The following is a 57,671-nucleotide window of genomic DNA, read 5'->3' as shown; positions in this document are numbered from 1 at the left end:
ACAATGCCATTAAAGCAAAATATCCAGATGCCCTTTTATTATTTAGAGTAGGGGATTTTTACGAAACCTTTGGATCGGACGCTATAAAAGCTGCCAAAATATTAGATATTACACTTACCAAACGTGGTGCAGGAAGCGAAAGCGAAATTGAATTAGCCGGTTTTCCGCATCATTCTATGAATACCTATTTACCAAAATTGGTAAAAGCAGGACAACGTGTGGCAATTTGTGATCAATTAGAAGACCCAAAGCAAACTAAAACTATTGTAAAACGTGGTGTTACAGAATTGGTAACGCCAGGTGTGGCATTAATTGATGATATTTTACATTCTAAAACCAATAATTTCTTAGCGGCAGTTTGTTTTGGAAGGCATCTTGTTGGTGTGGCATTTTTAGATGTGTCTACAGGTGAGTTTTTAGTATCTCAAGGAAGTGCGGAATATGTAGATAAATTACTTCAAAATTTTAGCCCGAGTGAAGTGCTAATTTCTAAACCAAAACGTAAAGAGTTTACCGCAACTTTTGGTGACGATTTTCATACTTTTTATTTAGAAGATTGGGTGTTTCAGGATGATTATGCGAATGAAACTTTATTAAAACATTTCAATACAAAATCACTAAAAGGTTTTGGAGTTGATGATGTTGTTGAAGGGATTATCGCTTCGGGAGCCGTTTTACATTATTTAAGCGAAACGCAGCATCACAAATTACAACACATCACATCTATACAACGCGTTACTCAAAATGAACACGTGTGGATGGATCGTTTTACCATAAAAAATTTAGAATTATACCATTCTACAAATCACAACGCAGTGACTTTGGTAGATGTTATTGATAAAACTATTTCTCCAATGGGAGGTCGTCTTTTAAAAAGATGGTTGGCATTACCCTTGGTAGATCTTGCTAAAATTAATCAACGTCACGAAGTGGTAGAGTATTTTATTAACGATGCTATTGTATTAAATAAAATACAGAGTTATGTAAAGCAAATTGGAGATATTGAGCGTTTAATATCTAAAGTAGCGACCACTAAAATTAGTCCGCGTGAGGTAATTCATCTTAAAAATGCTTTAGAAGCTATTGCGCCAATTAAAATTATTGCTCAACAAACCAATAATGAAGCTTTGCAAAATATAGGAAAACGTTTAGAACTTTGCGAAGAGTTACGCCAACGTATTAAAGCGACTTTAAATGAAGATGCGCCAGTAAATATTTTAAAAGGAAATTCTATTGCATCAGATTTCTCTGAAGAATTAAGCGAATTACGTGCGTTGTCAACTTCCGGAAAGGATTATTTAAACGCCATGTTAGAACGTGAAAGTGAACGTACAGGAATTACGTCGTTAAAAATTGCTTCTAATAATGTATTTGGATATTATATAGAAGTTAGAAACACGCACAAAGATAAAGTGCCCGAAGAATGGATTAGAAAACAGACTTTAGTAAATGCCGAACGTTATATTACCGAAGAGCTAAAAGAATATGAATCTAAAATTTTAGGTGCCGAAGAACGTATTATGGCTATTGAGCAAAAAATATTTGCTGAATTGGTAAGTTGGATAGGTTTGTTTATTCATCCTGTTCAAAAAAATGCCGCTTTAATTGCGCAGTTAGATTGTTTATGTGGTTTTGCACAATTAGCAACCGAAAATAAATATACACGACCAGAAATTAACGATACGTTTGCTTTAGATATTAAAAACGGAAGACATCCCGTAATTGAAAAGCAATTGCCACACGGCGAAAGTTATATTGCTAATGATGTGTATTTGGATCGTTCCGAACAACAAATAATAATGATTACCGGACCAAATATGTCTGGTAAGTCGGCTATCTTACGTCAAACAGCTTTAATTGTGCTTTTAGCACAAATGGGAAGTTTTGTGCCAGCAGAATCTGCAAAAGTAGGACTTACCGATAAAATATTTACTAGAGTAGGGGCGAGTGATAATATCTCTATGGGAGAATCTACATTTATGGTAGAAATGAATGAAACCGCTTCTATATTAAATAATGTGTCTGAACGTAGTTTGGTATTATTAGATGAAATAGGACGCGGAACAAGTACCTATGATGGAATTTCAATAGCTTGGGCAATTAGCGAATATTTACATGAGCATCCAAGTAAGGCGAAAACATTGTTTGCTACGCATTATCATGAGTTAAATGAAATGACAGAAACGTTTACACGTATCAAGAATTTTAATGTCTCAGTAAAGGAGTTAAAAGATAATGTTTTATTTCTTCGTAAACTTATTAAAGGAGGAAGTGAGCATAGTTTTGGTATTCATGTAGCTAAATTAGCAGGAATGCCACAACAAGTTATTCATCGCGCCAACAAAATTTTAAAGCAATTAGAAAAATCACATTCAAGCGAAGAACTTACCGATAAGGTGAAATCTTTAGATAATGAGATGCAATTAAGCTTTTTTAATCTTGATGATCCATTGTTAGAACAAATCAAAGAAGAGATCGTAAATATAGATATTGACACTTTAACTCCAGTTGAAGCTTTAATGAAGCTAAATGAGATAAAACGTATGTTATTGAAAAAGAGTAAGTAAGAAATTAATTTAAAAAAAAGTGAAAGTTTTTTAAAAAAATGCTTGTGTATTCTAATAAAAGCCTTAAATTTGCACTCGCAATCAGTACAAACGTTCATTTAAATAATTGCTATACTGCGAAAGTAGCTCAGGGGTAGAGCATCACCTTGCCAAGGTGGGGGTCGCGGGTTCAAATCCCGTCTTTCGCTCTAGACCTTTTAAAAATATACACGCTGAAGTGGTGGAATTGGTAGACACGTTGGACTTAAAATCCAATGAACATTAGTTCGTGCGGGTTCAAGTCCCGCCTTCAGTACAAAAGCCTTACATTTATGTAAGGCTTTTTTTTGTTTTATACTTTTTAGTTTTTAAAACAAATACATAAATCTGCAACCTATCTGTTGCATCTAAAAAAACTAGTTCTTGTTTTTTAGAAACTTCTATTACGTATTCAATTTTTATTAATTTATACTGAAATATACTTTTCTGTATATATATGTATGTCTTATTATGATTAGGATTTAGTATTTTGATGAGGTTTTTAAGCATTATAAGCTTCTTTGTAATAATGTAGAAGTTATTTAAAGGAAGATGTGAGAGGATTGCTTAAAATTGGGCACAAAAAAAGCCTGAATTAACAGGCTTTCTTATAATAAAGGTTCTAATTAGTGACCTTTTACTTTGTTTAAAGCGTCAGTTGCAGCTCCTTTTGCGTCATCAGCAGCATCAGTTGCAGCGTCTTTTACATCAGTTGCAGCTTCAGTAGCAGCATCTTTTGCATCAGTTGCAGCACCGTTAACAGCTTCTTTAGCATCGTCAACCATGTTTCCTGCTTCTTCAGTTGCATCTTCAACAGCATCTCCAGTTGCCTCAGCAGCATCTTCAGCAGCTTCTTTTACATCAGTTGCAGCTTTCTCAGCAGCTTCTCCAGCTTCTTGAGCAGCATTTTCAACAGCTTCTCCAGCTTTTTCAGCTCCTTCTTTAGTCTCTCTACATGAAGTAAAAGACAATCCTAATGCTAGGACTACTAATAGTAATTTTTTCATCGTAATAGTTTTAGTGTTAATTTTAATACACGAAATTAGTAACTTAGTTTGAATTATCAATAAAAAAATTAACAATTGTTAACATTTTTTGTGCTATTACCCAAACTTTAGTCTATTTACGAGTATAATTAAGGATTTGGATCACTGCACCTTCATTTTTTTTGATAAAAGCTGAATTTAATTTTCCTGTTTTTTCTCGTTTTGTGTCATTTTCAATGAGTGTTGTTAGGATATTATCAAGTTCATTGGTGTTTGTGATAGAAAATAACCCGCCGTTTGTAATCATTTGTGCAGCTTCAGGAAATTTTTCGTGATGTTTTCCTATAATAATAGGAACTCCAAAAACAGCAGGTTCTAATACATTATGTAATCCTGTGTTTCCCATAGCTCCTCCAACATAAGCAATATCAGCATAACTGTATATTTTGCTTAATAATCCAATAGTGTCAATAATAAAGACTGAGTATTCAGAAAGGTTTTTTCCTTCTTTTTCAGAAAACAAAACGGTTTTTACTTTAAGGTTTGAAACCATATTAGCTATTTGGCCAGATTTAATATTATGTGGCGCAATAATATATTTTACGTTCTTGTGTGGTGTGTTGTTTATAAATTGAATAAGTTGAGCCTCGTCTTCTGGCCATGAACTTCCTACGACTATACAAAGTTGGTTATTTTTAAATTCAGAAATAAAATCTAACACATTATTTTGTTCTAATTGGTTGGCAACTCTATCAAAACGTGTGTCTCCTGCAACTGTTATATTATTAAATCCTATTGAATTTATTAGTGTTTTTGAACTTTCATTCTGAACAAATATATGGTCAAAAGCTTGTAAGGCTGTTTTCATTTGCTTTCCATACCATTTAAAGTACGATTGTTGTTTTCTGAAGGTTGCCGAAATTAAAATAGCTTTATGTTGGCGTTTTTTTATAATGTTTAGATAATTTGGCCAAATATCATACTTAACAAAAACGGTAAGTTCTGGATGTATAAGATTTAAAAATTGCGTAGCGTTTTGCTTCGTATCTAAAGGTAAATAGACAACAATATCTGCGATATCTGTGTGTTTTCGAATTTCATATCCGGAAGGCGAAAAGAAACTTAGCACTATTTTATGGTTGGGATAATCTTGTCTTAACGCTTTAAAAACAGGTAAACCTTGTTCGTATTCTCCAAGAGAGGAGCAGTGAAACCAAAGCGTTTTGTCGGTTTTTAAAATTCCTTTTTCAAGAATATTAAAGGTTTCAGCACGGCCTAAAACACCAAGTTTAATTTTATGATTAAATAACGCTATGATTTTGAGAACCAAATGTGCCGCGTAAATTCCTAAATTATATAATAAATTCACTGTATTTCTGTTTCTGCAAAAATACATTACTTTACAATAATTTCATTGGTAGACGGGATTGAATTTCGTAAATTCGCTACTTAGTTAAGTGTATGACACTGTTAATACTTATAGTAAAACGAATACCTATTTTCGAATGAAAAAAATTCAAATGGTTGACTTAAAAGGTCAATACAATAATATCAAAGCGATTGTTGATCAATCAATTTTAGAAGTTTTAGACTCTACATCATATATAAATGGACCTCAAGTTCATAAATTTCAGAAAAATCTAGAAGATTATTTAAATGTAAAACATGTTATTCCTTGTGCAAACGGGACAGATGCTTTGCAAATAGCAATGATGGGATTAGGTTTACAACCCGGAGACGAGGTTATTACTGCAGATTTTACTTTTGCTGCTACTGTTGAGGTGATTGCGCTATTGCAATTAACACCGGTTTTAGTAGATGTTGATCCTGATACATTTAATATAGATATTGAGGCTATTAAAAAAGCAATTACGCCAAAAACAAAAGCGATTGTTCCTGTGCATTTATTTGGACAATGTGCCAATATGGAAGCGATTATGGAAATTGCAAAAGCTCATAATTTATTTGTAATTGAAGATAATGCTCAAGCGATTGGAGCAACTTATACCTATAGTGATGGTACAAAAGCTAAAGCTGGTACGATAGGGGATGTAGCTTCAACATCATTTTTTCCTTCAAAAAATTTAGGTTGTTATGGTGATGGTGGTGCAATATTTACTAATAATGATGAGTTGGCTCACACAATTAGAGGTATTGTAAATCATGGAATGTACGAACGTTATCATCATGATGTTGTGGGAGTAAATTCTCGTTTAGATTCTGTGCAAGCAGCCGTTTTAAATGCTAAATTACCAAACTTAGATACTTATAATACAGCACGAAAAGAGGCTGCAATGGCTTATGATAAAGCTTTTGAACCATATAATGATATTATAACACCTCATAGAGATGGAGATCAAGAAAATCACGTGTTTCATCAATATACACTTAAGGTGTTAAACACAGATAGAGATGCACTGGTTAAGCATTTAAATGAAAATGGAATTCCTTGTGGTGTGTATTACCCAATACCATTGCACTTGCAAAAAGCATATAAAGATACTCGTTATAATGAAGCAGATTTTACAATAACTAATCAATTAGTGAAAGAAGTGATCTCATTACCAATGCATACAGAATTAGATGCTGAACAAATTGAGTTCATTACAAATACACTTATTAATTTTGTGAAAAATAACTAAAATGAAAATACTTGTTACAGGTGGACTTGGTTTTATAGGTTCTCATACTGTAGTTGAACTTCAAAATAAAGGTTATGAGGTAGTTGTGATTGATGATTTATCAAATTCGTCTATTAATGTTCTAGATGGAATTACAGCAATAACAGGAATCACACCAGTTTTTGAAAAACTAGATTTGAAAAACAAATTAAGTGTCGAATCTTTTTTTGAAAAGCATAGCGATATTGTTGGTGTAATTCATTTTGCAGCAAGTAAGGCTGTAGGGGAAAGTGTAAAAGAACCTTTAATGTATTATGAGAATAACTTAAATACATTAATTTACATGCTTAAATCTGTAACAAAATTAAAGACATCTAATTTTATTTTTAGTTCTTCTTGTACGGTTTACGGTCAAGCTGATCAAATGCCAATTTTAGAGCAAGCTCCAGTTAAAGCCGCTGAATCTCCTTACGGAAATACAAAGCAAATTGGAGAAGAAATTATTGCTGATACTTGTAAAGTTATGTCAGGGTTAAATGCAATATCATTACGTTATTTTAATCCAGTAGGTTCTCATGATAGTGTTCAAATTGGTGAATTACCACTTGGAGTGCCTCAAAATTTAATTCCTTTTATTACGCAAACTGCCGCAGGATTACGTGATGAGTTATCTGTTTTTGGTGATGATTATAATACGCCAGATGGAACTTGTATTAGAGATTATATTCATGTGGTAGATTTAGCAAAAGCTCACGTTATAGCTTTACAACGTTTAATTGAAAGAAATAATGACACTAATTATGAAGTTTTTAATATTGGAACAGGAACAGGTAGTTCGGTTTTAGATGTTATTAAATCTTTTGAAAAAGTATCAGGGCAAAAATTAAATTATAAAATTGCACCAAGACGAGAAGGAGATATTACTGAAGCTTTTGCAGATACTACTAAATCGAATAAAGTTTTAGGTTGGAAAGCAAATTTAACTTTAGATGATGCTATGCGTTCTGCTTGGAACTGGGAAAAGAAAATTAGAAATTTATAAGAGATAATTATCGTTTTTTAAAAGCGATATATTTATATACAGCGTGTTTTGAACGTGAAATCGTTATTTATTAATGAATTTTACTTTAAAACACGCTTTTTTTATTCAAAATAGAATACAAACGATAGAATCTGATATTTTTAAATTGTTGAATTGTTAGTTTAAAGTAAAAATTATTGACGATGCCTTAATTATAAGTTAATCTAATTGTGAATATTGTATTTAAGAACTTGATTAACAATGATTTAATACGAATAGCTTGTCATTGGTTATTAATACCCGTTACTTTGTAATGAATGATAAATGATATACAATGAAATTGATAAGTATTAAAAGAGAGACAAAAATCGAATCTCGTTTTACAAAAAAGATGGGTTTATTACGTACAAACGTAACTTATATTAAAAAGCAATTTTTAAGTGTTCCGTTTAAAACACTTCATAAATATAGAGAAACCTATTATGGAGAAATTAAAGATTGTGAAGATTGTAATTTAGCAAGATAAATAAAAAGCCTCTGAAATTTTAGAGGCTTTTTTATGTTATATTGTTTTTTTATTTAGTATAAAAGAGCCTACAAAGAGCATAATCATTCCGGTAGAAACCGAAACATCTGCAATATTGAATATTCCTGTTCTAAATACACCTCCAAAGTCTATGTGTAAAAAGTCGGTAACTTCACCGTAAACAATTCTGTCATATACATTAGCGATTCCGCCTCCGGCAATTGCTGTTAATGCAATAATGCTATACCTATCTAACTCCTTATTTTTAAGGATGAAATAAATTAAATATCCCAGCACTAAAATTGGTAATATTAATAATACTAAAAGGCGTATAATTGGACTTAAATCGCTTCCTATACCCAGAAAAGCACCGCTGTTTTCAACTTTAGTCATTATAAAAGTATCTCCAATTAATGGGATAATTTCATTATAATTGACATAAATTCTAATTAGTATTTTAGAAATTTGATCAATAGCAATATTACCTATAATTAATAATGCAATACCAAGCGTTCTAGAAATTTTCATAATCTACGCTTTAGTTTCAAAAGTAGCAGAAGCTGTTTCCGATGGTCTGTTAATTTTCTTTACTAAACCTTGTAATACTTTTCCTGGGCCAACTTCAGTAAATAAAGTAGCGCCATCAGCAACCATTTGTTGCACAGATTGTGTCCAACGTACTGGTGCCGTTAATTGTGATATTAAATTTGCTTTTATAGCTGTTTCATCAAGAACGGCATTTGCTGTCACATTTTGATAAATTGGACAGTTTGGTTTACTGAACAATGTGTTTTCAATTGCTGCAGCTAATTCTTCGCGAGCAGGTTCCATTAAAGGTGAGTGAAATGCACCTCCAACTGGTAATACTAAAGCGCGTCTAGCACCTTTTTCTTTTAAGACTTCACAAGCGGTGTTGATTGCTGCAACTTCTCCAGAAATTACTAATTGTCCTGGGCAGTTATAGTTTGCAGCTACAACAATACCTGGGGTGTTTGCACAAACGTCTTCAACAATATTATCTTCAAGACCTAAAACGGCAGCCATTGTGCTTGGTTGTAATTCGCAAGCTTTTTGCATAGCTAAAGCACGTTGTGATACTAAACGTAAGCCATCTTCAAAAGTTAAGGTTCCGTTCGCTACTAATGCTGAAAATTCTCCAAGTGAATGTCCTGCAACCATATCTGGTTTAAAACTATCTCCTAATGTTTTAGCTAAAATTACAGAGTGCAAAAAGATAGCTGGTTGTGTAACCTTGGTTTCTTTAAGGGCTTCAGCAGAACCTTCAAACATAATGTCTGTAATATTAAATCCTAAAATGTCATTAGCTTGTTCGAATAATTGTTGCGCTAAAGGTGAATTTTCGTATAAGTCTAAGCCCATTCCTGAGAATTGAGCACCTTGACCAGGGAATATATATGCGTTCATTGTATAGTATTGGCTTCAAAAAAGAAGAAGCACTATTTTTAATTAGTAATTGATTTTTGTATTGTAAAAATAAGGTTTTTTTAAAACTTATAGTCCAGCTGTTGCAGCTTCTGCACATCTTTCTCCATCCATTGCTGCCGAAACAATACCACCTGCGTAACCTCCACCTTCTCCACATGGGAATAAGTTGAGTATTTCGGGATGCTCTAAAGTTTCTTTTCTTGGAATATTTACTGGTGATGAGGTTCTAGATTCTACACCAATAACATTTGCTTCGTTAGTATAATAACCTCTCATTTTTTCTCCAAAAGCAGGAAAAGCTTTTCGTAACCTTCCTCCAATTAATTTTGGTAATAGTGAGTGTAATGGTGCTGAGTTTAATCCTGGTTGATAAGATGTAGAGTTTAAATCTTCTGAAATTTTTCCATCTACAAAATCAACTAGTCGTTGTGCTGGTGCAGTTTGTGTGCGACCTCCAGCAGTAAATGCTAAACGTTCTAAATCTTTTTGGTATTCTAAACCTTTTAATACGCCAAATTTTTCGTATTTGTATAAATCTTTTTCGGCATTGATTTCAACAACAATTCCAGAATTTGCAAATTCATTATTTCGTTTTGATGGCGACATTCCGTTTACTACAACTTCTCCGTTTGCAGTAGCAGCTGGTACAATAAAACCACCAGGACACATACAAAAAGAGTATACACCACGCTCGTTAACTTGTTGTACTAAGCTGTAAGATGCTGCTGGTAACAATTCATTACGTTCGCCTTTACAATGGTATTGTATACTATCTATTATATGTTGAGGATGTTCAATACGAACGCCCATAGCAAATGATTTAGATTGTAAAGCAATATTTTTATCGTTTAATAAATAGTAAATATCTCTTGCCGAATGGCCGGTAGCTAAAATAACTTTCTGTACCGGGATTTCGTCTCCATTTTTTAAATGAAGCGCTTGTATTTGATTATCTTTAATATCAAAATCGGTAACGCGAGTTTCAAAATGAATTTCTCCACCGTATTTTAAAATTGTTTCTCTAATGTTTGTAACCACCTTTGGAAGCTTATTGGTTCCAATATGGGGGTGTGCATCTACCAAAATTTGATCGGTAGCGCCATGATACACTAAGTTTTCAAAAATTCGTCTTACATCTCCACGTTTTAAACTTCTAGTGTATAATTTTCCATCACTATAAGTTCCTGCTCCACCTTCACCAAAACAGTAATTTGAATCTTCATCTACATGATGATCTTGATTAATGGCTTTTAAATCGCGTCTTCTGTCTTGTGCATTTTTACCACGCTCTAAAACTACGGGTTTAAAGCCCAATTCAATACAGCGCAATGCAGCGTACATTCCGGCAGGACCAAAACCAATAATATGAACAGGTTTTGCTTGAGATACATCTTTGTAATCAAATTTGTAGTCTGAATGTTCCGGAAGTGCTTCTTTTATAAAAACTGATATTTTATAATTCACCATTATACGTGCTTTACGTGCATCAATAGATTTTCTAAGGACTTTAATTCCTGTGATGTCTCTTTCGGGAATATCTAAAGATTCGACTGCTTTTTTTAATAAAAACTCATCAGCTTCTTTTTCCTCTTGCAGTGTAAGGCGTAATTGAATGTCTTTAATCATAATTTTTCGTAAGTAAGAAATGAAAAGTCATAATCATGATTTTCATCTTTATTGTGATCTATACGTTGTGTTTGTTTCCATAGTAAAGGATCTATTTCAGGGAAATGCGTATCACCTTCAAAGCGGTGATGTACACGAGTAAGTTCTACTTTATCAACAATGTTTATAGCTTCTTTATAAATTTCCCCACCACCAATAATAAATGGATATTGATCATTTTTTGAAGCATCAATAGCATCGTTTAGTGAGTTAACAACAATCACTCCATCTGGAGCATTGTAGTTAGCTTGTCTTGTAATAACAACGTGTGTACGGTTTGGTAATGGTTTTGGAAAACTTTCAAAAGTTTTTCTTCCCATAATGATATGATGACCAGAGGTAAGCGCTTTAAAACGTTTAAGGTCATCTCTTAGGTGCCAAATTAATTTGTTGTCTTTTCCTATAATATTGTTTTCTGCAGCAGCCACAATAATTGTAAGTTGCGAGTTTTTTACTGTTTTTATGATAGATTTTTCTTTTGTAACTTCTAACGGATATTTTTTTTCAACTTTTGCTTTCAGTGTGTTTATTTTATCTTGTTGTTTGGCTACGAGTTTATCTAATTGTTTTTGTTCCCAATCTTTACCCATAAATCTATTAGTGATAAATACATTAAAAGCGTGATATATAAATAAAAATAACCAAGCTAAAATGGCGTAAACAAACCAGTTTAAGCCAAGAAACATTACTGTTTCTCCAATACCTAAAACCGTATTGGCAAGTATTAAAAATACAGCACCAATTAAGAAAATAACAAAGTGTACATATAAACTTTTTTTCTGTTTGATGCGTTTTTGAGCATTTTTAATAAGTTCTAACTGCTCTTTATCTATTTGTGGTGTTACTTTTTTCTTACCGAACATAACTTAAGTTTTTAAATGGCAACTGCTCCTTTAATATGTGGATGCGGATTGTAATCTTCAAGAGTGAAATCATCAAAAGTGAAATCGAAAATATCTGTGATTTCAGGATTTAATTTCATTTTTGGTAATGGTTTTAATGCTCTAGAAAGTTGTAGTTCTACCTGATCTAAATGGTTATTGTAAATATGAGCATCACCAAATGTGTGAATAAAATCTCCAGCTTCATAACCACATACTTGCGCCACCATCATTGTAAATAATGCGTAAGATGCAATATTGAAAGGTACACCTAAAAAGGTATCTGCACTTCTTTGGTATAACTGACAAGATAATTTTCCGTCGGCTACATAAAACTGAAAAAATGCATGACAGGGAGGAAGTGCTGCTTTTCCGTTGGCTACATTTTCATCAAAACTTTTTGATGTATCAGGTAATACTGAAGGATTCCAAGCAGAAACCAACATACGTCTGCTATTTGGGTTGTTTTTTAAGGTATGAATAACCTCTTTTATCTGGTCAATTTCATCACTATTCCAATTACGCCATTGGTGTCCGTAAACAGGACCTAAATCGCCATTTTCATCAGCCCATTCATTCCAAATGCGTACACCGTTTTCCGTAAGGTATTTAGTGTTAGTATCTCCTTTTAAAAACCATAATAACTCGTGTATGATAGATTTTAAATGTAACTTTTTTGTGGTTACCATTGGAAAACCTTCACTTAAATCAAAACGCATTTGATAGCCAAATACACTTTTGGTTCCGGTTCCAGTACGGTCACCTTTTTCGTTACCTTCTGCTAATATATGTTTTACTAAGTCGTGATATTGTTTCATATTATTCAGGTCGCTACTGCGAGAATTATAGTTGAAATTTATAACAAAAATAAGAAAAAACGCTCCATATCATGTTTTGATAGAAGCGTTTCTTTTATATAAATATTTAAGTATTGTATTAACCGATAATCATACCGGCAATAGTTGCAGAAATAAGAGAGGCGATTGTTCCTCCAATTAAAGCTTTTATACCAAATAGAGAAAGAGTTTTACGTTGCCCTGGTGCTAAAGATCCAATCCCTCCAATTTGAATTCCAATTGAAGCGAAATTTGCAAAACCACATAACATATATGTTGCCATAATAATCGACTTTTCATAAGTTAAGTGTGTTGCGCTTGCTGCGTTTTTAAGTTCTGCTAATTGGATATAACCAATAAACTCACTTGCTGCCAATTTAATACCTAAAAGTTGTCCCATTAATGCCATATCTTCTTTAGCAACACCAATTAACCACATTAGAGGTGCGAAAATATAGCCTAAAATAAATTCTAATGATAAACTATTGTAGGCTGTTTTTTCGGCAATAATTTCATTTAAAGATGTAAACTGCCACTTTATGTTTAAGGCTTCAATAGTAAAACCATCAAAACCAGCTAGTCCTCCTAAAATACCATTAACCATCGCTATAAAAGCTACAAAAACAAGTAACATTGCTCCAACGTTTACTGCAAGTCTAAGTCCTTCTGTTGTTCCGTTAGCAATAGCTTCAAGTATGTTTGATCCAATTTTTTCTTGCGAAACTTCAACATTTGTATTTACTTCTTCTGTTTGAGGAAATAATATTTTTGAAATTACAATAGCTCCAGGAGCTGCCATTACTGAGGCTGCTAATAAGTGTTTTGCATAAAAAAGTTGTAAGACTTCATCTTCGCCTCCTAAAAATCCAATGTATGCAGCAAGTACAGCTCCTGCAACAGTTGCCATACCTCCAATCATAACGAGAAGGATTTCAGATTTATTCATTTTTTCTAAATAAGCCTTAATTAAAAGCGGTGCTTCTGTTTGACCTAAAAAGATATTTCCGGCAACACTTAAACTTTCTGCTCCAGAGATTCCTAAGACTTTACTAAGTAATAATCCCATAAGTTTTACTACTTTTTGGATGATTCCTAAGTAAAATAAAACAGAGGTTAAGGCTGAAAAGAAAATAATTGTTGGTAATACTTGAAATGCAAAAATAAATCCGAATGAATTTACATCTAGCATCCCTCCAAACAAGAATTCACTTCCTGCTTGTGTGTAGCTTAATATTTCAATAAAACCTTTTCCTATAAACTCAAAGATTGTTTTTATAAATCCTACTTTTAAAACTCCAATAGCTATTACTAATTGTAATGCTAAACCAATTCCAACAGTTTTCCATTTTATAGCACGTCTGTTTGCACTAAATAAAAAGGCGATAAATATTAAGGATACCATTCCTAAAGCACCACGCCAAAAACTATTAAAAGTAAAACCTTTACTTTTTACAATGGTATCTAAAACCGGAGCATCTGCAATAACTTCTTCAACGATAGATGGAGATAGTTTATAGGTTGTTTCTTTGTTTGAAAATACTAATGTAGAGTCTGTAAGCTCTTTAATTTTATAGCGTTTTACAGTTTCGGTAGAATCATTATAATAAAATACTAATAGATTATTTTGATGAATATAATCTCCTGTTTCATGTATTGAATCTGCTTTTATGGTGAAATCAAATTCGCCATAATTTAAGTTTAAAGCATCAGATTTTGAAATAGGTAATAACTGTTCACCAGCTTCGTTCTGTATAGAGTCTAATTTCCAATCTCTGTCAATATCTTGAGCAAGTACGGTATTTAGTCCAAAAAAAATAGCCGTTAAAGCTAGGAAAAAATGTTTCATTTCGAAAGGTGTTTTTTAACGTTTAGAGATTTCATCTCTTAGTTTTGCTGCTGTTTCATAATCTTCATCATGTACAGCATCTTCTAGAAGTGTGTTTAACTCTTGTAAAGATTTGTTTTGGTAAGCATCTTGTGCCGTATTTTCAATTTCATCAGTAATAAAATCATCCATTAAAATACTGTCATCATCTTCTTCGTCTTCCTTTTTAGGGTTAACCTTAAGATAAATACCTGCTTTTTCTAGAATGTTTTTGTAAGTGAAAATTGGTGCTTGAAAGCGTAATGCTAAAGCTATAGCATCGCTAGTTCTTGCGTCTATAATTTCTTCAATAGAATCGCGTTCGCAAATTAAACTAGAATAAAACACACCATCCACTAGTTTATGAATGATTACTTGTTTTATGTTAATAGCGAAACGGTCTGAGAAATTTTTAAAAAGATCGTGAGTTAGTGGTCTTGGAGGGCGTATTTCTTTTTCTAACGCAATGGCAATTGATTGTGCCTCGAAAGCACCAATAACTATTGGTAGTTTACGGTCACCGTCTACTTCGTTAAGTATAAGTGCGTAAGCGCCATTTTGAGTTTGGCTGTAAGAGATTCCTTTTATGTTAAGACGAACTAAGCTCATAATTTTAAAAACACAAAGAACTGTTTAAATTAGGACATTACCAACTGACGAGGCCAGATAAAGTAATTTTTTCGTAATTTAAACAGTCCTTATATTAAGACACAAGTTAAAAAATAATAATTATTGTTGTGCTTTAAAAGCTTTTAATTTGGTAATTAGCTTAGGAAGTACTTCAAAAGCGTCACCTACAATTCCATAATCTGCAGCCTTGAAAAAAGGTGCTTCAGGATCTGTATTAATAACAACTTTTACTTTAGATGCGTTAATTCCTGCTAAATGCTGAATAGCTCCAGAGATTCCAACCGCGATATATAAATTAGAAGCTACAGGCTTTCCTGTTTGTCCTACGTGTTCACTATGTGGTCTCCATCCTAAATCTGATACTGGCTTAGAACACGCTGTTGCTGCTCCTAAAACGTCTGCTAATTCTTCAATCATTCCCCAGTTTTCTGGACCTTTAAGTCCACGTCCACCAGAAACAACGATATCTGCATCTGCAATAGTTACTTGTCCTGTTACTTTGTCAACCGATTCTACGTTAACTCCAAATTCTGGAATTGATGGTGAAAAAGCTTCTACAGTAGCACTTGCTGAATTTTCAACAATACCAAAGGCATTTTTAGACACGGCAACTAATTTTACATCTGTAGAAATAGTAGTCATGTTAAACGCTTTATTTGTAAATGCGGTGCGTTTTACTGTAAAAGGTGATGTGCTTGATGGTGCTTCAACAACATTTGAAGCAAAACCTGCATTTAAATCTACAGCTAAAAGTGGCGCTAAGTATTTACTGTCAGCACTTGAGCTTACAATTACAACTTTGGCACCTTCATTTATAGCGGCTTGCTTAATTACATTTGCATAAGCATTAGCATTAAATGAGTTTAATTTTGAATCGGTAACGGTTAAAACTTTATCTACACCATGATTTCCTAAAACGGAGGTGTCATTAGCGTTAAAAGTAACAGCTGTTACTGTAGTTCCCATTAAGTCTGCCACAGCTTTTGCGTATGAAGCGACTTCTAGGGCTACTTTTTTAAACGTTCCTTCTTCTGATTCTGTATATACTAAAACTGACATGTTTTTTTCTTTTAAGAGATTAATTAAATAACTTTAGCTTCGTTATGAAGTAAGTTTACTAATTCGTCAACATTATCTGCATCAATAAGAGTTACTGCACCTTTTGGTGTTGGTTTTTCAAATTTCACAGAAGTTGTTTCGGCTGTTGCATCAACAGGTTCAACAACTGTTAAAGGTTTTTTACGTGCCATCATGATTCCTCTCATGTTTGGGATACGCAAATCACTTTCTTCAACTAATCCTTTTTGACCTCCAATAACTAACGGAAGACTTGTTGATACGGTTTCTTTACCGCCATCAATTTCTCTTATTGCTTTTACAGCTGTCCCGTCTATTTCTAAACTAATACAATTGTTTACAAAGTTGGCTTTGGTTAACCCAGCTAACATTCCTGGAACCATTCCACCATTGTAATCAATAGATTCTCTTCCAGCAATTACAACATCGTAACCACCATTTTTAACAACGCTTGCTAATTGTTTTGCAACAGCAAAACCATCAGTAGCTTCTGTATTTATTCTAATTGCAGAATCTGCTCCAATTGCTAATGCTTTACGAAGCGTAGGTTCTGTCTCTGCTCCACCAACATTTACAACATCTACAGATGCTCCTTGTTTTTCCTTAAACCACATTGCACGAGTTAATCCAAACTCGTCGTTAGGGTTAATCACAAATTGAACACCGTTAGTGTCAAACTTTGTGTCGCCATCAGTAAAATTAATTTTTGAAGTCGTATCAGGAACATGACTAATGCACACTAATATTTTCATATTGATATTATTATTTTAATGAGTATAAATTTTTTAGGATACGAAGTTAATTATTTTAATTGTAATATTTACTATGCATGCATAATAAATTTTTGTTTTTTAATTATTTTTTTGAATGAAAATATGTTAAAAGTGAAAATAAAAGGGGTTTTAGCTAGTAATCTCATAAAAATTGACTTTTAAAAAAGTATTAAATTTTTGTTGTGTATGAAAAAAGATAGTCAAAAACGATAAATAGAGGTGAAAGGCGTATTTTTTTTGTGAATTATTCCTATTTTTGCTTTCGTATAAAAGATATATAATGAAAACAATTCAATTTAGAGAAGCAATCGCTGAAGCCATGAGCGAAGAAATGCGCAGAGATGAAAGCATTTACTTAATGGGTGAAGAGGTTGCAGAATATAATGGTGCTTACAAGGCGTCAAAAGGAATGTTAGACGAGTTTGGAGCAAAACGTGTTATTGATACACCTATTGCAGAACTTGGTTTTGCAGGAATCGCTATTGGGTCAACAATGACAGGAAATAGACCAATTGTTGAGTATATGACATTCAACTTTTCTTTGGTTGGAATTGATCAAATTATCAATAATGCAGCCAAAATAAGACAAATGTCTGGTGGGCAATTTAAATGTCCAATAGTTTTTAGAGGTCCAACAGGTTCAGCTGGTCAATTAGGAGCAACACACTCTCAAGCTTTTGAAAACTGGTTTGCTAATACTCCAGGACTTAAAGTTGTTATACCATCAAATGTATACGATGCTAAAGGGTTATTAAAATCTGCTATTAGAGATGATGATCCCGTTATTTTTATGGAATCTGAACAAATGTACGGTGATAAAGGTGAAGTGCCAGAAGGTGAATATACAATTCCTTTAGGTGTTGCCGATATTAAACGTGAAGGTACAGACGTTACTATTGTGTCTTTTGGAAAGATTATAAAAGAAGCTTACAAAGCAGCCGATGAATTAGCTAAAGAGGGGATTTCTTGTGAAATTATCGATTTACGTACTGTTCGTCCTTTAGATAAAGAAGCTATTTTAAAATCTGTAAAGAAAACAAATCGTTTGGTTATCTTAGAAGAAGCATGGCCTTTTGGAAATGTTTCAACAGAAATTACATATATTGTACAATCAGAAGCTTTTGATTATTTAGATGCTCCTGTTGTAAAAATAAATACAGCTGATACACCAGCCCCATATTCTCCAGTATTACTAGCAGAGTGGTTGCCAGATTATACTGAAGTAATTAAAGCGGTGAAGAAGGTAATGTATAAATAAAATAATCTGCATTTTTTTGCGTTATACAAGCTTCATTGGCATTTTATGTTGATGAAGTTTTTTGCTTATGAATATTAGACTTTTACTCGTATTTTTATACTTAGGAACACTTTCACTTTGTGCACAAACAAAGGTGAGTGGGCATGTTGTTGATGAATATAATCAGCCAGTTGCCTATGCAAACGTTTTATTTAAAGATTCTAGTGAAGGAACAATTTCCAATGAAAATGGAAAGTTTTATTTAGAATCCGATAATAATTGGGATACTTTAATTGTGTCTTTTTTAGGTTATGAGACTTTACATGTACCATTGCTTAAAAAAGTAAATTATGAGCTTAATCTTACGCTTAAAGAATCTGTTGATGCTTTAGATGAAGTTTTAATTGTTACCGGAAAGCAATCTAAAAAAGCTTCAGAAAATCCAGCTATTCGTATCTTAAAAAAAATATGGGAACACAAACGCCAAAATGGTCTCAATCAATTTAGACAATACGAATACGATAAATACGAAAAAATAGAATTCGATCTTAATACCATTGATAGTGGTCTTATAAAAAGTAAACTATTTAAAGGTATGGAGTTTGTGTTTAATGAAGTGGATACCTCCCGTGTTACAGGAAAAACATATCTCCCAATTTTTATTAATGAAGCCGTAAGTAAAGTGTATGGCGATAATACTATTAATAAAGAAAAAAACGAATTAAAAGGAAATAAAAATTCAGGATTTAGTAATAATCAAATCATTATCGACTTTGTAGATGATTTGTATTCAGATTATAATATCTATGATAATTACCTTAAGTTTTTCGATAAAAGTTTTGTGAGCCCACTATCACGCACCGGAATTCAAACCTATAATTATGTATTATCAGATAGTACATTTATTGATAATAAGTGGTGTTACAATATTGTATATTATCCAAGACGTAAAAACGAGCTAACTTTTAAAGGTGATTTTTGGGTGGCAGATAGTATTTACGCAATTAAAGAAATTAATCTTCAAGCCTCAAAAAGCGCGAATATAAATTGGGTAAAAGAAATTTATATTGAACAAGAATTTGAAGTGCTAAACGATTCTGTATTCCTTATAAGTAGAGATTATTTTATGTCGGATTTTGCTTTTAATAAAAAAGAAAAATCTCGTGGTGTTTATGGGAAACGTACAACACTTTATGATAATTATGCTTTTAATCTTCCAAAAGATGAAAAGTTTTATAGCGAAGAAGTTTACAATTATAATGAAGATGCTTACAATAGAGATGATGAATTTTGGGAAACTAACAGGTTAGAATCTCTAAATAAAGACGAAAAAGGAGTCTACAAAATGTTAGACACCTTAAAAACAGTTAAAAAATTTAAGCGTATTTATAATGTAGGAAGCATTTTGGCATCTGGTTATGTTGAGTTTCCGAGTGTGAATTTTGATTACGGACCAATATTTTCAACATTTGGATATAATGATGTTGAAGGTGTGCGTTTAAGAGGTGGAGGACGAACTTATTTTGGCCCTAATGATTTATGGCGTATTGAAGGCTTTTTAGCTTACGGGTTTAGAGATGATAAATTTAAATACGGTATCTCAGGGAAAATGCTTCTGGATAAGAAAAATAGAATTATTATTTCTGGTGGAAACCGTAGAGATGTTGAGCAAATAGGCGCAAGCCTTACAAATTCTACCGATGTTTTAGGTAGAAGTTTTGCATCATCGTCTGTGATTGGAACCGGAACAAATGATAAGTTAACCAATGTAAATCTTACTACATTAGCTTTAGAACTGGAGCCTGTTAAGAATTTAATTTTTAGAATTGGAGGAACCTATCGTACACTAGAGTCGGCATCAGAAACATTTAGTTTGGATTATTATACAGATGCATCTCAGACGACTACAAGATCAGACTTAAAACAATATGAAAGTTCATTTTCTGTATCTTATTTTCCGAAGCGAAAAATGACAGGTTTTGGTGTTGAAAGACGAGAAGCTAACGATGATTTTGCACGACTTTTCACACAAGTAAGTCGTGGAGATAAAAATGTATTTGATAGTGATTTTGATTATACTAAAGTGCAATTTTCATATATTCAGCCATGGCAATTAGGAGGTTTTGGACGCTTAACAACTACTGTTGAAGCCGGTAAAACTTATGGCGAAGTTCCATTAGGATTATTGAGTGTTGTACCAGGAAATCAATCGTATTTTTCAATTTACAATACATTCTCTCAGTTAGATTATTATGAATTTGTGACCGATACTTATACGGCACTTCATCTAGAGCATAATTTTAATGGACGTTTATTCTCACGAATTCCGTTCTTAAAAAAACAAAACTTAAGAGCTATCGTAGGATTGCGTGGTGCTTGGGGAGAAATTTCAGAAGAAAATAAAAACTTGAACGCTTCAGGTTTAATTTATAACACACCAAATGAAAAGGTATATTACGAATATAGTGTAGGGGTAGGAAATATCTTTAAAGTACTTAGGATAGATTTTAATTTTAGAGGAAATCACCTTGATGCACCAGATGCAAGAAAGTTTGGTGTAACAGGAAGTTTTGGGTTTTATTTCTAATAAAAAATAACCGCTTAACAATTTCTTTATATAAAGTCCTCTTTATTTTAGTTGCCTAAAGGCAAAGACTTACCTATATTTGCAAGCCTTAAAATATATAAGAATATGACAGCAGAAGGAAAATTAACCTTTGATGTATTAATTGAGATACCAAAAGGAAGTAGAAATAAATATGAATACGATTTCGATTTACATAAAATTCGTTTTGATCGTATGTTGTTTTCATCTATGATGTACCCTGGAGATTACGGGTTTATTCCTGAAACATTAGCACTAGATGGAGATCCTCTAGATGTTTTAGTGTTAGGAGCAGAACCAACTTTTCCAATGTGTGTAGTAGAAGTTAAGCCAATTGGAGTTTTCCATATGGCAGATGAAAAAGGACCAGATGAAAAAATAATTTGTGTTCCTGTAACTGATCCTATTTGGAATAGCTACAATGATCTTTCAGACTTAAATCCACATAGAATTAAAGAAATCACTCACTTTTTTAAAGTTTATAAAGACTTAGAGAAAAAGCAAGTTGATATCGGGGAATGGGGAGATGCTAAAGAAGCTCGTGAGATTTTCGCAACATGTGTAAAACGATATAATGATAGTGAGCACAAAGCAAAAAATAGTTTTAAAATATAAAGTTGTATTATAGAACAAAAAAACTCTTATGAAAATAAGAGTTTTTTTTTTATTTTAAATATATAAGGATTTTAAAAGAGACCGTTAATTTCGGCATCAATCCTGTTAATGATTTCTCCTAAATCTTCGGGGTTGGCTACAAAATCTATATTATCTACATCAATAATAAGTAAGTTTCCTTTGTCGTAACCATGAATCCAAGCTTCGTAACGTTCGTTTAGTCTGCTTAGGTAATCTATGCTTATTGTGTTTTCGTAATCGCGTCCACGTTTGTGTATTTGCGATACTAAATTGGGTATTGAACTGCGTAAGTATATTAATAAATCTGGACCTTGTACAAAAGATTCCATTAAATCAAACAGCGATTTGTAGTTTTCAAAATCTCTATTTGTCATTAAACCCATGGCGTGTAAATTAGGTGCAAAAATATGTGCATCCTCATAAATGGTACGATCCTGTATAATCTCCTTACCACTTTCTCTAATAAGACCTACTTGACGAAATCTACTATTTAAAAAGTAAACCTGAAGATTAAAACTCCAACGTTCCATCTGGTTATAAAAATCATCTAAATACGGGTTATCTACAACGTCTTCTAGTTGAGGTTCCCATTTAAAATGTTTGGCTAGTAATTTGGTTAAGGTTGTTTTTCCTGCGCCAATGTTTCCTGCTACAGCAATATGCATGTTTATTATATTTTGAGTTGGAATTTATACAGACTTACGTCGTTGTAAATATACAAGGTTTGGTTGGTTAGTAAAAACTGATTTATCAACAATTGAGGTAGGATTATCTTATGTGGTATATCTTGGTTCTTAGAAAGAAAGTAAAGTGAATTCTCTTGTTTAAGAATAACGTTTTCATTGTTTTCTGAAATTGAAGTAAAGCCTGTATTTTCAATCTTAAAAAGTAAACTCCCCGAATAATTATACTTGTATAAAAATTTTTTGGTTAATATGAAACAGTAATTATAGTTGCTTTTCATGTCTAAAACTTCAGATTGAAGTGGAATTGATGTCGCTTTTATTGTATTAGTTTGGTAGTTGTATAGCTCTAATTGTTGTGTGTCTTGGTTAAAAAGCCACAAGGTGTTATCGTAACCTGTTGCTGCAAATGAGATGTTTTTGTAAGGACTTTTGATGTTGAAATCTATTTTAAAAATTTCAGAAAGTCTATTATCTAACATTATTACAGTATTAAAGTCTTTATAAAAAACATTAATTTTTAAGGGATTAAACGTGCTCACCGATGCTATATCACCAAGCTGCATATTATTATAGCTAATGGTTTTTTTATCTGTTTTTTTATATAATGTATTTTGATTGATATAAAATTCTGTGCCAAAATTATTTGCTTCTACTAGAATATCTATTTTCTGAGAGGTCGAATCTATAAGTTTTGCGCTTATTTTTTGTTGACTATACACTGTTAGTGTACAAAAACATATAATATTTAATATCCATTTCATAGTGGAATGAAAAGTACAAAATGCGATTGAGAATCTGCTATTAATTATCAAAAAGAGCTTTATTTGTTTAGGATTAAATCTTAATGTCACCTCATTTTTAATAGCTGATTAAATTATTTTAAGAAAATTTTAACATTTATAAAATTAACTCTTTTCCTTTTTTTAAGTCTAAACTGATATTAAAGGATGAAAAACCCTTCCTTTTAACTAAAATATAGTCTTAATAAATTATGAAATCAATCGCAATTAAACTATCTGTTGCTTTGTTAATGCTTATGGGAGCATCTATGAACGCTCAAGATTTTCAAGGTAAAGCTTATTACGAATCTAAAACATCTGTAGATATGGATGGTTTTGGAGGCCGACAAATGAGTGAAGAACAAAAAAAGCAAGTTGCAAATCGTATGAAGAGCTTGTTTGAAAAAACGTACGTATTAACGTTTAATCAAACAGAATCTATGTACAAAGAAGATGAAAAACTTGAAGCTCCTGGTGCATCTAGTGGAGGGAGATTTGGAGGATTTGCGTCTAGTTTTACAGGTGGACCTCAATATAAAAACGTTAAAGAAGGACAGTTGTTGCAAGAACAAGAATTTTTTGGAAAACAGTTTTTGGTTAAAGATGAATTGAAACCTTTACAGTGGGTAATGGGAACAGAAACCAAACAAATTGGGCAATACACCGCTTTTAAAGCGACAGCAGTAAAACAAGTTACCGGAACTGACTTTTCAAGTTTTAGAGGTAGAGGAGCTGGTGATGACTCAAATAAAAAAGATAAAGACTCAATATCAGGCGATAAAAAAAAGGGTGATACTCCAAGAGAAATTACAGTAACGGCATGGTATACACCACAAATTCCAATCAATCAAGGTCCAGGAGAATATTGGGGATTACCAGGTTTAATTTTAGAAATTAATGCTGATAAAACTATAATACTTTGTTCTAAAATTATCCTTAATCCTGGTGAAAAGGATGAAATAAAAGTGCCTTCAAAAGGAAAAGAAGTAACACGTGAAGCTTACGATAAAATAGTAAAAGACAAAACTGCCGAAATGCGTGAGAACTTCAGTGGACGTGGTGGTAGAGGCGGAAGACGCTAATCACATAATTTATACAACCAAACCAAAAATAGTTATGAAACATATTTTTTTAACCTTGCTACTTTGTGTGGCCAGCCTTTCTTTTGCTCAAATAAAAGTAGAAGGTGTCGTAAAAGATAGCATCGGTGAGCCTTTAGAATTGGCAAATGTTATTGCAATTAACCAAGTCACTAAATCATTAGAGTCTTATGCGGTTACTAATGATAAAGGGCGTTTTAAACTGTCTTTAGATAAAAATACATCTTATAAACTTCAGGTAAGTTATATAGGTATGAAATCTTATGACCAAATTATTTCAACTAAAGAAAGTGATATCACAAAAAACTTTACATTACAAACAGACAATGCTTTAGATGCTGTTGAAATTGTTTATGAAATGCCTGTAACAATGAAAGGCGATACTTTAATTTATAATGCCGATTCTTTTAAAAATGGTACTGAAAGACGGTTAGAAGATGTATTAAAAAAATTACCAGGTGTTGAGATTAATGATGATGGAGAGATTGAGGTTGAAGGAAAAAAAGTAACCAAATTAATGGTAGACGGAAAGGACTTTTTTGATGGTGATTCTAAATTAGCTACAAAAAATATTCCGGCAAATGCTATTGATAAAATTGAAGTACTTAAAAACTTTTCAGAAGTAGGGCAATTAAGTAGTGTAACTAACAATCAAGATAATACAGCTATTAATATCCGTTTAAAAGAGGGGAAAAAGAATTTCTGGTTTGGTTCTGTAACCGCAGGTTCTGGAGTTGCAGACACTGATGGATTGTATTTAGTACAACCAAAATTATTTTACTACAGTCCAAAATATAGTATCAACCTTATTGGTGATATCAATAATATTGGTGAAATAGGCTTTACGCGTCGTGATTACTTTAATTTTTCAGGAGGATTTAAATCGCCAAGTAGAAGTAGTGGAACAAGTATTGACTTAGGAAGTAATGACCTTGGATTTTTAACGCTTCAAAACAATCAAGCTAAATCAATTAATACAAAATTTGGAGCAGCTAACTTTAGTTATTCACCAAATGATGCTTTAGACCTTAGTGGGTTTTTAATTTTTTCGAACAATAAAAACGAATTACAAGAAAATAATTCGGTACAATATACAGATAGTGATTTAGGGATTCCAGATGAAGATACAGAGAGTAATACTATACAACGTAGTGATTTAGGAATGCTTAAATTAAGTGCTAAATATAAGCCTAACGGAAATAATCAACTAGAATATGATGTTTTAGGGCGTATTTCAAAAGAATCTCAAGATCAAAGTTATTTTTCTTCAGTAATAGGAGATGTTACACAAGACGAAAGCTCTAGTCCGTTTAGTATTAACCAAAGCTTAAATTATTACTATACGTTAGATGAAAATAATATTTTCTCTTTTGAAGCACAACACTTACTAAAAGATGAAGATCCTTTTTATAACGCAATTTTAGAAGATCAAACCAATTACCAAACTACAGCCGACGCTTTAGGGTTTGATAGTAGTCAAACAGGATACAATTTTGCACAAAACAAACGAGTAAAATCAAGTCAATTAGATGCTAAATTAGATTATTGGCATGTGCTAAATGATAAAAGTAATATTAACGTAACTTTTGGTACCATCTTAAGTCATCAGCAATTTGACTCTGAGATTTTTCAATACCTAGATGATGGATCAATATTTGAACCTACTCCAACAATTAATGGTGGTTTAAATACTAATGATACCGATTATAACTTTACCGATGTATATACTGCATTACATTACCGCCTAAAAACAGGAAAGTTTACATTTACTCCAGGAGTTTCTCTGCACGCATTTAGATCAAACAATGTACAATATGGTACAGATGAATACCAAAATAGCTTCTTTAAAGTATTGCCAGATTTTGATATGAGAATTCAACTTAAAAAAAGTGAGCATATCGGGTTAAATTATACCATGCAAACACAGTTTACAGATGTTACTAACTTAGCGAGAGGTTTAGTGCTAAATAACTATAACTCTATTTTCTCTGGAAGCCAGGAGTTAGATAATGCTTTATCTCATAATGTTAATTTATCTTACTTTAGTTTTAACTTATTTAACTATACTAACATTTTTGCAAATGTAAGCTACAGTAAAAAAATAGATCAAATTAGAAATTTAACTAATTTTGAGAGTGTTATACGTACTAACTCTCCTTTTAACTCTTCTTTTGCAGATGAAACAGCTTCTGCTTCTGGACGTTTCCAAAGACGTTTTGGTAAGTTTCAAGCTTCAGCAAACGGAAGTTTTAGTTATAGTAAATTCAATCAGTTTATTCAAACAGTACAATCTACAAACGAAAACTATACACAAACTTATAGAGGAGAATTACGTACCAACTTTAGAGATGCTCCTAACTTTGAGATAGGTTACCGTTATTCAATTTCAGATAATGACCAAGGATCATCTAGAACTAAGTTTTATACAAAAGCACCTTCTGTAGAATTTGATGCGTTAATTTTTAAAACATTAACCTTTAAAACAGATTATTCTTACACTAACCTAAGTGACGAAGCCGGTACAATTAACGATTATGATTTTTGGAATGCATCTTTATCTTACCGTAAAAATGCTGATGCAAAATTAGAATACGAAATAAAAGCAACCAATTTACTAGATACAAAATCTCAAGCTCAAAGTAATACTAGTGCGTATTCTGTAAGTGCAACAGAATATTTTATTCAACCACGTTTTATAACGTTTAGATTAGTTTACGACTTATAGTCCTCAGTAATAAAAACTTGCCTTCTTAATTTTGAGAAGGCTTTTTTTTTGTTTTATTTTTTTTGAAAAATAGATGATTATTTTTTTGTTGAAACAAAAAACAATACTATATTTGCACTCGGTTTTAGGGGAGATACTCAAGCGGCCAACGAGGGCAGACTGTAAATCTGCTGACTACGTCTTCGCAGGTTCGAATCCTGCTCTCCCCACTAAAACAAAAGTTCATACAAAAGTATGAACTTTTTTTATGCGCATATATTTCAGTATAAAGCATAAAAAGACCGCCTTTTAAAGCGGTCTCTTCTATTTATTTATGTGTAAGCTATCCTATAGTTCAAAAGCTTCTTTTACTTTGTCTACATAGTCTAATTTTTCCCATGTAAATAATTCAACTTCTCTAGTTATATCTTCTCCGTTAGGTTGAGAAAATGTTTTAGTTACTGTTTCGTTCTTACGTCCCATATGTCCGTAAGCTGCAGTTTCACTATATATAGGATTTCTAAGTTTTAAACGTTCTTCAATTTCAGAAGGACGCATATCAAAAATAGTAGATACTTTTTTGGCAATTTCTCCATCTGTCATGTTAAAAGGACAAGTTCCGTAAGTGTCAATAAAGATTCCCATAGGCTCTACAACTCCAATAGCATAACTTACTTGTACTAATACTTCGTCTGCAATACCTGCTGCAACTAAGTTTTTAGCAATGTGTCGTGTTGCATAAGCAGCACTTCTATCTACTTTACTTGGGTCTTTCCCTGAAAAAGCTCCTCCACCATGAGCACCTTTTCCACCGTAAGTATCCACAATAATTTTTCGTCCTGTTAAACCAGTATCTCCGTGAGGTCCACCAATTACAAACTTTCCAGTAGGGTTAATATGATATTTAATGTCATCGTTAAATAACACTTGTATATGTTCAGGTAATTTAGCAATAACTCTAGGAATAAGAATCTCTACGATGTCTTTTCTTATTTTAGCAAGCATTACTTCATCTTCGTCAAAATCGTCGTGTTGTGTTGATACTACAATAGCATCAATACGTTGTGGGACGTTGTCATCGCTATATTCAATAGTAACCTGACTTTTTGAGTCTGGTCTTAAATATGTGATGTCTTTTTCTTCTCTACGTAATGCAGCTAATTCTATTAAGATTTTGTGAGATAAATCTAAAGCTAAAGGCATGTAGTTCTCGGTCTCTTTGGTTGCATAACCAAACATCATTCCTTGATCTCCTGCGCCTTGTTCTTCTTTAGTTGCTCTATCAACTCCTTGGTTAATATCTTGAGATTGTTCGTGTATTGCAGATAAAATTCCACAAGAATTCCCGTCAAACATATAAGCACTTTTTGTGTACCCAATTTTGTTAATCGTTTCTCTTGCTATTTTTTGAGCATCTAATGTTACTTTAGATTTTACTTCTCCGGCAAGTACTACTTGTCCAGTTGTTACTAGGGTTTCGCAAGCTACTTTCGAGTTCTTATCAAACGCTAAAAAGTTATCAATTAAAGCATCGCTTATTTGGTCTGCTACTTTATCTGGGTGTCCTTCAGAAACACTCTCTGAGGTGAATAAATACGCCATAATTTTTAAAATAAAAATGTATAATAATAGAAGAGATTTGACGAAGGCGTCAAAGGAAGCTTACACTGTCCTTTAGCATTTTTTAATGAGGTTGCAATCAGTCAAATCCCTCCTCTAAATTTTAGACTGCAAATGTACATATTATATTGTAACTAGAAAAAGCTTTAACTAAAAAGGTCTTTTTTATAACATTTGGAGCGTTTTTGTTACTTTTTTGTTAAAATAAAAGAGCCTTAAGATGTTTCATTAACATTAGTTTAAGCTTGTTTTTGGTTAATAATTAGTAGTAGATGCTTCAATAAATTATAAAATATGTAAATCTTGTTAAATCATAATGGATTTCCATTTAGCTTGAGTATTTTTATGTTTCACTCATACGAGAAAATAATTATGTCTACACAACCTAAATTAACACGTTTTAATCAAAATGTATTGTCTAAATACCAAATATACAATAGTATATTTATGACATTACCCTTTGATTCTATTTCAAAAACAGGTGTATTGCTACCGTTATTTCATGATACTTGTAAAAAAGGATTTGAAAACGGTGAAAACCCAACTACTATTGTTGAATCTTTTTTTGATAAATACCAGGCCAGGCGTAACGATGATAGTAAGATTGATTTGTTGTTTCGCTTTATTCAGTATATAGAGCGTCAAGTTGTATTATTTGATGCTATTGAAGATGCTGCTTTTCCTATTGTAAATAATATGGATGGTATCGGAACGCTACGAAGCTTAAAGGAAGCTGTGGTTTCTGAAGATAAAATTGCAACACTACAACACTACCTTGAAGAGTTTAAAGTGCGTATTGTTTTAACTGCACACCCCACTCAATTTTACCCAGGCGCTGTTTTGGGGATTATGACAGATTTGGATGGTGCTATAAAATCTAACAATCTTTTAAAAATAAATGATCTTTTAGCGCAATTAGGAAAAACGCCGTTTTTTAAGCATGAAAAACCAACACCTTATGATGAAGCAGTAAGCTTAATTTGGTATTTGGAAAATGTATATTATGATTCCTTCGGAAGAATTTTCGATTATATTCAACAAAATATATTTAATGGAAAACAAATTGATAACGATATTATAAACATAGGTTTTTGGCCTGGTGGTGATCGTGATGGAAATCCATTTGTAACGCCAGAAATTACTTTAAAAGTTGCTGCAAGATTAAAGCAAACCATCTTTAAAAATTATTATAGAGATCTTCGTGATTTAAAACGAAAACTAACTTTTAAAGGTGTAGAAAATCGTGTATCTGATTTAGAAATAAAAATTCAAGCCATCAGTAATAATGTATATGATAATGTAATTTCTTTAGAAGAATTTAAAAACGAATTGACTCAAATTAGAGATGTTATTATTGATAAGCATCAGTCGCTTTATGTAGATGAGGTGAATAGTTTAATTAATAAATTACACTTATTTGGGTATCATTTTGCAACATTAGATATTCGCCAAGATAGTAGAGCGCACGATAAAGTATTTACTGATATGGTAACTAAATTAATTGAAAGTGGAAGCGCTATCTTCCCTGAAAATTATAATGACCTTTCGGAAGTTGAGCAAGTAAAAATTCTATCTAACATAAAAGGAAAGGTAGATTTATCACTTTTTGAAGATGAAAATGTTTTAAAAACATTAGAAACCATACAAGCGATTAAAACTATACAAAAAACTAATGGTGAACGCGCAGCAAACCGATACATTATTAGTAATAACCAAACCACTTTAAATGTAATGCAATTATTTGCAATGCTTAAATTGGTAGCATTTCATGATGAATTAACCGTTGACATTGGTCCGCTTTTTGAAACTATTGATGATCTTGAAAATGCACCTCAAGTGATGGAAGATTTATATACAGATCCTAATTATGCAGCGCATTTAAAAAAGCGTGGTAATAAGCAAACTATTATGTTAGGTTTTAGTGATGGTACCAAAGATGGTGGGTATTTAATGGCTAACTGGGGAATTTTTAAAGCAAAAGAACGTCTTACAGCTGTGTCTAGAAAATATGGTGTAACTGTGATATTCTTTGATGGACGTGGTGGACCACCTGCTCGTGGAGGAGGAAAAACACATCAATTTTATGCGTCTTTAGGACCAACTATTGAAGATAAAGAAGTACAACTTACTGTACAAGGACAAACTATAAGTTCTAACTTTGGAACATTAGAGTCGTCTCAATATAATTTAGAACAATTAATTAGTTCAGGGATTTATAACCGATTAAACGAAAACTCGCTAGCAATGTCTACCGATAATGTTACAGTTATGGATGATCTAGCTAAACGAAGTTATAAAGCATATTCAAATTTTAAAGGACATCAAATGTTTTTACCATATCTAGAGCGTATGAGTACTTTAAAATATTATGCAAAAACAAATATTGGAAGTCGTCCTTCAAAACGAGGGAAGTCTTCAGAGTTAATTTTCGAAGATTTAAGAGCAATACCATTTGTAGGATCTTGGAGTCAGTTGAAACAAAATGTACCAGGATTTTTTGGAGTAGGAACGGCTTTAAAGCATTATGAAGAAGTTGGAGAGTTTGATAAAGTAAAACAATTATACAACGGATCGAGTTTCTTTAAAACATTAATCGAAAATAGTATGATGTCATTGTCAAAATCATTTTTTGATCTTACTAAATATATGGCAGATGATGAAGAGTTTGGTGAATTCTGGACTATTATTTATACCGAGTATAAAACTACAAAACGTTTACTGTTGAAACTTACCGGATATAAAGAATTAATGGAAGGTGAGCCGGCAGGAAGCGCATCAATAGCAGTTAGAGAATCTATTGTGTTGCCGTTGTTAACTATTCAACAATTTGCATTGAAGAAAATACAAGAGCTTCAAAAGGAAACTCCTGTTGATACTGCGCAAATAGAAGTGTACGAAAAATTAGTTACACGTTCTCTCTTTGGAAATATTAATGCGAGTAGAAATTCTGCATAAAAAATATTTGCAGTTATATTTAAAACTAAAAAAACCTCGACATGTAAATGTGGAGGTTTTTTTAGTAATTAATCAAAAAAAATAGAATAATATTATTTGTTTAGTTGTGTTTATTCTTGGTCAATTTCACGTTGCCTTTTTCCTGGGTAAGCTAAAGCGCCATGTTCTGAGATGTCTAATCCTTGTAGTTCTTCCTGTTCAGAAACTCTAAGTCCCATTGTTTTCTTCAGAATAAAGAAAAATATAAAAGCAGTTACAATAGCCCAAGCACCGTAAGAAAGTACGCCTATAAGTTGAGATATTAATTGAGCACTTCCGCCGCCATTAAGTAAACCTATATTTATGTCACCGTTAATTCCCCATAATCCAATTACAAGTGTTCCCCATGCTCCGGCAACTCCATGAACTGAAGCGGCACCTACGGCATCATCAATTTTTAATTTTCTATCTATAAATTCAATAGAGAATACGACAAGAACTCCTCCTATTAATCCGGTTAATACTGCACCACCCTCAGTCATGTTTGCACAACCAGCAGTAATACTTACTAATCCGGCTAATGCGCCGTTAACGGTCATATCTAAACTTGGTTTTCCATCTTTAAGCCATGTTGTAATTAATGCGCCCAAAGCACCACCACATGCTGATAAATTGGTAACTAAAATTACGGTTGATGCGGCAATGGCATTTTCTCCACCCCAAGCAAGTTGAGATCCTCCATTAAATCCAAACCATCCAATCCATAAGATAAAAACACCTAAAGTAGCGAGTAGTTTGTTGTGGCCATCAATAACCATAGATTTTCCATTAACGTATTTCCCTATTCTTGGACCAACAATCCAAGCACCAACTAAAGCGGCCCATCCTCCAACAGAATGTACAATTGACGATCCTGCAAAATCAATAAACGGTGTTTCCATATTGGCTAACCATCCGGCGCTATTCCATTGCCATCCTCCGGCAATTGGATAAATTAAGGCGGTCATCACTAATGAGAAAATAATATATGTTGTGTATTTTGTACGTCCTGCAATAGCTCCAGAAACTATAGTAGCTGCTGTGGCGCAAAATACGGTTTGAAAAAATAAATCGGCAGCACCATCGTTGTGCATAATTCCACTCCAGCCGATATAGCCATCGGTATTACCGTACATTAATGAGTAACCTACAAACCAATATACTAATGAGCCTGTAGCAATATCTAGAATGTTTTTCATGGCGATATTAACCACGTTTTTTGATCTTGTAAAACCAGATTCAACAAGTGTAAATCCTGCTTGCATAAAAAAGACAAGTATTCCAGATATAATCATCCATAACATTCCCATATCTACGTTTATGGCATTTACTGCATTTTGAATATCTGCAGTTGTTGCAGGTGTGGCGTCTTGAAAAAATAAAAACGTGGGAGCGAATGATAATAATTCTGTCATTTTATAGTCTTATAAAGATATATTTACACAAATAAAGTAAAAACCTTTTATTTTTAAGGGGTGTTGGTGTATTTTTTATGATATAAATAGTTTTAACCCCTAAAAAGTATGGGGTAGTTATTTTTTAAGTCTATTTATGAGGATTTTTCAGACCGGTGTTTATTGATAATTTGTGCTTTATGTGAAAACGTTGGTTTGTTTTTAGTATAAAAAGGATTTTGTTGGTGTTTTCTTTGTTAATTTTTTGTTTTTGTAGAAATTTCGTGTTATTGATTTAGTTTTTTTTCAATCTAATTTTAAAGATTTTTAATTTTTAGAAGTCTTAATTATCAAAAGCATAATAATATAAACTAAGCTTTTAAAAAGTAGTACTAGTCTTTTATATTAATATATCTTATTGATGAAATTATATTAAAAAATAAGATTATGCTGAAGAAACAAGGCTTGTATTTACCAGAATTTGAACATGATAATTGTGGTGCAGGGTTTATATGTAGTTTAAAAGGAATTAAGTCGAATGATATTATTCATAAAGCACTTCAGATTCTTGAGAAATTAGAACATCGTGGTGCCGTAAGTGCCGATGGGAAAACAGGAGATGGAGCTGGTATTTTAATCGATATTCCTCATCAGTTTTTTGTTGAAAATTGTGGCTTTAAATTACCTAAAGAACGCGAATATGCTGTTGCTAATGTTTTTTTGCCTAAAAAGAGTAATCAAAGAGATTTTTGTGTCACTGTTTTTGAAACCCATATAAAAGCTCAAGGTCTTAAAGTTTTAGGGTGGCGAAATGTTCCGGTTGACGAATCTGTTTTAGGAGAAATCGCTCAAGTTACTCAGCCTTTTATAAAGCAAATCTTTATAGGAAAAGAAACAGCGTCTCAAGATGATTTTCAATTTAACTTAAAATTATTTATTGCTAGAAAAGCTGCCGAACACGAGATTATCAGTTCAAAAATTTCTGAACTTGGTTTTTTCTACCTGCCAAGTCTTTCAACTAAAATTATTATATATAAAGGACTTTTAATTCCGGAGGATATAAAATTATTCTATAAAGATTTAAATGATCCATTATTTGTAACACGTTTGGCATTAGTACATCAACGTTTTTCAACAAATACATTTCCTACATGGGATTTAGCTCAGCCGTTTAGGTATATGTGTCATAATGGAGAAATTAATACATTAAGAGGGAATATTACACGTATGTATTCTCGCGAAGAACTCTTAAAAAGTGACTTGTTTGGAGCTGAAATTAAAAAAGTATTACCTGTAGTACTTCCTGGAAAATCAGATTCGGCATCTATGGATATGGTGGTCGAATTATTGTTAATGACGGGACGTTCCTTACCGGAAGTAATGATGATGTTAGTACCCGAAGCTTGGGAGAAAAACAACGAAATGTCTGCCTCAAAAAAAGCGTTTTACGAATATAATTCTTGCTTAATGGAACCTTGGGACGGACCCGCATCTATTCCGTTTACAGATGGAAATTATATTGGTGCCGTTTTAGATAGAAACGGATTACGCCCATCGCGATATTCTGTAACTAAAGATGGTTACGTAATTATGTCTTCGGAAATTGGCGTGATTGAAATTGAACCTAAAAATGTAGAATTCCATGGGCGTTTAGAGCCAGGAAAAATGTTTTTAGTAGATATGAATGAAGGTAGAATTGTAAATGACGAGGAAATTAAAGAGCGTATCGCAGCAAAACATCCGTATCAAAAATGGTTAGATGAAAATTTGGTGCAGCTTAAAGATATTCCTTATAATGATTGCCCAGTTTTTTTAAATGAAGCATCGTTATTAAAACGAAAAGTAGTTTTTGGGTATACACAAGAAGATATAAATACCATCATTTTACCGATGGCAAAACATAGTAAAGAGCCTATTGGATCAATGGGAAGCGATACGCCAATCGCTGTATTATCTCAGCGTCCGCAACTTATTTATAATTATTTTAAGCAACTGTTTGCTCAAGTTACTAATCCGCCATTAGATGGAATTAGAGAAGAATTAATTACCGATATCAGCTTAACTTTAGGAAGCGATTTTAATATTTTTGATATCGATGAAAAGCAATGTCAGAAGCTGAAAATTCAGAATCCTGTAATCTCAAAACAGGATTTAGATAAAATAAAAAGTTTTAAAAGTCCAAATTTTAAAGTCACTTCAGTACCTGTTTTATATGATATAGAAAAAGGCCACAATGGATTGGAAGATGCGCTTGAAAGTATTTTAAAATTAGTCTCAAAAAGTATTGATGAAGGCACAAATATTGTGATTCTTTCAGATAGAAATACGTCTGAAATTAAAGTGCCAATTCCTGCCTTATTAGCCTGTTCTTATGTAAATAATGGCTTACAGAAATTAAGAAAACGTTCAAAATTTAGTATTATAATTGAGTCTGCCGAACCTCGCGAAGTTCATCATTTTGCACTACTATTTGGTTATGGGGCGAGTGCGATAAACCCGTATATGGTAAACGAAATTATCGAAGATCAACTCAATGATATTGGTGCAGATGAAATGACGTCTTTAGAGGCAATTCAAAATTATAATAAAGCCGTTGGAAAAGGGATTTTAAAAGTGATGAATAAGATTGGGATTTCTACATTAAACTCTTATAGAGGGTCTCAATTATTTGAATGTATAGGAATAAATACAGAAGTGGTTGAAAAATATTTCCCCAAAACAGCAACCAGAATTCAAGGTGTTGGCTTACATCAATTAGAAAAAGAAATTAATAAACGCTACAAAAGCGCTTATGCAAATGCACATATAGATGGTAATTTAGATTTAGAAACTGGTGGTGAATATCGCTGGAGAAGAAACGGAGAACAACACATGTTTAATCCGCTATCTGTTGCAAAATTACAAGAATCCGTTCGTAGTAATAAACCTGATACTTATAAAGAGTATTCTAAACTAATTAACGATCAATCCAAACAATTAATGACCATTAGAGGGTTGTTTGAGTTTGCAAATTACGATCCCATTCCGCTAGATGAAGTGGAGCCGTGGACCAATATTGTAAAACGTTTTAAAACAGGAGCAATGTCTTACGGTTCAATTAGTAAAGAGGCACACGAAAATCTTGCAGTTGCCATGAATAGAATTGGCGGAAAAAGTAATTCGGGAGAAGGCGGAGAAAATGAAGAACGTTTTTATAAAGATGTTAATGGCGATTGGAAAAATAGTGCGATAAAACAAGTGGCTTCCGGACGTTTTGGAGTGACTTCAAATTATTTAACAAATGCAAAAGAGATTCAAATTAAAATGGCGCAAGGAGCAAAACCTGGAGAAGGTGGTCAATTACCTGGTGCAAAAGTGAATCCCGAAATTGCAAAAACCAGAAATTCTACACCTTATGTAGGGTTGATTTCTCCACCGCCGCATCATGATATTTATTCTATTGAAGATTTATCACAACTTATTTACGATTTAAAATCGGCCAATCGAGACGCAAGAATTAATGTAAAATTAGTGTCCGAAGTTGGGGTAGGTACCGTTGCTGCTGGTGTTGCAAAAGCAAAAGCAGATGTGGTACTTATTTCAGGGTTTGATGGTGGTACAGGAGCATCTCCGCTTACTTCTTTAAAACATACAGGTTTACCTTGGGAATTAGGTCTTGCCGAAGCTCAACAAACTTTAGTGATGAATAATCTTCGTAATAGAATTGTTGTTGAGTGTGACGGACAACTTAAAACGGGACGAGATGTAGCAATTGCTTGCTTATTAGGTGCCGAAGAATTTGGATTTGCAACCGCGCCTTTAGTGGCTTCAGGTTGTGTAATGATGCGTGTATGTCATTTAAATACATGTCCTGTAGGAATTGCAACTCAAAATCCAGAACTGCGTAAAAAGTTTAAAGGTAAACCCGAACATGTGGTGAACTTTATGTATTTCGTAGCTCAAGAGTTGAGAGGAATTATGGCTAAATTAGGATTTCGTACTATTGATGAAATGGTTGGTAAGGTTGAAAAACTAAACAGAAAAGCAGCTATAGATTGTTATAAATCTCATGGGATAGATTTAACGCCAATTCTTCATAAAGTTGAGGTTGAAGATCACGTGAAACTTTATAACACCGAAAAACAAGATCATCATTTAGAAAAATCTCTAGATTTCGAAATTATAAATAAAGCACATCCAGCTTTATTCCGAAAGGAAAAAACAGTATTAGATATTAAAATTACTAATGAAGATAGAGCAGTAGGGGCAATTTTAAGTAACGAGATTTCTAAAATTTACGGGGCTCAAGGTTTACCAGAAAATACACTTCGAATTAATTTTAACGGATCTGCGGGTCAAAGTTTTGGTGCATTTACAACCAAAGGATTAACGCTTGTAGTTACCGGAAACACTAATGATTATATTGGGAAAGGATTATCTGGAGCCAAATTAATTGTTAAAGTTCCTGAAGAAGCAACTATTATTCCCGAAGATAATGTGATTATTGGAAACGTAGCGTTTTACGGCGCAACTTCGGGCGAAGCGTATATTAATGGAAAAGCAGGTGAACGTTTTTGTGTAAGAAATTCAGGTGTTAAAACAGTGGTTGAAGGAATTGGAGATCATGGTTGTGAATATATGACTGGCGGAATTGCTGTGATTCTTGGTGAAGTTGGACGAAATTTTGGAGCAGGTATGAGTGGCGGAATTGCCTTTGTGTACGATAAACATAAAACGTTTAAAAATAAATGTAATGCTGATGGTTTAAATTTCGATCCGGTGGAGTCTTCCGAAGATATCGCTATTTTAAAAGAATTAATCCAAAATCATTACAGCGCAACTCAAAGTCCGCAAGCGCAACGCATTTTAGAAAACTGGGAAACCGTACTACCACAATTTGTAAAAGTACTTCCCGAAGAATACAAACAAGCTTTAATACGATTAGAAAACGAAAACCTTGTAACGCAATAGAACTATGGGAAAGATCACAGGATTTATGGAGTTTGAGAGAGTTATTGAAACCTATCAACCAGTAGAAACCAGATTAAAAGATTATAAAGAATTTACGGTTCCGTTAACGGAATCAAAGTTAAAAGATCAAGGAGCGCGATGTATGGATTGTGGTATTCCGTTTTGTCACAGCGGATGTCCTTTAGGGAATTTAATTCCAGATTTTAACGATAATGTATATAAAGGAAAATGGAAAGAGGCTGCACGAATTTTGCATGCCACCAATAATTTTCCTGAATTTACGGGGCGTTTGTGTCCTGCGCCATGTGAAGAAGCTTGTGTGTTAGGAATTAATGAAGATCCAGTAACCATTGAAAATATTGAAAAAAATATTGTAGAAACCGCTTTCGAGGAAGGATGGATTGAAGCTAAAATGCCAGAAAATCGTACCGGAAAAAAAGTAGCGATTATAGGTTCGGGACCATCAGGTTTAGCGGCAGCACAACAATTAAATAGAGCAGGACATTTAGTAATCGTTTTTGAGCGTGATGCTAAAGTTGGCGGTTTGTTGCGTTATGGAATTCCGGATTTTAAATTAGAAAAATCAATAATTGACAGACGTGTTGAGATTTTAGAAACTGAAGGCATTATATTTCAAACCAATGCGCATGTTGGAAAAAATATAAGTGTTGAAACTTTAAAAGCTAATTTTGATGCCGTTTTATTATGCAATGGTGCTACAGAAAGACGTCAGATTCCTATAAAAGGAGCACATTTAAAAGGTGTACATCAAGCTATGGATTTCTTAAAAGGAAATAACGAATATGTAGATGGTGTAAAAACCTTTGATGAGATATTAACTGCCAAAAATAAAAAAGTAATTGTTATTGGAGGAGGGGATACGGGATCGGATTGTATTGGAACCTCAAATCGTCATGGTGTAAAATCGGTTGTTAATTTTGAGATTTTAAGTAAACCTTCAGTAGGAAGACCTGTAAATCAGCCGTGGCCTTATTGGCCGATGAAATTAAAAACAACAAGTTCTCACAAGGAAGGTGTTGAGCGTTTTTTTAGTATTTCAACTAAAGAATTTTTGGGTGATAAAAATGGGAACCTTATAGGATTGAAAACCGTTGAGGTAGAATGGGTTTTTAAAACTGGAGAACGCCCTCAATTAATTGAACTTCCAAATACAGAAAAAGAATGGGATTGTGATTTGGTGTTATTAGCACTAGGTTTTACTGGTCCTGAAAAAACATTATCTGAACAATTTGGATTAGAAAGTGATTTTAGGTCTAATGTAAAAGCATCTGTACAAGATTATAAAACCAACGTGTCAGGGGTTTTTGCGGCTGGAGATGTAAGACGCGGTCAGTCTTTAATTGTGTGGGCAATTTCCGAAGGTCGTCAAGCGGCATATCATGTAGATACTTTTTTAATGGGGACTTCTAACTTGCCACTAAAAGATGATAATGATTTGCCGCGAGTTTAAATTTTACACTAATTAATTTGATGTTAAAGTATTTAATTTTGATATTTGGTAACACAAGACTATGAGCAAACAAATTATCAATATCATTTCTATTATTATCATTGTGATTATTTCACAGCGATGACGGATTGGTATTGAATAAACATAAAATGTTTTAAAAGCCTTTCTTTATTTTGGAAAGGCTTTTTTATTGATCAAAAATCAGATTTTGAACATCATTACTTTTTAGTGTTAATTAGTTGATAGTTAGTGTTTTGTTTATGTTTTTATAGTGTTGAGTTTAGCTCAATTTTGAATAGTTGATATACAGGTAGAAATCAAATAATTAATTTAGAATTTACAAATAAAATTTGTCTTTAAAATAGAATGAATACACTTAATAAATATAGTAAAACAGTTACTCAGGATCCAACACAACCAGCTGCTCAAGCTATGTTGCATGCGATTGGGTTGACAAAAGAAGATTTTTTTAAGCCAATTATTGGAATTGCAAGTACAGGTTACGAAGGTAATCCTTGTAATATGCATTTAAATGATTTAGCAAAACTGACTAAAAAAGGAACTAAAAATGAAGATATTATAGGTCTTATTTTTAATACTATTGGTGTGAGTGATGGTATTTCTATGGGAACTCCAGGAATGCGTTACTCATTACCGTCTCGAGATATTATTGCAGATTCTATGGAAACTGTGGTGCAAGCTATGAGTTACGATGGTTTAATTACTGTAGTAGGTTGCGATAAGAATATGCCTGGAGCATTAATGGCAATGATAAGATTAGATAGACCTAGTATTTTGGTATATGGTGGAACTATTGATTCTGGGTGTTATAATGGAAAAAAACTAGATGTTGTTTCTGCTTTTGAAGCTTGGGGAAGTAAGGTTGCCGGAACCATGGAAGAAACAGAATATCAAAATATTGTAGAAAAAGCATGTCCTGGAGCAGGAGCTTGTGGAGGAATGTATACAGCAAATACTATGGCTTCTGCAATTGAAGGTTTAGGAATGACCTTACCTTTTAATTCTTCAAACCCGGCATTAAGTGATGCTAAAAAAGAAGAATCTGTAAAAGCAGGTGAAGCGATGCGTGTGTTGTTAGAGAAAGACATTAAACCTTCGGATATTATTACAAGAAAATCATTAGAAAATGCTGTAAGATTAGTGACTATTCTTGGAGGTTCTACAAATGCAGTGCTTCACTTTTTAGCGATTGCAAGAGCTGCAGATATTGATTTCACTTTAAAAGATTTTCAAAAAATAAGCGATACCACACCATTTTTAGCAGATTTAAAACCTAGCGGAAAATACTTAATGGAAGATGTTCACGCCGTTGGAGGAATTCCTGCAGTAATGAAATACTTATTGAAAAAAGGATTAATTCATGGCGACTGTTTAACCGTTACCGGAAAAACTATTGCTGAAAATTTATTAGACGTTCCAGATTTAAAAGCAGGACAAGATGTTATAAAACCTGTAGAAGCACCTATTAAAGTTTCTGGGCATTTACGTATGCTATATGGAAACTTAGCAACCGAAGGAAGTGTAGCTAAAATTACAGGAAAAGAAGGTTTAAGTTTTGTTGGAAAAGCAAAAGTATTTGAAGGTGAATATGCAGCAAATGATGGTATAAGAGATGGGAAAGTAGAAAAAGGAGATGTTGTTGTTATTCGTTATGAAGGTCCAAAAGGAGGTCCCGGAATGCCAGAAATGTTAAAGCCAACTGCCGCAATTATGGGCGCAGGTTTAGGTAAAGATGTGGCATTAATTACCGATGGTCGTTTCTCAGGAGGAACACACGGTTTTGTAGTAGGTCATATTACACCCGAAGCACAAGATGGAGGAACTATCGCTTTTGTAAAAGATGGCGATATTATTACTATTGATGCCGAAACAAATTCAATTATTCTTGAAGTTTCAGAAGAAGAATTGCAAAAAAGAAGACAAACATGGGAAGCACCAGAATTAAAATTTAAACGCGGTGTTTTATATAAATATGCTAAAACGGTATCATCTGCATCAAAAGGATGTGTGACCGATGAGTTTTAAGGAGTTGATATTAAAAGATAGTATGATCCTAACAAGATTAATATGGGGACAAAAACAATAAAAAAAGAAGTAGAAAACAGCCAAACTACTGAGCGTATTTCTGGTAGTGAAGCCATCATAAAATGTTTGTTAGCCGAAGGTGTAGATCTTATCTACGGATATCCAGGAGGTGCAATTATGCCACTTTATGATGAGTTATATAAGTATCAAGATAAAATACATCACGTGTTAACTCGCCACGAGCAAGGAGCTACTCATTCTGCTCAAGGTTATGCGCGTATTTCAGGTAAAGTAGGGGTTGCAGTTGCAACTTCTGGTCCCGGTGCTACCAATTTGGTTACCGGAATTGCCGATGCACAAATAGATAGTACGCCAATGGTGTGTATTACTGGTCAAGTCTCATCACATTTATTAGGAAGTGATGCATTTCAGGAAACAGATATTGTAGGTATTTCAACACCTGTAACCAAATGGAATTGTCAAGTTACTAAAGCATCTGATATTCCAGAGGTTTTAGCAAAAGCATTTTATATTGCTAGAAGCGGACGTCCAGGACCTGTTTTAATTGATATTACAAAAGATGCACAGTTTGAGGAATTCGATTTTAAATACGAAAAATGTAAAGGCATTAGAAGTTATACCCCAATTCCAAAATTAGATCATACAGCGGTTGAAGCTGCAGCAAAATTGATTAATGCCGCTAAAAAACCAATGATTGTTTGGGGACAAGGTGTTATTTTAAGTAACGCTGAAGCGGAATTTAAAGCGGTAGTTGAAAAAGCAGGAATTCCTTCGGCTTGGACCATTTTAGGGGTTTCAGCAATTCCAACATCTCACCCATTAAATATTGGTATGGTTGGAATGCATGGTAATTATGCACCAAATGTATTAACTAACGATTGTGATGTTTTAATAGCTATCGGAATGCGATTTGATGATCGTGTAACTGGAAATTTACAAACTTATGCAAAACAAGCAAAAGTGATCCATTTTGAAATTGACCCTGCTGAAATAGATAAAAATGTAAAAACAGATGTGGCTGTTTTAGGAGATGCAAAAGAAAGTTTAGCTACTTTATTGCCGCTTTTAAAAGAAAAAACACATCTAGAATGGCATCAGAAATTCAAAGATTTGTATGCTATTGAATATGAAAAAGTAATAAAAAACGATTTACATCCTACAAAAGAAGGTTTAACAATGGGTGAAGTTTTAAACGAAATTAATAGCCAAACTAAAGGAGATACCGCAATTGTGACCGATGTTGGTCAGCATCAAATGATAGCTTGTCGTTATGCGAATTTCAATAAAACACGAAGCAATATTACTTCAGGAGGATTAGGAACTATGGGATTTGGGCTTCCAGCAGCAATTGGTGCTAAAATGGCTGCTCCAGATAGAGAGGTGATTTCAATTTCTGGAGATGGAGGTTATCAAATGACTATTCAGGAATTAGGAACCATTTTTCAGCAGAAAGTTCCTGTTAAAATTGTGGTTTTAAATAATGAATTCTTAGGAATGGTGCGCCAATGGCAACAACTGTTTTTTGATAAACGTTATGCCTCAACCGAAATGACAAACCCCGATTTTGTAGCGATTGCAAAAGGCTATTTTATTGAAGCCGAAAAAGTAACTAAACGCGAAGATTTAAAAGCTGCAGTTGCTAAAATGGTTGCTACAGACGGCCCTTACTTTTTAGAAGTTTGTGTTGAAAAAGAAGGGAACGTATTCCCAATGATAGAAACAGGAGCATCAGTTTCAGACGTAAGATTAGAATAATATGGAAGGAGAAAAACAACTATATACAGTTTCGGTGTATACTGAAAATAATATTGGATTATTGAACCGTATTTCGGCAATTTTTCAACGTAGACATATAAATATCGAAAGTATTAACTCTTCTGTTTCAGAAATAGATGGCGTTTCTAAATGGATTATTGTGGTCCGACTTTCCGAAGAAAATATGAAAAAAATTATCGGTCAGATTGAAAAACAAGTCGAAGTTATAAAAGCGTTTTTTCATACAGATGAAGAAACTATTTATCAAGAATCTTGCATTTTTAAAATGACCTCAGATTTATTGTTCGAAGAGCGCCAAATTCAGAATATAATAAAAGAAAGTAACGCGAGAATTGTAACAGTAAATAGAACATTTTTTGTGATTGAAAAATCGGGTCGCAAAGAAGAAATAGAAACATTACATAAAGAATTAAGTGCTTTTGGGATTTTACAATTCACCCGATCAGGAAGAATTGCAGTTACCAAAGAGCCAATGGAAATATCAAAAATGCTTAACGCATTCAACAATTAAAAAATAAGACAATGTCAAATTACTTTAACACATTATCATTAAGAAGTCAGTTAGAACAGTTAGGAAAATGTAGATTCATGGATGCTTCAGAATTTGAAGATGGTGTAAATGCATTAAAAGGAAAGAAAATTGTAATTGTTGGTTGTGGTGCGCAAGGTTTAAACCAAGGATTAAATATGAGAGATTCTGGTTTGGATATTTCTTATACACTACGTCAGGTTGCGATTGATGAGAAACGCGAATCTTACAAAAATGCCACTTCAAATGGGTTTACCGTTGGTACTTATGATGAGTTAATTCCTACAGCAGATTTAGTATTAAACTTAACGCCAGATAAACAGCATACTAATGTTGTAAAAGCGGTGATGCCTTTAATGAAAAAGGGTGCAACATTAAGTTATTCGCATGGTTTTAATATTGTAGAAGAAGGTACTCAGGTTCGTGAAGATATTACAGTTATTATGGTAGCGCCTAAATGCCCTGGAACAGAGGTTAGAGAAGAATATAAACGAGGTTTTGGTGTGCCAACATTAATTGCTGTACATCCAGAAAATGATCCAGAAAATAAAGGTTGGGCGCAAGCTAAAGCTTATGCTGTGGCTACTGGAGGAGATAAAGCGGGAGTTTTACAATCGTCTTTTGTCGCTGAGGTGAAAAGTGATTTAATGGGAGAACAAACCATTTTATGTGGATTGTTACAAACGGGAGCAATTTTGTCTTTTGATAAAATGGTTGAAAAAGGGATTGATCCAGGTTATGCAGGGAAATTAATTCAGTATGGTTGGGAAACAATTACCGAAGCTTTAAAACATGGTGGAATTACCAATATGATGGATCGCTTATCTAATCCTGCAAAAATTAAAGCATACCAGTTATCTGAAGAATTAAAAACGATTATGCGTCCTTTATTTGAGAAGCATATGGATGATATTATTTCTGGTCATTTCTCACAAACCATGATGGAAGATTGGGCAAATGATGATGTTAATCTTTTAAAATGGAGAGCAGAAACAGGACATACAGCTTTTGAGAAAACGGAATTAACTTCGGAAGTTATTTCGGAACAAGACTATTTTGATCATGGTGTTTTATTGGTTGCTTTTGTGAAATCTGGAGTAGAATTAGCTTTTGAAACTATGGTTAGTGGAGGTATTATTGAAGATTCTGCTTATTATGAATCGCTTCATGAATTACCATTAATTGCAAATACTATTGCTAGAAAGAAACTGTTTGAGATGAATAGAGTGATTTCTGATACTGCAGAATATGGTTGTTATTTATTTGATCACGCCTGTAAACCATTATTAACAGATTTTATGAAAACAGTAGATACAGATATTATTGGTAAATCTTTTTCTTCGGAAAATGGCGTTGATAATATTGAGTTAATTTCAGTAAATGATGCGATTAGAAATCATCCCATCGAAACTGTTGGAAAACGTTTAAGAGCAGCAATGACCGCAATGAAAATTATAAAGACAGAAGATTAAATTTCAATATAAATAGTATTAAATATTCCACTTTCGTAGGAATCAAATATGGGAGACACAACAATAATATATAAACCAACATTAGTGGCTGTTGAGGCTGCAGCCAGAAAACTTGAAGGTATTGCAGCTGTAACCCCCTTGATTAAAAACATGCAATACTCTAAGCAGTTTGAGTGTAATGTAATGTTTAAAAGAGAAGATTTACAACAAGTACGTTCTTATAAAATACGCGGTGCATACAATAAAATGTCATCGCTTACGGCTTCTGAAATTGAAAACGGAATTGTTTGTGCAAGTGCCGGGAATCATGCACAAGGTGTTGCGCTTTCATGTAAATTATTAAAAATTAGAGGGACTATTTTTATGCCTTCTCCAACACCAAATCAAAAGATTGAACAGGTTAAAATGTTTGGTGAAGATTATATTGATGTGGTGTTAGTAGGTGATAGTTTTGATGATGCTTACCATGCGGCAATAGCGCAGTGTAAAACGTTGAATAAAACGTTTATTCACCCTTTTAATGACGAAAAAGTTATTGAAGGGCAAGCTACAGTTGGCTTGGAAATTATAGATCAAACGCAAGTGCATCCTATTCATTATGTGTTTGTGCCAATAGGCGGCGGCGGATTATCGGCAGGATTATCATCAGTCTTTAAAGAGTTGTCTCCGCAAACAAAAATTATTGGTGTGGAGCCAAAAGGCGCACCATCAATGAAAACTTCTATTCATAATAATAAAAATACAACCTTAAATGAGATTGAAAATTTTGTAGATGGCGCAGCAGTAAAACGTGTTGGCGATTTAAACTTTGAAATCTGTAGAGAGAATTTGTTTGATGTGATTACTGTTGATGAAGGTAAAGTGTGTCAGACCATTTTGGAGTTGTATAATAAAGAAGCTATTGTAGTTGAACCTGCTGGAGCTTTAAGTATTGCTGCTTTAGATATTTATGCAAATGATATAAAAGGAAAAAATGTAGTGTGTGTAGTAAGCGGTAGTAATAATGATATTACACGTACTGCCGAGATTAAAGAGCGAGCACTTTTATATGCTAACTTAAAGCATTATTTTATTATAAAATTTCCGCAACGAGCAGGAGCTTTAAAAGAATTTGTAGTTGATATTTTAGGGCCTAATGATGATATCGCACATTTTGAATATACCAAGAAATCTAACCGAGATACAGGTTCAGCAGTTGTTGGGATTGAATTAAAGTCTCAAGACGATTTGCAGCCGTTAATTTCTAAGATGAAAACACATAATTTCTATGGAGATTATCTAAATAATAAGCCCGATTTATTTCAGTTTTTAGTGTGATGTTAACTGTTTGTTAATCAGTGTTGTTTTGAATAATATTATATTTATTGAGTCGTATTAATTTGTGAAAGAGAGAGTTTTTTTGAAATGTATAAACCATTTAAGGAATGGTGTAAAATGAATACAGCTATTAGAGAGAAGCAAATCAGATTATGTGCTGTGAATTATTTTTCAATCAATAGTTGAGTTTTTAATAATTAAAAAAGCTTAAAATGAGAATTTAATAGTTTTTGTTAAAAAGCTGGTAAAAAGTGTTGTTAGTATAAAATTATACTATAGTTTTACATCCATGTTATATTTACAAAATAAAAATAGAGTCGCAAGACCAATAAGTTTGCTAACCAGCAGACGACGCCGCTAATGCTCATTCTTTAGGCTAATTAGTTAACGCGTCATTTTTATTTTTTATTACATTGAAACTTACATCACAAATACATGCTTTATTAAATTCAATTATTGAAATCAATAATAGGAATTTTTTGCGCCGTAATTTCATTCGACGCCCTTAAGGGGTGTACTATATTATAGAACTTAGGTGAGTCCAGTTCTGCTTTCAGAAAAACAAAATCATTATATTTTTTAATTAAAACCAATTACAATGGAAATTGTTATTGCTAATAAATCTCATAGTATATACGCAGAAACTATTTGCGATACTATTGCAGATGCTGCTAAGGTTAGAGGTACTGGTATCGCAAAACGGAAACCAGAATATGTTATTACCAAAATGGAAAATGGTAATGCCGTTATTGCTCTTGAGGGCGATAAGTTTGCCGGTTTCTGTTATATCGAACAATGGAGTCATGGTAAATTTGTTGCCAACTCAGGTTTGATTGTGCATCCGGATTTTAGAAATCTTGGTTTGGCGAAACAAATTAAAAAACGAGTTTTTGAGCATTCAAGAACCAAGTTTCCAAATGCAAAAGTGTTTAGTATTACCACAGGTTTAGCAGTTATGAAAATGAATAGCGAATTAGGTTATCAACCTGTTACGTTTTCAGAATTAACTGACGATCAAACTTTTTGGAACGGGTGTCAAACCTGTAAAAACTACGACGTATTACAGCGTACCGAACAAGTAATGTGTTTATGCACAGGTATGCTTTATGATCCGTCAAAAGAAATAGTGAAAACAGAAGCGCACAAATACGACAAAAAGATTTGGACGAGATTAAAAAATATTAAACAAACAAGATTCCTTAAAAAAGAAAAAAAAGATGAGTAAAAAGTTAGTCATAGCATATAGTGGTGGGTTAGATACGTCATATTGCGCAGTAAGTTTAAGCAAAGCGGGTTATGATGTACACGCCGTTAGTGTAAATACAGGCGGATTTTCTGCTGAAGAAATTATTTCAATTGAAAGTAACGCCTACAAAATGGGCGTATCAACATATAAAAATATTGATGCCGTTGCCACATATTACGATAAAGTGATTAAATATTTAATCTTCGGAAATGTGTTAAAAAATAACAGCTATCCATTATCAGTAAGTGCAGAACGTATTATTCAAGCAATCGAAATTATTGAATATGCAAAAAGTATAGATGCACAATATATTGCTCACGGAAGTACAGGAGCAGGAAATGATCAAGTGCGTTTTGATATGATTTTTCAAACTTTAGCTCCAGAAATAGAGGTTATTACACCTATTAGAGATCAAAAATTATCAAGACAAGAAGAAATTGATTATTTAAAAGCTAATAACATTGATATGTCTTGGGATAAAGCAAAATACTCTGTTAATAAAGGACTTTGGGGAACTAGTGTTGGAGGAGAAGAAACATTAACTTCAGAAAAACCATTACCTGAATCTGCTTACCCATCACAATTAAAAAATGAAGGTGAAACAAAAGTGGTTTTAACTTTTGAAAAAGGAGAATTTGTAGCTTTTAATGGCGTAAAATCCACTCCAGAAAAAAATATAGAAGCATTAAATGATATCGCTTCAGGGTATGCAATAGGTAGAGATATTCACGTAGGTGATACTATTGTTGGTATTAAAGGGCGTGTAGGTTTTGAAGCCGCAGCAGCTTTAGTAACTATAAAAGCACATCATTTATTAGAAAAACATACACTGACTAAATGGCAATTACAACACAAAGAATATTTGTCTAGTTTTTATGGCATGCATTTACATGAAGGTCAATATTTAGATCCTGCCATGCGAAATATTGAAGCTTTTTTACAAAGTAGCCAAGAGCAAGTTTCAGGACATGTTACGGTGACTTTAAAACCTTATCATTTTAATTTAGACGGAATTATTTCTGATCATGATTTAATGAATGCAAAATTTGGAAGTTATGGTGAAATGAATAAAGGCTGGACAGCAGATGAAGCTAAAGGATTTATTAAAATTATAGGAAACCAAAACAAGATTTATCACCAAGTAAATTCATAAATATGATTAATGTAGGAATTATAGGAGGCGCAGGATATACGGCAGGTGAGTTATTAAGAATCTTACTAAACCACCCAAAAGTGGCTATTAATTTTGTGTTCAGTACATCAAATGCAGGAAACAAAATTAGTAAAGTGCATCAGGATTTATTTGGAACAACAGATTTAGAATTTTCTAGTGCTATAAATCCAGGTGTTGAGGTGTTGTTTTTGTGTTTAGGACACGGAAACTCGAAAGCATTTTTAGAAAAGCATCAATTTTCAGCACAAACAAAAATTATAGATTTAAGTAATGATTTCAGACTCACAAACGATGCCGTTTTTGATAATAAAGCATTTGTTTACGGTTTACCCGAATTAAACAAAAAAAGCATTTGTGAAGCTAATTATATTGCGAATCCTGGTTGTTTTGCTACGGCAATTCAAACGGCGTTATTACCATTAGCAAATGCAAAGTTATTAACCGATGAGGTTCATGTAAATGCAGTAACAGGAGCTACTGGTGCAGGAACATCATTATCTGAAACTACACATTTTACGTGGCGAGATAATAATTTTTCGTCATATAAAGTGTTTAATCATCAACATTTAGATGAAATTCAACAATCGGTACAAGGTTTACAGAATGACTTTGATTTCGATATTAATTTTGTCCCTAATCGGGGTGATTTTTCTAGAGGCATATTCGCAACCCTTTATACTAAGTTTGAAGGCACTTTAGAAGACGCAAAACAGTTATATAAAGATTTTTATAAAGCTGCTGCTTTTACTTTTGTCTCTGATGAAGATGTACATTTAAAACAAGTAGTTAATACTAATAAATGTCTGGTGCATTTACAAAAACATAAAAATAAATTAGTAATTACAAGCGTAATTGATAACCTTTTAAAAGGCGCTTCAGGACAAGCGGTTCAGAATATGAATTTAATGTTTGGCTTTGAAGAAACTGAAGGTTTACAATTAAAAGCAAATTACTTTTAAATATTAAATAAGTTGCGTTAGCGATTGTAGTGACATCCTTTTTGGTGTCAGTTCGAGTGAATTTGTGAAGTATGAACAAATTAGTATCGAGAACAAAAACAAAAAGATATAACGGAAAGCGCGACCCTTGGGTAACGCCATAATATATATAATTATGAAAATAGCAATCATTGGTACAGGTAATTTGGGGCAGTCTATTGCAAAAGGATTGATTACCAATAATGCGATTACAACTTTATTTTTAACGAAAAGAAATTTAGAAGGTATTGCAGAGTTTGAAGGGTATAAAAATGTAAAATTGACCACAGATAATACCGAAGCTGTACAACAATCTGATATTTTAATTTTTGCGGTGCAACCCGCACATTTTGAGTCGATTTTAAATGAGGTAAAACCATTTTTAACCGAGAAACATGTGTTGATTTCAACAATTACAGGTTTTACAATTCCTAAAATTGAAGCTGTAGTTGGTGTGCAACAAAATATTATTCGCGCTATGCCAAATACGGCGATTGCGGTTGGTAAATCTATGACTTGTTTGTGTAGTAATTTACAAGGTGAAAAACGTATTAAAATTGCCGAAGCTATTTTTAATAGATTAGGACATTCATTAATAATTCCTGAGTCACAAATGCAGGCGGCAACAGTGGTTTGTGCTAGTGGTGTTGCGTTTTGGATGCGATTAATTAGAGCGACAACTCAAGCAGCTATTCAGTTAGGTTTTGATGCAAAAGAAGCACAAGAATTAGCAATGTATACTAGTGAAGGTGCGGCGAGTTTATTGATTGAAAATGGCGCACACCCAGAAGAAGAAATTGATCGTGTAACTACACCAAAAGGTTGTACAATTGAAGGTTTAAATGAAATGGAACACAAGGGATTGAGTTCGTCATTAATTCAAGGTATGCTCGCATCATTTAATAAAATTAACAACATTAAAAAAGAACAAATATGAGTTTGTTTAACGTTTATCCATTGTTTAATATCACTCCCGTAAGCGCAAAAGACGTTTATGTGTATGATGATAATAATGTGGAATATTTAGATTTATATGGCGGTCATGCTGTAATTTCTATTGGGCATTCACACCCAAAATATGTGTCTGCTATTTCTAATCAGGTTGAAAAATTAGGATTTTATAGTAATGCAATTCAAAATCCTTTACAGGTGGAATTGGCAGAAAAATTAGAAGTTTTATCTGGATGTAAGGATTACCAGTTGTTTTTATGTAATTCTGGAGCTGAGGCAAATGAAAATGCATTAAAATTAGCATCTTTCCATAACGGAAAACATAAAGTTTTAGCATTTAATAACGGATTTCACGGACGTACTTCGGCTGCAGTAGCGGCAACAGATAATCCTAAAATTGTAGCACCAATTAACGCACAACAAGCGGTTGATTTTGTTGAGTTAGGCGATTTGGCAACTGTTGAAAATATTTTAAAAGAAAACGAAACTTGCGCAGTGATTGTTGAGTGTATTCAAGGTATTGGTGGTTTGAACGAAAGTACAACGGCGTTTTATAAAGGACTTGAAACCTTGTGTAAAACGTGTAATACTATTTTAATTGCTGATGAGGTGCAATCTGGATTTGGAAGAACAGGCGATTTTTTCGCTTTTCAAAAACATGGTATTACTCCAGATATTATCTCTATTGCAAAAGGTATGGGAAATGGATTTCCAATTGGTGGTGTGTTAATTCATCCTTCAATTAAAGCGTCTTTTGGTTTGTTAGGAACCACTTTTGGCGGAAATCATTTAGCATGTGCAGCATCTTTAGCAGTTTTAAATGTGATTGAAGACCAAAAATTAATGGCGAATGTAAAAATGGTTTCAGACTATTTTATTGAAAAATCAAAAGCAGTTCCGGGATTGAAAGCTGTAAAAGGACGCGGATTAATGCTTGGATTAGAATTTGATTTTCCAATTGCAGAATTAAGAAAACAATTAATTCATAAACATCACATATTCACAGGAAGTGCTAAAAACCCTAATTTAATTAGAATTCTTCCGCCGTTAACGGTTCAGAAAAAACATATAGATATCTTTTTTGAAGCTTTAATGAATGCCTTAAAATAATATGAAAAAATATACCCAAATAAAAGATATATCTAATATTCAGGATATTGTAAAAGAAGCTATTTTATTAAAAATGGACCCTTTTGAATTTCAGGATTTAGGAAAAAATAAAACATTAGTCATGTTATTTTTTAACGCGAGTTTACGTACAAGATTAAGTACCGAAAAGGCGGCTAAAAATTTAGGAATGTCGGTTACTGTTTTAAATGTAAACGACGCTTGGCAATTAGAGTTTGAAGACGGAACGGTTATGAATGCTGCAACTTCTGAACATGTAAAAGAAGCTGCCGAAGTGATTTCTCAATATGCCGATATTATTGCGGTTAGAGCATTTCCGAGTTTAGCGGATAAAGCTAAAGACGCTTCAGAATTTGTGCTTAATAGTTTTGTAAAATACGCAACTGTGCCAATTGTAAATATGGAAAGTGCGACTGCGCATCCGTTACAAGCTTTGGCAGATGCGATTACTATTGCAGAATTAACCGAAAAAGCAAAACCAAAAGTAGTGTTGTCTTGGGCGCCACATCCTAAAGCGTTACCGCAAGCGGTGGCAAATTCGTTTGTGGAAATGATGCAGAATTTAGAGGTAGATTTTTCAATTACGCATCCAGAAGGTTATGAGTTAAGTGAAGAAATTACTAAGAATACGCCAATTAATTACAATCAAGAAGAGGCTTTAAAAAATGCCGATTTTGTTTACGTGAAAAACTGGAGTAGTTATAATAACTACGGAAAAATACTTAGTGAGGATAAAAATTGGATGATGACTCAAGAAAAATTGGATACAGCTAAATTTATGCACTGTTTGCCAGTAAGACGAAATGTTGTGGTTGAAGATGCTGTTTTAGATGGCGAAAAGTCAGTAGTAATGAAGCAAGCTAATAATAGAACTTATGCTGCGCAAATTGTATTGAAACAAATTTTGGAAGATTTAAAAAAATAAACACCTTCTATGTTGAAGGTTAGCATAAAAATGAAAACATTAAAAATTATAAAAATAGGTGGTAATATCATTGATGATGATGTTGCTTTAAAGCAATTTTTAAAAGATTTTGCAACTATTGATAGTCCGAAAATCTTAGTACATGGTGGCGGGAAATTGGCAACTAAATTAGCCGATAAAATGCAAATTCCGGTGAATATGATTGAAGGTCGTCGTGTTACAGATCAAGATACATTAGATGTAATTACCATGGTTTATGCCGGTAAAATTAATAAAACTATTGTGGCACAATTACAGGCTAATTCTTGTAATGCTATTGGTTTTTCTGGAGCTGATGGAAATACTATTGTGTCTAATTTAAGACCAACAAGACCTATTGATTATGGTTTTGCAGGTGATGTAAAACAGGTAAATACACAAACAGCAAACTTGTTATTAGCTAATAATGTTACGCCTGTATTTTGTGCAATTACGCACGATGAAAACGGACAATTATTAAATACAAATGCCGATACAATTGCTTCGGAATTAGCAATTGCTTTTGCGCCAATATATAATACCGAATTGTATTACTGTTTTGAGAAAAAAGGAGTACTCATTAATGTAAATGATGAAAACTCTGTGATTAAAACAATTGATACTAATAATTACGATTCGTTAATTGAAAACGGAATTATTTATGAAGGCATGTTGCCTAAATTAAATAACTGTTTTCATGCAATTCATCATCAAGTACAAAAAGTTTGTATAGGTGATGTAACGATGATTTTTAATGAAAATAGTAGTTATACAACTATAAAAGAATGATAGAAAAATTAACAATAAGCGCTATCAGTTTATTAAAACAGTTGATAGAAACGCCATCTTTTTCTTCCGAAGAAAATGAAACGGCAGCACATATAGAACAATGGTTTGTAAATGAAAATATACCGTATAAACGTACCGTAAATAATATTTGGGCAACCAATAAATATTTTGATGACAGCAAACCAACCTTATTGCTAAACTCGCATCACGATACCGTAAAACCTAATAATGGTTACACAAAAGATCCGTTTAAGGCTATTGTTGAGGACGGAAAGTTATACGGTTTAGGGAGTAATGATGCAGGTGGATGTTTGGTGTCGTTATTAGCGACGTTTACTCATTTTTATGCTCAAGAAAACTTAAAATTTAATTTAGTTATTGTCGCTTCTGCAGAAGAAGAAAGCAGTGGTGATAATGGTTTAAATAGTATGTTGTCTATAATTCCAAAAGTAGATGTTGCCATTGTTGGAGAGCCTACGTTAATGAATTTGGCTGTGGCCGAAAAAGGGTTAGTTGTCTTTGATGCCGAAATAAAAGGAACGCCAAGTCATGCAGCACATCCAAACGAGAATAATGCGATTTACAATAGTATTTCGGTATTACAATGGTTTAAAGATTACAATTTTAAGAAAACTTCTGAAGCTTTAGGTGATGTAAAAATGACCGTGACTCAAATTAGTGCAGGAAAGCAACACAATGCTGTTTCTTCTGAAGTGAAACTGGTCGTTGATGTTCGTGTAAATGATAAATATTCAAACCAAGAAATAGTAGATATTCTTCAGGCAGAATCACCTTGCGATAGTATTATTCCACGAGGTGTAAAATTAAACTCATCGTCAATTCCTGTTCATCATCCGTTGGTTGTTGCGGGATTAGAAATTGGACGTACAACTTATGGTTCGCCAACATTATCAGATCAAGCGGTGTTATCTTGTCCGTCTTTAAAATTAGGACCTGGCGATAGCACACGTTCACATTCGGCAGACGAATTTATTTACGTTAATGAAATTGAAGAAGGTATTAAGATTTATATCAAATTATTAGAAAAAGTATTGTAAACTTTTTGCTACTTAGAATGTTTCTGCTAAAAATAGAATTTCTCAAAGTGACAAAGCAAACAAAAAATTAAAAGACACACATTATGAAACTCTGGGACAAAGGCATTAGTATAGATAAAAAGATAGAACAATTCACCGTTGGAAACGACAGAGAAATTGACATGCATATTGCAGAATATGATGTAGAAGCTTCCTTGGCACATGCACAAATGTTAGCTAAAATAGATATCATTACTGCAGAAGAATTACAACAGTTAGAAAGCGGATTAGCTATTTTATCAAAGCAAATTGAAGATGGTACTTTTGTTATTGATGCGCAATTTGAAGATGTACATTCAAAAATAGAATTCGAGCTTACTAAAACCTTAGGAGAAGTAGGAAAAAAAATTCATACGGCTCGTTCTCGTAATGATCAAGTTTTAGTGGCATTACAGTTGTTTTATAAAGAGAATTTAAGTGTAATTAATAGTAAAACTGAAACGTTTTTTGATAACTTATTACAACTTGCCGAAACTCATAAAGATACTTTACTACCAGGATATACACATTTACAAGTCGCGATGCCTTCTTCATTTGGAGTTTGGTTTTCAGCATACGCCGAAGTTTTAATTGACGATGTGTATTTGTTAGAAGCTGCATTAAAAACGGTAGATCAAAATCCGTTAGGTTCAGCAGCGGGATATGGAAGTTCATTTCCTATTGATAGAACATTTACAACAGAAAAATTAGGGTTTTCAACCTTAAAATATAATGTGGTTGCTGCACAAATGAGTCGTGGAAAAAGCGAACGTACAATTGCACTTGCTCTAGGAAGTTTATGTAATACTTTGGCGCGTTTTGCTATGGATATTTGCCTGTATAATAGTCAAAACTTTGGTTTTATTGCATTCCCAGACGAGTTAACGACAGGAAGTAGTATTATGCCGCATAAAAAAAATCCAGATGTTTTTGAGTTAATTAGAGGAAAGGCTAATAAAATTCAAGCTCTACATACCGAAATGGTTTTAATTACTAATAATTTACCAAGCGGATATCATAGAGATTATCAGTTATTAAAAGAAAATATGATTGCTGCTATTGAGGATGTAAAAGATTTACTAGATATCTTTAATTATGCAATTCAGCAAGTTCAAGTTAAAGAAATAGACTTAACCGATGCTAAATATCAGTATTTATTTACGGTTGATAATATTAATACTTTGGTTGTAAACGGTATGCCATTTAGAGAAGCATATCAAAAAATAGGAGGTGAGGTTGAAAACGGAACTTATAAACCAGATATTTCTAAAAAACATACGCACGAAGGAAGTATAGGGAATTTATGTTTAGATAAGATTAAAGAAAAATATCCGTCTATTATAAAGTAAGATTTTTTCACATCAAAAAGCTACAGAAGCAATTCACTCACTAAATATTCAGCACACTATATATAGTAGTCATTTCATTTTTCTGTTGAAATTATAAAGACACGCACTCTATTGCTAGAAGAAAATCAAATTCACTCGGGTAACATATATATAATGTATAAAGTCATTTCAAAGAATCACTCACTATATCATATCTATTTTTAATGTCGAAATTAACGCTAACAGATAGATTTCAAACAAAACAAAACCGTCGTATATTTATAAAGTACTCACCCGTAGCCATTAAGTAAATAAATAGAAATAAAGTTAAAAAAGGTTAGGATTAGGGATTAAAATAGGTGTATATTTGCAGCCGCTTAGAACGGCAACGTTTTAAGGGAAAATTCTTTCAGGAAGATGTTTATTAAATGTTAAGATAAGGTTTTAAAAACTTTATTAAAAAACTAATAAAAAACATTGTGGAAGTTAAAAAAGGGTTGTATGTTTGCAGCCGCTTAAAACGGCAACGTTTTAAGAAAAGATAAGATAAAAAGTTCATTAACATATTGAATTGACAGCGTAAGTGATTAACTGGAAACGGTTAATTACAAAAAGAGAATAAAAATTTTGAGTACACATTAATTCCTATTAATTGTTAAGACAATAGTGGAAACACTTAAAAATTTAACGATGAAGAGTTTGATCCTGGCTCAGGATGAACGCTAGCGGCAGGCTTAACACATGCAAGTCGAGGGGTAACATTGTGCTTGCACAGATGACGACCGGCGCACGGGTGCGTAACGCGTATAGAACCTACCTTTTACAGAGGGATAGCCTTTAGAAATGAAGATTAATACCTTATAGTATTTTAGATTAGCATTAATTTAGAATTAAAGATTTATCGGTAAAAGATGGCTATGCGTTCTATTAGCTAGATGGAGTGGTAACGGCACCCCATGGCTACGATAGATAGGGGCCCTGAGAGGGGGATCCCCCACACTGGTACTGAGACACGGACCAGACTCCTACGGGAGGCAGCAGTGAGGAATATTGGACAATGGAGGCAACTCTGATCCAGCCATGCCGCGTGCAGGATGACTGCCCTATGGGTTGTAAACTGCTTTTATACAGGAAGAAACACTCCCTCGTGAGGGAGCTTGACGGTACTGTAAGAATAAGGATCGGCTAACTCCGTGCCAGCAGCCGCGGTAATACGGAGGATCCAAGCGTTATCCGGAATCATTGGGTTTAAAGGGTCCGTAGGTGGATAATTAAGTCAGAGGTGAAATCCTGCAGCTCAACTGTAGAATTGCCTTTGAAACTGGTTATCTTGAATCATTATGAAGTAGTTAGAATATGTAGTGTAGCGGTGAAATGCATAGATATTACATAGAATACCAATTGCGAAGGCAGATTACTAATAATGTATTGACACTGATGGACGAAAGCGTGGGGAGCGAACAGGATTAGATACCCTGGTAGTCCACGCCGTAAACGATGGTTACTAGCTGTTCGGTTTTCGGACTGAGTGGCTAAGCGAAAGTGATAAGTAACCCACCTGGGGAGTACGTTCGCAAGAATGAAACTCAAAGGAATTGACGGGGGCCCGCACAAGCGGTGGAGCATGTGGTTTAATTCGATGATACGCGAGGAACCTTACCAGGGCTTAAATGTAGATTGACAGGTTTAGAGATAGACTTTTCTTCGGACAATTTACAAGGTGCTGCATGGTTGTCGTCAGCTCGTGCCGTGAGGTGTCAGGTTAAGTCCTATAACGAGCGCAACCCCTGTTGTTAGTTGCCAGCGAGTCATGTCGGGAACTCTAACAAGAC

The 57,671-nt window shown here is 33.3% G+C and carries 41 protein-coding genes, 3 tRNA genes and 1 rRNA gene (2 of these 45 running past the window's edge); 30 read left to right on the top strand and 15 right to left on the bottom strand.

The features are described 5' to 3' along the window. The 3 genes from mutS to ACU4C5_RS03490 form a co-directional block, all read left to right on the top strand. Positions 1 to 2,567, top strand: partial view of a DNA mismatch repair protein MutS gene (gene mutS, locus ACU4C5_RS03500; RefSeq protein ID WP_446845662.1) — the 3' portion only. It extends 43 nt beyond the left edge of the window; 2,567 of the gene's 2,610 nt are visible here — the last part of the coding sequence; its start codon lies beyond the left edge, outside the window; it ends in the stop codon at positions 2,565 to 2,567. Positions 2,568 to 2,683: 116 nt separating this feature from the next. Next, positions 2,684 to 2,755: transfer RNA gene (locus ACU4C5_RS03495), tRNA-Gly, on the top strand. 23 nt (positions 2,756 to 2,778) lie between these two features. Then, positions 2,779 to 2,862, top strand: a tRNA-Leu gene (locus ACU4C5_RS03490). Between the two features lie 349 nt (positions 2,863 to 3,211). Here the strand turns inward: ACU4C5_RS03490 and ACU4C5_RS03485 are convergent. Further along, positions 3,212 to 3,592 carry a hypothetical protein gene (locus tag ACU4C5_RS03485; protein ID WP_446845661.1) on the bottom strand — a complete coding sequence of 127 codons (381 nt, stop codon included), beginning with the start codon at positions 3,590 to 3,592 and terminating at the stop codon, positions 3,212 to 3,214. A 112-nt stretch (positions 3,593 to 3,704) separates the two neighbouring features. Continuing rightward, a complete protein-coding gene (locus ACU4C5_RS03480) occupies positions 3,705 to 4,940 on the bottom strand; it encodes a 3-deoxy-D-manno-octulosonic acid transferase (protein ID WP_446845660.1) in 1,236 nt (411 codons plus the stop codon). Positions 4,941 to 5,076: 136 nt separating this feature from the next. Between ACU4C5_RS03480 and ACU4C5_RS03475 the strand changes: the two genes are divergently transcribed. From ACU4C5_RS03475 to ACU4C5_RS03465, 3 genes are all read left to right on the top strand, one after another. Beyond that, a complete protein-coding gene (locus tag ACU4C5_RS03475) occupies positions 5,077 to 6,213 on the top strand; it encodes a DegT/DnrJ/EryC1/StrS family aminotransferase (RefSeq protein WP_446845659.1) in 1,137 nt (378 codons plus the stop codon). A 1-nt stretch (position 6,214) separates the two neighbouring features. Continuing rightward, complete coding sequence (gene galE, locus ACU4C5_RS03470; RefSeq protein WP_446845658.1) at positions 6,215 to 7,234, top strand: UDP-glucose 4-epimerase GalE; 1,020 nt, start codon at positions 6,215 to 6,217, stop codon at positions 7,232 to 7,234. Between the two features lie 313 nt (positions 7,235 to 7,547). Continuing rightward, positions 7,548 to 7,739 (top strand): hypothetical protein, encoded by a 192-nt coding sequence (locus tag ACU4C5_RS03465; protein ID WP_446845657.1) that lies wholly within the window; start codon positions 7,548 to 7,550, stop codon positions 7,737 to 7,739. Positions 7,740 to 7,775: 36 nt separating this feature from the next. Here the strand turns inward: ACU4C5_RS03465 and lspA are convergent, their stop codons facing one another. The 9 genes from lspA to ACU4C5_RS03420 form a co-directional block, all read right to left on the bottom strand. Beyond that, positions 7,776 to 8,267, bottom strand: coding sequence for a signal peptidase II (lspA, locus tag ACU4C5_RS03460; protein ID WP_446845656.1), 492 nt, complete (start codon positions 8,265 to 8,267; stop codon positions 7,776 to 7,778). A 3-nt stretch (positions 8,268 to 8,270) separates the two neighbouring features. Then, a complete protein-coding gene (fabD, locus tag ACU4C5_RS03455; protein WP_446845655.1) occupies positions 8,271 to 9,164 on the bottom strand; it encodes an ACP S-malonyltransferase in 894 nt (297 codons plus the stop codon). 87 nt (positions 9,165 to 9,251) lie between these two features. Then, complete coding sequence (locus ACU4C5_RS03450) at positions 9,252 to 10,811, bottom strand: NAD(P)/FAD-dependent oxidoreductase (protein WP_446845654.1); 1,560 nt, start codon at positions 10,809 to 10,811, stop codon at positions 9,252 to 9,254. Next, complete coding sequence (locus ACU4C5_RS03445) at positions 10,808 to 11,713, bottom strand: dihydrofolate reductase (protein ID WP_446845653.1); 906 nt, start codon at positions 11,711 to 11,713, stop codon at positions 10,808 to 10,810. Before ACU4C5_RS03445 ends, ACU4C5_RS03450 begins: the two co-directional genes overlap by 4 nt. A gap of 11 nt (positions 11,714 to 11,724) precedes the next feature. Further along, on the bottom strand, positions 11,725 to 12,549 hold the full coding sequence (locus ACU4C5_RS03440; protein ID WP_446845652.1) for a thymidylate synthase: 825 nt from the start codon (positions 12,547 to 12,549) through the stop codon (positions 11,725 to 11,727). A gap of 118 nt (positions 12,550 to 12,667) precedes the next feature. Beyond that, a complete protein-coding gene (locus ACU4C5_RS03435) occupies positions 12,668 to 14,413 on the bottom strand; it encodes a nucleoside transporter C-terminal domain-containing protein (RefSeq protein WP_446845651.1) in 1,746 nt (581 codons plus the stop codon). A gap of 15 nt (positions 14,414 to 14,428) precedes the next feature. Further along, the gene (locus ACU4C5_RS03430; protein WP_446845650.1) at positions 14,429 to 15,040 is read right to left on the bottom strand and encodes a bifunctional nuclease family protein; all 612 of its coding nucleotides are present in this window, start codon (positions 15,038 to 15,040) and stop codon (positions 14,429 to 14,431) included. Positions 15,041 to 15,160: 120 nt separating this feature from the next. After that, entirely contained in the window at positions 15,161 to 16,120 is a 960-nt protein-coding gene (locus ACU4C5_RS03425) for an electron transfer flavoprotein subunit alpha/FixB family protein (protein ID WP_446845649.1), read from the bottom strand. A gap of 23 nt (positions 16,121 to 16,143) precedes the next feature. Then, positions 16,144 to 16,890 carry an electron transfer flavoprotein subunit beta/FixA family protein gene (locus ACU4C5_RS03420; protein WP_446845648.1) on the bottom strand — a complete coding sequence of 249 codons (747 nt, stop codon included), beginning with the start codon at positions 16,888 to 16,890 and terminating at the stop codon, positions 16,144 to 16,146. A 301-nt stretch (positions 16,891 to 17,191) separates the two neighbouring features. Here ACU4C5_RS03420 and ACU4C5_RS03415 point away from each other — a divergent pair, with 301 nt between their 5' ends. From ACU4C5_RS03415 to ACU4C5_RS03405, 3 genes are all read left to right on the top strand, one after another. Beyond that, positions 17,192 to 18,169, top strand: a complete 978-nt coding sequence (locus tag ACU4C5_RS03415; RefSeq protein WP_446845647.1) for a pyruvate dehydrogenase complex E1 component subunit beta — start codon at positions 17,192 to 17,194, stop codon at positions 18,167 to 18,169. A gap of 67 nt (positions 18,170 to 18,236) precedes the next feature. Further along, entirely contained in the window at positions 18,237 to 20,735 is a 2,499-nt protein-coding gene (locus ACU4C5_RS03410; RefSeq protein ID WP_446845646.1) for a DUF5686 family protein, read from the top strand. Positions 20,736 to 20,840: 105 nt separating this feature from the next. Next, positions 20,841 to 21,368: an inorganic diphosphatase gene (locus ACU4C5_RS03405; RefSeq protein ID WP_446845645.1), complete on the top strand. Its 528-nt coding sequence runs from the start codon at positions 20,841 to 20,843 to the stop codon at positions 21,366 to 21,368. Between the two features lie 71 nt (positions 21,369 to 21,439). Here ACU4C5_RS03405 and ACU4C5_RS03400 read toward each other — a convergent pair whose 3' ends face one another. Together ACU4C5_RS03400 and ACU4C5_RS03395 are read right to left on the bottom strand one after the other, a co-directional pair. Beyond that, positions 21,440 to 22,054 carry a deoxynucleoside kinase gene (locus tag ACU4C5_RS03400; RefSeq protein WP_446845644.1) on the bottom strand — a complete coding sequence of 205 codons (615 nt, stop codon included), beginning with the start codon at positions 22,052 to 22,054 and terminating at the stop codon, positions 21,440 to 21,442. Between the two features lie 5 nt (positions 22,055 to 22,059). Beyond that, positions 22,060 to 22,836, bottom strand: a complete 777-nt coding sequence (locus ACU4C5_RS03395) for a hypothetical protein (protein ID WP_446845643.1) — start codon at positions 22,834 to 22,836, stop codon at positions 22,060 to 22,062. Between the two features lie 230 nt (positions 22,837 to 23,066). Between ACU4C5_RS03395 and ACU4C5_RS03390 the strand changes: the two genes are divergently transcribed. From ACU4C5_RS03390 to ACU4C5_RS03380, 3 genes are all read left to right on the top strand, one after another. Further along, the gene (locus ACU4C5_RS03390; RefSeq protein ID WP_446845642.1) at positions 23,067 to 23,936 is read left to right on the top strand and encodes a GLPGLI family protein; all 870 of its coding nucleotides are present in this window, start codon (positions 23,067 to 23,069) and stop codon (positions 23,934 to 23,936) included. Between the two features lie 34 nt (positions 23,937 to 23,970). Next, positions 23,971 to 26,679 carry a carboxypeptidase regulatory-like domain-containing protein gene (locus ACU4C5_RS03385; protein WP_446845641.1) on the top strand — a complete coding sequence of 903 codons (2,709 nt, stop codon included), beginning with the start codon at positions 23,971 to 23,973 and terminating at the stop codon, positions 26,677 to 26,679. A 127-nt stretch (positions 26,680 to 26,806) separates the two neighbouring features. Beyond that, positions 26,807 to 26,888: transfer RNA gene (locus ACU4C5_RS03380), tRNA-Tyr, on the top strand. Between the two features lie 118 nt (positions 26,889 to 27,006). Here the strand turns inward: ACU4C5_RS03380 and metK are convergent. Then, positions 27,007 to 28,260, bottom strand: coding sequence for a methionine adenosyltransferase (gene metK, locus ACU4C5_RS03375; RefSeq protein WP_446845640.1), 1,254 nt, complete (start codon positions 28,258 to 28,260; stop codon positions 27,007 to 27,009). A 390-nt stretch (positions 28,261 to 28,650) separates the two neighbouring features. Between metK and ACU4C5_RS03370 the strand changes: the two genes are divergently transcribed. Continuing rightward, the gene (locus ACU4C5_RS03370) at positions 28,651 to 31,233 is read left to right on the top strand and encodes a phosphoenolpyruvate carboxylase (RefSeq protein WP_446845639.1); all 2,583 of its coding nucleotides are present in this window, start codon (positions 28,651 to 28,653) and stop codon (positions 31,231 to 31,233) included. Positions 31,234 to 31,343: 110 nt separating this feature from the next. Here ACU4C5_RS03370 and ACU4C5_RS03365 read toward each other — a convergent pair whose 3' ends face one another. Further along, the gene (locus tag ACU4C5_RS03365; RefSeq protein ID WP_446845638.1) at positions 31,344 to 32,666 is read right to left on the bottom strand and encodes an ammonium transporter; all 1,323 of its coding nucleotides are present in this window, start codon (positions 32,664 to 32,666) and stop codon (positions 31,344 to 31,346) included. Positions 32,667 to 33,092: 426 nt separating this feature from the next. Here ACU4C5_RS03365 and gltB point away from each other — a divergent pair, with 426 nt between their 5' ends. From gltB to ACU4C5_RS03280, 17 genes are all read left to right on the top strand, one after another. Beyond that, on the top strand, positions 33,093 to 37,595 hold the full coding sequence (gene gltB / locus ACU4C5_RS03360) for a glutamate synthase large subunit (RefSeq protein WP_446845637.1): 4,503 nt from the start codon (positions 33,093 to 33,095) through the stop codon (positions 37,593 to 37,595). Positions 37,596 to 37,599: 4 nt separating this feature from the next. Then, positions 37,600 to 39,066: a glutamate synthase subunit beta gene (locus tag ACU4C5_RS03355; protein WP_446845636.1), complete on the top strand. Its 1,467-nt coding sequence runs from the start codon at positions 37,600 to 37,602 to the stop codon at positions 39,064 to 39,066. Between the two features lie 366 nt (positions 39,067 to 39,432). Beyond that, entirely contained in the window at positions 39,433 to 41,112 is a 1,680-nt protein-coding gene (gene ilvD, locus ACU4C5_RS03350) for a dihydroxy-acid dehydratase (protein WP_446845635.1), read from the top strand. A 42-nt stretch (positions 41,113 to 41,154) separates the two neighbouring features. Then, on the top strand, positions 41,155 to 42,888 hold the full coding sequence (gene ilvB / locus ACU4C5_RS03345) for a biosynthetic-type acetolactate synthase large subunit (RefSeq protein WP_446845634.1): 1,734 nt from the start codon (positions 41,155 to 41,157) through the stop codon (positions 42,886 to 42,888). A gap of 1 nt (position 42,889) precedes the next feature. Next, a complete protein-coding gene (ilvN, locus tag ACU4C5_RS03340; protein WP_446845633.1) occupies positions 42,890 to 43,420 on the top strand; it encodes an acetolactate synthase small subunit in 531 nt (176 codons plus the stop codon). A gap of 11 nt (positions 43,421 to 43,431) precedes the next feature. Then, positions 43,432 to 44,910 (top strand): ketol-acid reductoisomerase, encoded by a 1,479-nt coding sequence (gene ilvC, locus ACU4C5_RS03335; RefSeq protein WP_446845632.1) that lies wholly within the window; start codon positions 43,432 to 43,434, stop codon positions 44,908 to 44,910. A 48-nt stretch (positions 44,911 to 44,958) separates the two neighbouring features. Next, complete coding sequence (gene ilvA / locus ACU4C5_RS03330; RefSeq protein WP_446845631.1) at positions 44,959 to 46,227, top strand: threonine ammonia-lyase IlvA; 1,269 nt, start codon at positions 44,959 to 44,961, stop codon at positions 46,225 to 46,227. 598 nt (positions 46,228 to 46,825) lie between these two features. Next, entirely contained in the window at positions 46,826 to 47,452 is a 627-nt protein-coding gene (locus tag ACU4C5_RS03325; protein ID WP_446845630.1) for a GNAT family N-acetyltransferase, read from the top strand. After that, on the top strand, positions 47,445 to 48,626 hold the full coding sequence (locus ACU4C5_RS03320; protein WP_446845629.1) for an argininosuccinate synthase: 1,182 nt from the start codon (positions 47,445 to 47,447) through the stop codon (positions 48,624 to 48,626). Before ACU4C5_RS03325 ends, ACU4C5_RS03320 begins: the two co-directional genes overlap by 8 nt. Before the next feature lie 2 nt (positions 48,627 to 48,628). Continuing rightward, the gene (gene argC, locus ACU4C5_RS03315) at positions 48,629 to 49,606 is read left to right on the top strand and encodes an N-acetyl-gamma-glutamyl-phosphate reductase (protein ID WP_446845628.1); all 978 of its coding nucleotides are present in this window, start codon (positions 48,629 to 48,631) and stop codon (positions 49,604 to 49,606) included. 154 nt (positions 49,607 to 49,760) lie between these two features. Further along, a complete protein-coding gene (gene proC / locus ACU4C5_RS03310; protein ID WP_446845627.1) occupies positions 49,761 to 50,561 on the top strand; it encodes a pyrroline-5-carboxylate reductase in 801 nt (266 codons plus the stop codon). Then, positions 50,558 to 51,685, top strand: a complete 1,128-nt coding sequence (locus tag ACU4C5_RS03305) for an aspartate aminotransferase family protein (RefSeq protein ID WP_446845626.1) — start codon at positions 50,558 to 50,560, stop codon at positions 51,683 to 51,685. The genes proC and ACU4C5_RS03305 overlap by 4 nt, the downstream gene beginning before the upstream one ends. Position 51,686: 1 nt before the next feature. Then, positions 51,687 to 52,628 carry a Rossmann-fold NAD(P)-binding domain-containing protein gene (locus ACU4C5_RS03300; RefSeq protein ID WP_446845625.1) on the top strand — a complete coding sequence of 314 codons (942 nt, stop codon included), beginning with the start codon at positions 51,687 to 51,689 and terminating at the stop codon, positions 52,626 to 52,628. A gap of 30 nt (positions 52,629 to 52,658) precedes the next feature. Continuing rightward, the gene (argB, locus tag ACU4C5_RS03295) at positions 52,659 to 53,435 is read left to right on the top strand and encodes an acetylglutamate kinase (RefSeq protein ID WP_446845624.1); all 777 of its coding nucleotides are present in this window, start codon (positions 52,659 to 52,661) and stop codon (positions 53,433 to 53,435) included. Then, positions 53,432 to 54,493 carry a M20 family metallo-hydrolase gene (locus tag ACU4C5_RS03290; RefSeq protein WP_446845623.1) on the top strand — a complete coding sequence of 354 codons (1,062 nt, stop codon included), beginning with the start codon at positions 53,432 to 53,434 and terminating at the stop codon, positions 54,491 to 54,493. The genes argB and ACU4C5_RS03290 overlap by 4 nt, the downstream gene beginning before the upstream one ends. Positions 54,494 to 54,576: 83 nt before the next feature. Beyond that, positions 54,577 to 55,860: an argininosuccinate lyase gene (gene argH / locus ACU4C5_RS03285; RefSeq protein WP_446845622.1), complete on the top strand. Its 1,284-nt coding sequence runs from the start codon at positions 54,577 to 54,579 to the stop codon at positions 55,858 to 55,860. Between the two features lie 666 nt (positions 55,861 to 56,526). Beyond that, positions 56,527 to 57,671: ribosomal RNA gene (locus ACU4C5_RS03280) — 16S ribosomal RNA — on the top strand (it continues 375 nt past the right edge of the window).

This window comes from Lacinutrix undariae, assembly GCF_052934785.1.
Note: the sequence above shows the minus strand (reverse complement) of the source record. Positions and strands in the feature narration are given on the sequence as shown.

What these genes read in the sequence shown, in the direction of transcription:
- ACU4C5_RS03485 (WP_446845661.1), bottom strand. Translation starts at nt 3,592, where the DNA reads ATGAAAAAATTACTATTAGTAGTCCTAGCATTAGGATTGTCTTTTACT.
- ACU4C5_RS03475 (WP_446845659.1), top strand. Translation starts at nt 5,077, where the DNA reads ATGAAAAAAATTCAAATGGTTGACTTAAAAGGTCAATACAATAATATC.
- galE (WP_446845658.1), top strand. Translation starts at nt 6,215, where the DNA reads ATGAAAATACTTGTTACAGGTGGACTTGGTTTTATAGGTTCTCATACT.
- ACU4C5_RS03465 (WP_446845657.1), top strand. Translation starts at nt 7,548, where the DNA reads ATGAAATTGATAAGTATTAAAAGAGAGACAAAAATCGAATCTCGTTTT.
- lspA (WP_446845656.1), bottom strand. Translation starts at nt 8,267, where the DNA reads ATGAAAATTTCTAGAACGCTTGGTATTGCATTATTAATTATAGGTAAT.
- fabD (WP_446845655.1), bottom strand. Translation starts at nt 9,164, where the DNA reads ATGAACGCATATATATTCCCTGGTCAAGGTGCTCAATTCTCAGGAATG.
- ACU4C5_RS03450 (WP_446845654.1), bottom strand. Translation starts at nt 10,811, where the DNA reads ATGATTAAAGACATTCAATTACGCCTTACACTGCAAGAGGAAAAAGAA.
- ACU4C5_RS03445 (WP_446845653.1), bottom strand. Translation starts at nt 11,713, where the DNA reads ATGTTCGGTAAGAAAAAAGTAACACCACAAATAGATAAAGAGCAGTTA.
- ACU4C5_RS03440 (WP_446845652.1), bottom strand. Translation starts at nt 12,549, where the DNA reads ATGAAACAATATCACGACTTAGTAAAACATATATTAGCAGAAGGTAAC.
- ACU4C5_RS03435 (WP_446845651.1), bottom strand. Translation starts at nt 14,413, where the DNA reads ATGAAACATTTTTTCCTAGCTTTAACGGCTATTTTTTTTGGACTAAAT.
- ACU4C5_RS03430 (WP_446845650.1), bottom strand. Translation starts at nt 15,040, where the DNA reads ATGAGCTTAGTTCGTCTTAACATAAAAGGAATCTCTTACAGCCAAACT.
- ACU4C5_RS03425 (WP_446845649.1), bottom strand. Translation starts at nt 16,120, where the DNA reads ATGTCAGTTTTAGTATATACAGAATCAGAAGAAGGAACGTTTAAAAAA.
- ACU4C5_RS03420 (WP_446845648.1), bottom strand. Translation starts at nt 16,890, where the DNA reads ATGAAAATATTAGTGTGCATTAGTCATGTTCCTGATACGACTTCAAAA.
- ACU4C5_RS03415 (WP_446845647.1), top strand. Translation starts at nt 17,192, where the DNA reads ATGAAAACAATTCAATTTAGAGAAGCAATCGCTGAAGCCATGAGCGAA.
- ACU4C5_RS03410 (WP_446845646.1), top strand. Translation starts at nt 18,237, where the DNA reads ATGAATATTAGACTTTTACTCGTATTTTTATACTTAGGAACACTTTCA.
- ACU4C5_RS03405 (WP_446845645.1), top strand. Translation starts at nt 20,841, where the DNA reads ATGACAGCAGAAGGAAAATTAACCTTTGATGTATTAATTGAGATACCA.
- ACU4C5_RS03400 (WP_446845644.1), bottom strand. Translation starts at nt 22,054, where the DNA reads ATGCATATTGCTGTAGCAGGAAACATTGGCGCAGGAAAAACAACCTTA.
- ACU4C5_RS03395 (WP_446845643.1), bottom strand. Translation starts at nt 22,836, where the DNA reads ATGAAATGGATATTAAATATTATATGTTTTTGTACACTAACAGTGTAT.
- ACU4C5_RS03390 (WP_446845642.1), top strand. Translation starts at nt 23,067, where the DNA reads ATGAAATCAATCGCAATTAAACTATCTGTTGCTTTGTTAATGCTTATG.
- ACU4C5_RS03385 (WP_446845641.1), top strand. Translation starts at nt 23,971, where the DNA reads ATGAAACATATTTTTTTAACCTTGCTACTTTGTGTGGCCAGCCTTTCT.
- metK (WP_446845640.1), bottom strand. Translation starts at nt 28,260, where the DNA reads ATGGCGTATTTATTCACCTCAGAGAGTGTTTCTGAAGGACACCCAGAT.
- ACU4C5_RS03370 (WP_446845639.1), top strand. Translation starts at nt 28,651, where the DNA reads ATGTCTACACAACCTAAATTAACACGTTTTAATCAAAATGTATTGTCT.
- ACU4C5_RS03365 (WP_446845638.1), bottom strand. Translation starts at nt 32,666, where the DNA reads ATGACAGAATTATTATCATTCGCTCCCACGTTTTTATTTTTTCAAGAC.
- gltB (WP_446845637.1), top strand. Translation starts at nt 33,093, where the DNA reads ATGCTGAAGAAACAAGGCTTGTATTTACCAGAATTTGAACATGATAAT.
- ACU4C5_RS03355 (WP_446845636.1), top strand. Translation starts at nt 37,600, where the DNA reads ATGGGAAAGATCACAGGATTTATGGAGTTTGAGAGAGTTATTGAAACC.
- ilvD (WP_446845635.1), top strand. Translation starts at nt 39,433, where the DNA reads ATGAATACACTTAATAAATATAGTAAAACAGTTACTCAGGATCCAACA.
- ilvB (WP_446845634.1), top strand. Translation starts at nt 41,155, where the DNA reads ATGGGGACAAAAACAATAAAAAAAGAAGTAGAAAACAGCCAAACTACT.
- ilvN (WP_446845633.1), top strand. Translation starts at nt 42,890, where the DNA reads ATGGAAGGAGAAAAACAACTATATACAGTTTCGGTGTATACTGAAAAT.
- ilvC (WP_446845632.1), top strand. Translation starts at nt 43,432, where the DNA reads ATGTCAAATTACTTTAACACATTATCATTAAGAAGTCAGTTAGAACAG.
- ilvA (WP_446845631.1), top strand. Translation starts at nt 44,959, where the DNA reads ATGGGAGACACAACAATAATATATAAACCAACATTAGTGGCTGTTGAG.
- ACU4C5_RS03325 (WP_446845630.1), top strand. Translation starts at nt 46,826, where the DNA reads ATGGAAATTGTTATTGCTAATAAATCTCATAGTATATACGCAGAAACT.
- ACU4C5_RS03320 (WP_446845629.1), top strand. Translation starts at nt 47,445, where the DNA reads ATGAGTAAAAAGTTAGTCATAGCATATAGTGGTGGGTTAGATACGTCA.
- argC (WP_446845628.1), top strand. Translation starts at nt 48,629, where the DNA reads ATGATTAATGTAGGAATTATAGGAGGCGCAGGATATACGGCAGGTGAG.
- proC (WP_446845627.1), top strand. Translation starts at nt 49,761, where the DNA reads ATGAAAATAGCAATCATTGGTACAGGTAATTTGGGGCAGTCTATTGCA.
- ACU4C5_RS03305 (WP_446845626.1), top strand. Translation starts at nt 50,558, where the DNA reads ATGAGTTTGTTTAACGTTTATCCATTGTTTAATATCACTCCCGTAAGC.
- ACU4C5_RS03300 (WP_446845625.1), top strand. Translation starts at nt 51,687, where the DNA reads ATGAAAAAATATACCCAAATAAAAGATATATCTAATATTCAGGATATT.
- argB (WP_446845624.1), top strand. Translation starts at nt 52,659, where the DNA reads ATGAAAACATTAAAAATTATAAAAATAGGTGGTAATATCATTGATGAT.
- ACU4C5_RS03290 (WP_446845623.1), top strand. Translation starts at nt 53,432, where the DNA reads ATGATAGAAAAATTAACAATAAGCGCTATCAGTTTATTAAAACAGTTG.
- argH (WP_446845622.1), top strand. Translation starts at nt 54,577, where the DNA reads ATGAAACTCTGGGACAAAGGCATTAGTATAGATAAAAAGATAGAACAA.